The sequence below is a fragment of the Caldimonas hydrothermalis genome (assembly GCF_056746695.1).
In genome coordinates this window covers 165,946-217,855 of record NZ_JBWQXA010000006.1, presented here as the reverse complement: position 1 = coordinate 217,855, position 51,910 = coordinate 165,946, and the positions used below count along the sequence as shown (strand labels likewise).

Here is a 51,910-nt window from a genome sequence, read left to right as displayed (position 1 = left end):
AACGGCGAGCCGGTGCCGCCGGCGCCGTTCGATCGCGAGGAGTTGAGTTGGATCCGGGCCTACAAAGCCACGGGCCAGGTGCCGCCGATGAAAACGCGCGGACGCGAGCCCTTCTTGCTGGGCGCGGGCTATCTGCGCTTTCGGCGCATCTATGCCGGCGGCGATCGGCTCAGGCTCACCCAGACGCCACCGGCCTGGCAGTTGGCCGCTTGAACCTTTTGACCCCTCACCAATGGCGCACGCGCCCGGTGTCCACGTGCACGAAGTTCGAGCGGGCGTAGTAGCCCACGCCGCCGGCCTGCAAGGACAGCGCGGCGTCGCGCAGCCGCGGCAGGGCCACGTCGCCCAGGCGGATGTCGATGGCCTGGCCGCGCATGTGCAGGCTGGTGGTGGCCACCCCACTGTGGGCGCTGCGGCTGCGCAGCATCTCGTTCGTCCTGGGTGAACGGTAGGCGGAGATGACCTCGAAGGGCTGGCGGCTGCCGGTCGCTTCGCGCAGCCGGTGCAGCAAGTCGAGCAGGGCCGGATCCATCTCGGCCACGTCGTTGGTGCGGAAGTCCCGCAGCAGGTGGTTCACTGCTTGCAGCGCGTCGGGCACGTACTGGCCGGCGCTGAAGTACTCGACCGTCAGGCGCTCGCCGGTGTGCAGGTGCAGGAACGCCAGTGTGCGAAAGCCGGTGGACGGCTCACCTCGGCTGGCGCAGGCCAGCCGGGGTGCGGCCAGCGCCACCGGCGCCACCGCCAAGGCGCCCAGCAGGCGCCGGCGCAGGGTTGGCGCGGGCTCAAAAGGAGATGGGGCCCGCGGGAATGCGGGCCAAGAACGGCTGTCGTGCACGGTGCCTGCTCGCTCACAAGGAAACGCCGGGCCGCTCCAAGTGTCCTCGTCCCCCCTCAGGGGAGGGGCGGGCCGGGCCGGGCTGGGCCTGGCCCTGGGGCCCGCAGAAGGCGCCATGGTAACAGTCGCCTACCCGCCTGCTGCGGCCCGAGACGCTCAGGATCGTGACAGATCGTGAATTTGCCGCGCCGATTCGCTGCAGATGGGGCTCAAAGAAGGTTCAGTGCCGCACGAGCTCCATCCCGGTGGCCACCACCCGCATGCGCCCGTCGGCGCGCAGGTCGACGAGCTCCCCGCTGTCCAGATGAAGTTCGGCCACCCCCGTGGGCTCCCAGCGGTCCTGACCGTCAGCGAGCGAAGGGTCGCGCACGAGTTGCTCGAAAGCCTTGACCTTGTAGAGCCGCCCATCGGACCCTTGGGCCGTGAAGGTGTCCAGCAGATGCAGTTTGCGATCCATGCCAACCTCCTGCATGAAGAAGCCGGGGCGGCCGGATCGGCCCCCCGCCGGTCCATTGTCCCCATCGACGCGCCTGGGGCAAGCCCCCGACCCCGGCGACACACCGGGCTTTGACCCCCGACAAAACCCCAGGCCTCAGGGCTGCCTAGAGTCGGTCCGTCGTCTCAACCGGCTTTGTGGATGTCTGTGCCGACCAAACCCCAGCTCGTCTGCCCGGCGGGTTCACTGCGGGCCCTCATGCTGGCTGTCGATGCCGGCGCCGATGCCGTCTACCTCGGCCTGAAGGACGCGACCAACGCGCGCAACTTCGCCGGCCTGAACTTCGATGTGGCCCAGGCGCGCGAGGGCATTGCCTACGCCCACCGGCGCGGCGCCCAGGTGCTGATGGCCCTGAACACCTATGCCGACGCACGCGAGCCCGAGCGCTGGTGGCGCGCTGTCGATGTGGCGGCCGATCTCGGGGCCGATGCCTTGATCTGCGCCGACGTGGCCGTGCTGGCCTATGCGCGCGACCATCAGCCCTCGCTGCGCCTGCACCTGTCGGTGCAGGCCTCGGCCACCACCTACGAGGCCATCGAGTTCTACCGCGAGCGCTACGGCATCCAGCGGGCCGTGCTGCCGCGCGTACTCACCTTGTCGCAGGTGGGCCATGTGGCCCGCCACACCCGGGCCGAGGTCGAGGTCTTCGGCTTCGGCAGCCTGTGCGTGATGGTCGAGGGGCGCTGCGCGCTGTCGTCCTATGCCACCGGCCAGTCACCCAACACGGCGGGCGTGTGCTCGCCGCCGTCGGCCGTGCGCTGGGCCGAGGGGCCCCAGGGCGTGCAGGCGCGGCTGAACGACGTGCTCATCGACGTGTACGCGCCCGACGAGCCGCGCGGCTACCCCACGCTGTGCAAGGGTCGCTTCCAGGTGGACGGCGTGCGCGACTACGCGCTGGAAGAACCCACCAGCCTCAACACCCTGGCCGTGTTGCCGCAACTGATGGAGATCGGCGTGGCCGCGATCAAGATCGAGGGCCGCCAGCGCAGCCCCGCTTACGTCGAGCAGGTCACGCGCGTGTGGCGCCAGGCCATCGACCATTGTGCCGCGCAACCGGCGCGCTACACCGTCCAGCCCCAATGGGTGGCTGTCCTGGGCCGCTGGGCCGAAGGCCAGCAGCACACCCTCGGCGCGTACAACCGACCCTGGCAATAGATGACGATCACCCCCTACGGCCTGCGGCCGCCCCCTGCAAGGGGGCAACACCAGTGGACCGGCGCAGCCGGATCCACGGTGTTCGCTCGGCCAGCCCTTCCGATCGCGGTGCCCGGCGCTTCATGAGACTTCACATGCACGCACACAAGATGTTCTGGACGGTTGGCCCGGTGCTGTACTACTGGCCGCGCAAGACCCTGATCGAGTTCTATGCCGGGATCGCCGATTCGCCCGCCGACACCGTGGTGCTCGGGGAGGTGGTGTGCTCGCGGCGTCATGAGATGAAGCTCGACGACTGGCGCGACCTCGGGCGCGATCTGGCCGCCGCCGGCAAGGAGGTGGTGCTGGCCAGCCAGGCGCTGATCGAATCCGAGTCCGAGTTGCGCAGCCTGCGCCGCATCGCCGATCAAGGCGACTTCCTGGTCGAGGCGGGCGATGCCTCGGCCTTGCGTCTGCTGGCCGGCCGGCCCTTCGTGCTGGGCCCGCATGTCAACGTCTACAGCCGTCCGGCGCTGGCCGAACATGCCCGCCTGGGCGCCGTGCGCTGGGTGGCACCGCTGGAGCTGCCACTCGATGCCATTGCACGCATCAACCCGGCCGAGCAACCAGTGTGCACGTCACGCAACGTTCCGCTGGCCACCGAGGTGTTCGGCTTTGGGCGTATGCCACTGGCCTTCTCGGCGCGTTGCTTCACCGCCCGTCACTTCCACGTGCCCAAGGACGAATGCGGCTTCCGCTGTCTGGAGCATCCCGATGGTCTGCTGCTGTCCACCACCGAGGGCGAGCCCTTCCTGGCGCTCAATGGCATCCAGACGCAGTCGGCTGCGCAGCATTGCTTGATCGGTGAAGCGCAGGCCCTGCGCGCCGCAGGCGTGCGCCGCCTTCGCCTGTCGCCGTGCAGTCACCGCTTCACCGACGTGCTGCAGTGGTTCGACCGTGTCTATCACCAGGGCACACGGGTGGATGAGGCCCGCATCGCCCTGGATGCCCTGAGCCTGCCCGGTGGGCTCGTCAACGGCTTCGTCCACCGGCAGGCCGGTCTGCAACAGGTGTTCGCATGAGTTCCTCCGCTTCGGCCCGTTGGCCTGCGCCGCCTCAGGCCCTGCGTGCGCTGGTGCGGCGCCTGCCCATCCGCCCGCCGTCGCAGGCGCTGGCCCTGGCGCTCAACCGCCTGCTGCGGCCTCGCCTGGGCGAGGCAGAGCGCGCCTTGCTGTCGCACCGGGTGGTCGAGATCGCCGTGTCCGACCTGGGGCTGCGCTGCCGGCTGCGCCTGGACGAGCGTGGCTTTCACCCGGCGCCCGAAGGCAGCGATGTGACACTGCGCATCACCGCCGATGCGGCCAGCTACCTGCGCTTGATGCGCGGGCAGGAGGATGCCGATCGCCTCTTCTTCGAGCGCGCCCTGGTGATGGAAGGTGACACCGAATACGGTCTCATCCTGAAGAACACGCTCGACGCGCTGGGCCCGCTGTGGCCGCCGCGCTGATCACGGTCCGCCCAGCCGCACAGTCACCAGCAGCGAACAATCGGTGTGCGCATGCACGGCATGCGGCTCGCCACCGGGCAGCAGCATGAGCTGTTGTGCCTTGAGCACCCGGTTGCCCTCGGCGGTGGTCACCACCGCTTCCCCCTCCAGCCCCTGGAGGGTGATCTCGCCCGGCACCCGGTGTTCTGGCAGCGACTGGCCGGCGCGCAGCACCACCCGCATCAACTGCAGCCGCGCCGTCTTGATCAGGCTGGTGCTGGGGGTGCGCGCGATCGCCGGGCCCAGGGGCTGCAGGTCGATCACGTCGCGGGGCTGGGCATGGGGCAGGGCCATCGCAAACTCCTGGAGGTGAGGGACATCATGGACCGGCCGGCCCCGAGGTTCAAGTCTTTCGCCCCATCCACACGCCGGCGAGCATGGCCGACGCAAACCACACGATGGCCCATGCGTGCCCGGCACCGGCCCAGGCCAGCGCCGTCGCATGACCGGCCATCAAGGCGACGATGCGCAGCACGAGGCTGGCACTGAGGAGCACGATGGCCCAGCGGGCCCAGGACACATAGGCCGGCCGCAGTCGGGCCAAAGCCGACAGGATGATGGGCGCGTGGCCGAACACCATGGCGAAGACGAAGCCCAACCACAAGGCGTGGCCGGCGGCCTGGGAGGCCGTGGACACGCCCGCCAGACCGGCCAGGCCCAGCAACGCCGCGAGGCCCAGCCACACATAGCCCACGCTCAGGCTCTGCGCCGTGTGGCCGGGCCATTGCGCGGATCCCCATTGGCGCGGCGCGAAATCCCAGCGCAGCAGCCACAGGGCCAGCATCGCGCAGGCGGCCCACCACAGCCCGGAGGCGAGGGCAGCGCCCCCGGTGTTCGCCACGGCATCGACCAGCCCCAGCAGCACGGCCGCCAGGGCCCCACCCACCACCACGACGAAGCCCACCTGCACGGCTTGCGGCAGCCGGCGCATCTGCATCAGCTCGCGCCGCTCGCCGGCGATGGTGAACACCAGGAAGGCCATCCAGGCCCGCAGGGCCGCCTCGGGGGCATTCAAGGCCCAGGCCGCCACACCGAGCCCCCAGCAGGCAGCCCCCAGGGCCTCGACCCCCAGGTGTAGCGACCAGGCCCGCGTGTATCCGGCCCACAGGTAGAGCCCCACCAGGACGATGCTGGCCAGCGCCCACAGCCCCAGGGCCAGCGGCGCCGCGCCGGCTCCCCAGGCCGCCACGCCGCCCAACCCGGCCAGCAGCGGCACGATGTAGCCGCTTGCATGGCGCAAGGCCACGGCCCGTTCCAGCGAGATGAGCGTGCCGAAGAAGCCGCAGACCATGACCGCGCCATGCAGACCCACGGCGCCGACTCCCATGCTGCCCCAGCCCAGGCGTGCCAGCCCGCCGCCCAGCCCCTGAACCAGGTTGGCGGCGGCCAGCAGGGCACACAGCGCCACGGCCACACGCCGCAGTGCAATCCCGGAATTCGACGCGGAAGGATTCACCAGCCAAAGCGTGCCCTGAGGGCCGGGCTGAGACGCTCAGGGCTCCAGGGGGTGTCCCAGTCCATTTGCACGTCCACCGGGACATCCTCCGGGCAGGCCCGGCGCACGGCTTCGGTGGCGTCTTCGATCATCACGTCGGCCATGGGACAGGTGGCGCTGGTGGGGATGAGGGTCACCTGCACGCCCTCGGGGCTGCAGCGGATCGATTCCACGAGACCCAGGTCCACGATGCTCTCGCCGATTTCAGGGTCGTGCACCTTCTGCAGCACGGCACGCAGCGCGGCTTCGTCGGGCAAGGCAGGGGAGGGGGGCATGTCGGGCGTCGGTGTCACGCAACCATCATCGCTGCTGAACAGGCCAGATTCAAGCCCCCGCGCACCGGCAGGCCCCCGTGCCGCCGCATCCTGAGGGGGTGGGCGACGTGAGGGCGCTCATGGCCTGCACGCGCTCGCGCACGTCGGCATAGGCGGCCTCGGCCTGTGCCGTGTCGAAGTCGGCGTGGTAGGTCTTGCGCACCCCGTGTTCGCCCAGCTGCACGTGGGCCGTGGGCACGATGCCGTGGCGCGCCAGGCTGTGGCGGACACAGGCCAGCGCACACCCGTCGATGGCGAGGATGGGCCGGCCCGACTGCGCTGCCTCCTTGAGCTTGCGCACCAGCGGCGGCACGTCGCCGCCTATGCCGGCAATGCAGGACATCTCGGCATGGCCTTCGTGGTCCAGGCGCAGCGCGAGGTGGTTGGCCATCTGTGCCACGCTGGAGCAGCCGGAGCAGGAGTACACGAGGGTCAGTGCATCGATCGGTCGGGTCATGGCCATGTGTCCTTCATGCAAGCGGTCCGGGATGACAAGCTAACGGCCCGAAGGCAGCAGGGGATTGCCCTGCATCAAGCCCCGAAGGTTCCAGGGCCCGAAATAGGCACTTGTGATGCACATCAACCGATCGACGTGCGCGTCGGCGTACCGTGCGCTGCGCCGACCCTGACGCCGATGCGGCCGCCTCTCGACAGCCGCGCCCAAACCGAATTCAATCTCATCAAGGCCCGCACAGGAGACCCTTTCATGCAAGACACCCCGTCTCAAGCCCGTGCCGTCGCCGCCAACCTGCCTGCCCAGGCGATTAGCGAGGAGGTGCTGCTCGAAAAGTACGCCAAGGGCAACGAGCGCACGCTCGACGAGGTGCGCGCCCGAGTGGCGCGGGCCTTGGCCGAGGTCGAGGCGCCTGAGCAGCGCGCGCTGTGGCAGCAGCGCTTCCTCGACGCCCAGCGCCAGGGCTTCATCCCGGCCGGGCGCATCCTCTCGGCCGCCGGCACCGAGCTGTCGGCCACGCTGATCAACTGCTTTGTGCAGCCGGTGGGCGACTCCATCTCGCACTTGGACGAAGGCCACCCTGGCATTTACACCGCGCTGACCGAAGCGGCCGAGACCATGCGCCGCGGCGGCGGCGTGGGCTATGACTTCTCGCGCATCCGCCCGCGCGGCGCCTGGGTGGGAAGCACCCAGTCCAGCGCTTCCGGGCCGGTGAGCTACATGCGCGTGTTCGACCGCTCCTGCGAGACGGTCGAATCGGCCGGGGCCCGCCGCGGAGCCCAAATGGGCGTGCTGCGCTGCGACCACCCCGACGTGGAGGAGTTCATCCATGCCAAGGACAGCGGTGACCTGCGCAACTTCAACATTTCGGTGGCCGTGACCGACGCCTTCATGCAGGCCGTGGAAGCCGGCACCGAGGTGGAACTGGTGCACCGCGCCGAACCCGGCCCGGCCCAGAAAGCGGCCGGCGCCCACCAGCGTTCCGACGGCCTGTGGGTCTACCGCCGCGTTGCCGCGCGCGAACTGTGGGACCAGATCATGCGGTCCACCTACGACCATGCCGAACCCGGCGTGCTCTTCATCGACCGCATCAACGACGACAACAACCTCGGGTACTGCGAGACGATCGCGAGCACCAACCCGTGCGCCGAGCAACCCCTGCCCCCCTACGGCTGCTGCTGCCTGGGCTCCATCGACCTCACACGCTTCGTGCGCGAGCCCTTCGAGCCCGGGGCCCGCTTCGACGAGGCGTCCTTTGCCGAGTTGTGCCGCGTGGCCGTGCGCATGCTCGACAATGTGCTCGACGTGACCTACTGGCCGCTGCCCCAGCAGCGGGAGGAGGCCCGCCACAAGCGCCGCGTGGGCCTGGGCTTCACCGGTCTGGGCGACGCCCTGGTGATGCTGGGCCAGCGCTATGACACGGCGCAGGCGCGCGCCACCGCACGCCGCATCAGCGAGGTGATGCGCGATGCCGCCTACGAAGCCTCGGTGGCGCTGGCGCAGGAGCGAGGGCCCTTCCCATTGTTCAACGCCGATCTCTACCTCTCACGCGGCGCCTTCGCCTCGCGCCTGCCACAGCCGCTGAAGGACCGCATCCGCGCCCATGGCATCCGCAACTCGCACCTGCTGTCCATCGCGCCCACCGGCACCATCAGCCTGGCCTTTGCCGACAACGCCAGCAACGGCATCGAGCCCGCCTTCAGTTGGACCTATACCCGCAAGAAGCGCATGCCCGACGGCACCTTCAAGGAATACACCGTCGAAGACCATGCGTGGCGTCTGTACCGCCACCTGAAGGGCGAGGACGCGCCGCTCACCGAGGCCTTCGTCACCGCGCTGGAAATGAGCGCCAGCGCCCACCAGGAAATGGTGGCCGCCGTCGCGCCGTGCATCGACACCGCCATCTCCAAAACCGTGAACGTGCCGGCCGACTATCCCTATGCCGACTTTCAGGACCTGTACCTGCGTGCCTGGAAATCCGGCCTCAAGGGCCTGGCCACCTACCGGCCCAATGCCGTGCTGGGCTCGGTGTTGAGCGTGGCGTCCACCACGCCCCAGCCCCAGGCGCTGGTGGCTGACGACGCCAACCGCCGCATGACGCTCGACCGCCCGCCCGCCCCCGTGCTGGCCTCGCTGCGCTGGCCGGGCCGGCCGGACCTGCCGGCCGGCAACCCGGCCTGGACCTACATGATCCGCCACCCCTTCGGCGAATTCGCTCTCTTCGTGGGCGAGATCACCGACGAGCTGACGGCCGCCCAGCCCGCCGGCTTGCAGGCCGGCGGTCGCTCGTCAGGCACGGGCGAGTCCGCAGGGACTCACCCGGTCCGGACTCGCCCCTTCGAAGTGTGGGTGAACGGTGCCGAGCAGCCGCGCGGCCTGGGGGCCATGGCCAAGACCCTGTCGATGGATCTGCGCGCCAACGACAGCGCCTGGCTGCAACTCAAGCTCGACGCCTTGGCGACCGTGGCCGAGGAGCGTGCCTTCGACATGCCTTTCCCTCCGCACGGAGAGCCGCGCCGTTTCCCCGGTGTGGTAGCCGCCACGGCGGCCGTCATCCGCTGGCGCTGCGAACAGCTCGGCGTGTGGAAGGACAGCGCCCTGGAGCGCGCCACGCCGGTGCTCGACGCCATGTTCAGCCGCGACGAACCGCGCACCGGCACCTCGGGCACCCTGGCCTGGTCGGTGGACATCGACAACCCCGCCACCGGCGAGTCGTTCACGCTCACGCTCAAGGAAGTGACCCTGCCCGGCCCCGATGGCACACCCGTCACCCGGCCTTGCGCCATGGGCCTGTCGGGCAACTATCCGCGCGCGATGGACGGCCTGGCCCGCGTGCTTTCGCTCGACATGCGCGTGATCGACCCGGCCTGGATCGGCATGAAGCTGCGCAAGCTGCTCAACTACGCCGAACCTCTGGGCCACTTCATGGCCTTCGTGCCCGGCCTGCCCCACGGCGAACGCCGCCAGCAGACCTGGCCCTCCACCGTGGCCTACATGGCCCGTCTCATCATCCACCGCTACGCCCTGTTGGGCGTGCTGGATGAAGACGGCTTCCCCGTGCGCGAGATGGGCATCCTGCAGGCGCCGCATGCCGAAGGCTCGCCACCCAAGGCCACCGCCCCCATGGCCGGCAGCCGCTGCCCCGAGTGCGGGAACATGACGGTCATCCACAAGGACGGATGCGACTTCTGCACGGCGTGTGGGTACACGGGGACGTGTGGGTGAGGCGTCGTGCGCGCTTCATCGGCGGGTTGCACGTGAACCCATGAATTGCCAGCAGGCCCGCCAGGAGCGGAGGGTCGTGTAGTGTCGGATCCCGGATGACGTGGATGACGATCTGCTGAAAAGCAAATCTCCGTTGCGGCTCCCGGGCCATGCGACAGAGGGAAGGTCAGGTTCATCACCTCACGCGGCCTGAGCGGGATGCTGCGTGGGGACCCGGGTTCTTCCGGATGGGCCGGGCCCTTGCCTCATTTGTATGATGACCTGATGAAACGACAGGTCAGTCCCTCCGAACCCCTGCAAGCGCCGGAGCGCCTGTCGGACCAGTTGGCCGATCTGCTGCGCGAGCGCATCGAACGCGGTGAGTTGCGCCCCCAGGACCGTCTGCCCACCGAACAGGAACTGGCCGAGCGCCACGGTGTCTCGCGCACCGTCGTGCGCGAGGCGGTGAGCCGGCTCAAGTCCATGGGTCTGCTGGTGTCGCGCCAGGGCTCGGGGGTCTATGTGGCACCGGTGTCGCGTGCCAAGGCCCTGGCCTTCGATCCGGCCGTGTTGCATTCGCTGGAGGCGGTGGTGCAGATCGTCGAGGTGCGCCGCGCGCTGGAAGGCGAGGTGGCGGCCTTGGCGGCTCAGCGCGCCGACGAGGCGGCGGTCGATCGCATCCTGGCGGCCCTGGCGGCCATCGACACAGCCGTGGCCGCCGGGGGCGATGGGGTCGAGGAGGATTTGCACTTTCACCGCACGGTGGCCACAGCCACCGGCAACCCGCAGTTCACGCGGTTGTTGGGCTTTCTGGAGCAATACCAGCGTGATGCGATGAAGGTCACGCGGGCCAACGAGGCCATGCGGGAAGACTTCATGGAACAAGTGCGCGCCGAGCACCGCGAGATCGCACAGGCGATCGCCGCACGCGAGCCCGAGCGGGCCCGGCGCGCGGCCACCACCCACATGCTGCGGGCAGCCCGGCGCATCGAAGAAGCCGATGCGTCGGTGCGTGCTGCCCTCAGCGCGGCCTTGGTGCCGCGACGACACCCCAAGAAAGGATCCACCCTATGAGCGGCAAGACCCTGGGCGTGATCGGCCTGGGCTCCATGGGTTTGGGCGCGGCCTTGTCGGCCCTGCGCCAGGGTGTGCCCACCTGGGGCTGCGACCCGCGTGCCGAAGCCCGCGAGGCTTTTGCGAAAGCAGGCGGCCGCGTGGCGGCCACTGCGGCCGAGCTGGCCGCGCAATGCGATGTGGTGCTCATCTTGGTGGTCAATGCCGCGCAGACCGAGGACGTGCTCTTTGGCAGTGGCGCCGTGGCCGACCATCTCAAACCCGGCTCGGTGGTGGTGGCCTCGGCCACGGTCGACCCCTCGTTGCCGCCGCAATGGGAAGCACGCCTGCGCGAGCGCGGCCTGTGGCTGATCGATGGGCCGGTCTCGGGCGGAGCGGCCAAGGCCGCGCAGGGCCAGATGACCGTGATGGCCTCGGGCCGCCCGGAAGCCTTCGAGGCCGCCGGTGGCGTGCTGGAGGCGCTGGCCGGCAAGGTCTACCGCCTGGGTGATGCCGCGGGCATCGGTTCGACCGTGAAGATGGTCAACCAGCACCTGGCCGGCGTGCACATTGCGGCGGCCGCTGAGGCGATGGCGCTGGGGATGCGCGCCGGCGCCGACCCGGCCCAGCTCTATGAGGTGATCTGCCACTCGGCCGGCATGAGCTGGATGTTTCAGAACCGCGTGCCCCACATCCTGGCGGGCGACTACCGGCCGCTGTCGGCGGTGAACATCTTCGTGAAGGACCTGGGCATCGTGCTCGATGCGGCGCGCCAGTTCACGATGCCATTGCCGTTGGCAGCCGCGGCTCACCAGATGTACCTGCAGGCGGCCGCCGCCGGCCTTGGCGGCGAGGACGACAGCGCGGTGATCAAGATCTTCCCAGGCATCACGTTGCCGAAGGGAGCGCCGGCATGACGGTGTTGGGCGTCATCGCCGACGACTTCACCGGCGCCACCGACGTGGCCAGCATGCTGGTGCGTGCGGGCATGCGCACGGTGCAGGTGATCGGGGTGCCCGACGGTCCGCCACCGAAGGCCGATGCCGTGGTCGTGGCGCTGAAGTCGCGCACCATCCCCGCTGCGCAGGCGGTGGCCGACTCGCTTGCGGCGCTGCGCTGGCTCCAGGCCGCCGGCGCGAAGCAGTTCTATTTCAAGTACTGCTCCACCTTCGACTCCACGCCGGCAGGCAACATCGGCCCGGTGACCGAGGCCCTGCTGGAGGCGCTGGGCAGCGACTTCACCATCGCCTGCCCCGCCTTTCCCGAGAACGGCCGCACGGTGTTCCGCGGGCACCTCTTCGTGGGCGACCAGTTGCTCAGTGATTCGGGCATGCGCCACCACCCGCTCACGCCGATGACCGATGCCAACTTGGTCAAAGTGCTGCAGGCGCAGTCTCGCGGCCGGGTGGGTCTGCTGCGATACGACACGGTGGGGCAGGGCGTGCAGGCCGTGCGCGAGCGCTTGGCCCAGTTGCGCGCCGAAGGCGTGCGCCTGGCCGTGGCCGATGCCATCGACAACGACGACCTGCGCACCCTGGCTGCGGCTTGTGCCGGGCTGCCGCTCATCACCGCCGGCTCGGGCGTGGCCCTGGGCCTGCCGGCCGTCTATGAAGCGCAAGGCTGGATCCGGCCCGATGCCCAGGCGGCTGCGCTGAGCGCCGTGGGCGGTGCGGCAGCGGTGCTGTCGGGCTCGTGTTCGCTGGCCACCAACGCGCAAGTGCAGCACTGGATCGAGTCGGGCCGGCCGGCCCTGCGCATCGATGCACGCGAGCTGGCGCAAGGCCGGCCCGTGGCTGTCGAGGCCTTGGCCTGGGCGCGCGAGCGGTTGCCCGGCGCGCCGGTGCTGGTCTATGCCACGGCTGGGCCTGACGAGGTGCAGGCCCTCCAGGCCGAACTCGGCGCCGAGCGGGCGGGGGCCCTGGTGGAACAGTGCCTGGCCACCATTGCGCAGGGCCTGGTCGAGGCCGGCGTGCGCCGCCTGGTGGTGGCTGGCGGCGAAACCTCCGGGGCCGTGGTCCAGGCTCTGGGCGTGCAGCGCTTGCGCATCGGCGCGCCCATCGACCCCGGCGTGCCCTGGACGCAGGCCGAGGAACGGCCGCTGCTGCTGGCGTTGAAGTCCGGCAACTTCGGCAGCGCCGACTTCTTCAACAAAGCCCTGGCGCAGGTGGCGTGATGGCCCGGCAAGACCCCCAACGCCTGGAGATCTGCCGCATCGGCCGCTCGCTCTTCGAGCGGGGCTACGTGCATGCCACGGCGGGCAACATCAGTGTGCGCCTGGACCAGGCCGACGGCGGCGGCTTCCTGATCACGCCCACCGATGCCTGCCTGGGCTTCCTCGACCCCGAGCAACTGGCCTGGGTCGATGCACAAGGCGAGCAGCGCAGCGGCGAACGCGCCAGCAAGACTCTGGCCTTGCATCGTCGCATCTATGCCGCGGCACCCGAGGCGCGCTGCATCGTCCACACCCATTCCACCCACCTCGTGGCGCTGACGCTGCAAGGCGTGTGGCACCCGGACGACATCGTGCCGCCCCTCACGCCCTACTACGTGATGAAGGTGGGTCATGTGCCCTTGATTGCCTACCACCGCCCTGGTGATCCGGTCGTGGCCGAGGCGCTGGCGCAGGTGATTGCAGCCGCCGCGCAGCGGGGCACGCCGTTGCGCGCCGTGATGCTCGACCGACTGGGCCCTGTGGTGTGGGGCGAGAGCCCGGCGCAGGCGATGGCCACGCTGGAAGAACTGGAAGAGACCGCCCGGCTGTGGCTGATGTGCCACCCCCGGCCCGCCCCCCTGACCGACGCCCAGATCGATGATTTGCGCCGCCACTTCGGCGCGCGCTGGTGAGACGCCCACCATGCCCCGCTTCGCTGCCAACCTGTCGATGATGTACACGGAGCACGACTTCCTGGACCGTTTTGCCGCCGCGGCGGCTGACGGCTTCAGGGCGGTCGAGTTCCTCTTCCCCTACGCCTACGCACCGGCGGACCTTGCCCGATGCCTGCGCGAGCAGGGTCTCACGCAAGCCCTGTTCAACCTGCCGCCTGGCGACTGGGCCAGCGGTGAGCGGGGCCTGGCCGCGCTGCCGGGCCGCGAGGCCGAGTTCGCCGCCAGCGTGCAGCAGGCTTTGATGTACGCCCAGGCCACTGGCTGCCGCCGCCTGCACGTGATGGCCGGGATTGCGCCCGCCGGTGCCGACCGCGACGCGATGCGGCGCACCTACGTGGCCAACCTGCGCTACGCGGCCCAGCAGTTCGCGCCCCACGGCATCACCGCGTTGATCGAACCCATCAACACCCGCGACATGCCGGGCTACTTCCTGAACTACCAGCAGCAGTCCCATGAGATCGTGGCCGAAGTGGGCGCGCCCAACCTGAAGGTGCAGATGGACCTCTACCACTGCCAGATCATGGAAGGTGACCTCTTGATGCGGCTGAAGCGCCACCTGGCCGGCGTGGGCCACCTGCAGATCGCCGGCGTGCCGCAGCGCCACGAGCCGGACACCGGCGAGGTGAACTACCGCTGGCTCTTCGACGAGATCGATGCGCTGGGCTACGAGGGCTACATCGGCTGCGAATACCGTCCTCGCGGGGGCACCTCGGCAGGGCTGGGCTGGTTTGCGCCCTACAAGGAGTCCCAATCATGAAGGTGCTGATCACCGGCGGAGCCGGCTTCCTGGGCGCGCGTCTGGCGCGCGAGCTGCTGCAGCGCGGCAGCCTGCGTGGCCAGCGCATCGAGCGCCTGGTGCTGGCCGATCTGGCCGAGACCCGCGACGCCGCGCTGCGTGACGACGCCCGCGTGCGGATGCACGTGGGCGATCTGCTCGCCCAGATGCCTGCGTTGATGGCCGACCCGTTCGATGCCGTGTTCCATCTGGCCTCGGCCGTCTCGGCCGAATGCGAAGCCGACTTCGACCTGGGCCTGCGCTCCAACCTCGACACCACACGTGCGTTGCTGGATGCCTGCCGGGCGCAGTCGAGCCGAGGCGCATCGGCGCCGCTGTTCGTGTTCTCCAGCTCGGTGGCGGTGTATGGCAGCGACCCGGCTGTGCCGCTGCCGGCTGTGGTGGACGACCGCACCCTGCCGACGCCGCAGTCGAGCTACGGCATTCACAAGTTCATCTGCGAACAGCTCGTGGCCGACTACACCCGCAAGGGCTACATCGACGGCCGCACCGCCCGCCTGATGACGGTGTCGGTGCGGCCCGGGCGGCCCAATGGGGCCGCGTCGTCCTTTCTGTCGGGCATCGTGCGCGAGCCGCTGGCCGGGCAGGAGGCGGTCTGCCCGGTGTCGCCCGACATGGCGGTGGCCCTGGCCTCGCCGGCCAGCACCATCGCGGGCCTGCTGGCCGTGGCTGAGGCCACGCGCGAAGCTTTCGGGGGGCGCACCGCATTGAACCTGCCGGCGCTGACCGTCACCGTGCAGCAGATGCTCGACGCGCTGCGCGAGGTGGGCGGGGAAGAAGCCTTGCGGCTCGTGCGCTTCGAGCCGGACGCCACCATCGCGCGCATCGTCGGCAGCTGGCCCTCGCGTTTCGACAGCCCGCGTGCGCGCAGCCTCGGGCTTTTCCCGGATCGTGATTTCCACAGTGTCGTGCGGCAGTACGTGCGTGACCATCGTCAGGCCGTGCGCAATGCCCAGGCGCTGGCCTCGTGCTGAATTCCCGTTGAACACCACAAAAAAACCATCCTTCCCCCTCGCTCACACACTCACCACAGGAGACAAACCCATGAAGCTCAAGCAGATCCTCGCCCTCCTTGCCACCGGCCTGGGGCTGGCCGCCGCGACCCAGGCGCAGACCGTGCTCAAGATCGGCTACGCCACCTCGCCGCAGTCGCACTACGGCGTGGGATCCACCGTGTTCTGCGACGAGGTCGAGAAGGGCACGCAGGGCCGCTACAAGTGCCAACACTTCCCCAACTCGGCCCTGGGCGGCGAGCGCGAGCAGATCGAGGCGGTGCAACTGGGCACGCAGGACCTGGTGAACACCTCCACCGGCCCGCTGGGCAACTTCGTGCCCGAGGTGAAGATCGTGGACATTCCCTTCCTCTTCCGCGACTACGACCACGCCCGCAAGGTGATGGACGGCCCCATCGGCCAGGACCTGCTCAAGAAGATGGCCGCCAAGGGCCTGATCGGTCTGGCCTGGACGGAGAACGGCTTCCGTCACATGACCAACTCCAAGCGTCCCATCGTGCAAGCATCCGATGCTGCCGGCCTGAAGATGCGCACCATGGAGAACAAGGTGCACATGGACGGCTACAAGACCTTCGGCATCCTGCCCACACCCATGCCTTTCCCCGAGTTGTTCACCGCGTTGCAGCAGGGCACGGTCGATGGCCAGGAGAACCCGATCCCGGTGATCCTGTCGTCCAAGTTCTCGCAAGTCCAGAAGCACCTCTCGCTCACGGGCCATGTCTACTCGCCGGCCGTGCTGATCCTCTCGCCGGCGGTGTGGAACAAGCTGTCCGAGGCCGACAAGAAAGTCTTCGTCGAAGCCGCGAAGAAGGGCGCTGCCGCTCAGCGCAAGAAGGTCAACGACGACGAAAACAACGGCATCGCCCAGCTCAAGGCCGATGGCATGCAGGTCGTCGAGAAGGTCGATGGCGAGAGCTTCCGCAAAGCGGTGGCCCCGGCCTATGCGCAGTACGCCAAGGAGTTCGGGGCAGACAAGATCGCGGCGATCCAGGCGGTGCGGTAAGGCCCACCCCTGACGCGCTTGGGCGGCTTGCAGCCCGCGCCAGACCGAGGACGGTCTGGCCCTTGGCCAGGCACGCACAGTCCGCAGGGACTGTGCGTGCCCGGGCTCAGCCCCCCCAGGGGGGGCGCCGCTGGCGGGCGGCCAAGCCGGATCCACGGCGGTTGCTGGCGCCTTGCCTATGGCGGTGAGGCTGGTTGATCGCGATCTTCACTTTGGATGGTTGAGATGGGTCTCGTGAGAGCTGTGTTGCGGTCGGTGGACCGGGCGGTGGAGTCCGTGGCGCTGTACGTGGCCTGCGCCTTGCTCGCGGTGATCGTCTGTCTGGGGATGTGGCAGGTGGTGTCGCGCTTCGTGCTGTCGCAGCCGTCCACCTTCACGGAAGAGGCCATGCGCCGCCTGCTGATCTGGATGGTGATGCTCGGCGTGGTGGCGGCCTTCCGGCAGGGGGCGCTGGTGTCGGTGGACCTGATGCTGCGCCTGTCCACCGGGGCCTGGCGTCGTGTCGTGCGCGGCCTCATCACCGCCAGCAGCCTGGCCTTCCTGTCCGTGCTGGTGTGGTACGGCTTCGATCTGGCCTGGCGCGTGCGCTTCCAGACCTTTGCCAGCATGGACCTCTCCATGGGCTGGGCCTATGCGGCGCTGCCGGTGGGGGCGCTGCTGGCGATGGTGGCCGTCGTGGCCCATCACCTCGACCCCCGCCACCCGGAACTCGAGACCGCGCAATGACGCGCATCCCCCTGTGGCCACCTAGGACCTGCTGATGTCGTTCACCCTGCTCGTCACGATGCTGCTGGGCTTTGCCTTCAGCGTCTCGATCGCCGTGTCCATCGGCGGTGCGGCCATGCTCGGCATGGCGATCTTCGAAGCCGACAAGCTCATCCTCGCGCCCAAGGAGATGTTCACCGCCATCGACAAGTTCCCGCTGGCGGCCATCCCCTTCTTCATCCTGGCCGGCAACCTGATGGAGACCGGCGGCATCTCGCGCCGTCTGGTGGACTTCGCCAAGTCCCTCGTCGGGGGCGTGCAGGGCGGCCTGCCGATGACCTGTGTGCTCACCTGCATGATCTTTGCCGCGGTGTCGGGCTCGTCGGTGGCCACCACCTTCGCGATCGGCGCCATCCTGATCCCGGCGCTGATCCAGCACGGCTACCCGAAGAGCTACGCCGCTTCGCTGCAGGCCACCTCGGCCGAGCTGGGCGTGGTCATCCCGCCGTCCATCCCGATGATCCTCTTCGGCGTCTCGGCCGAGGTGTCGATCGGCGAGCTCTTCATCGCCGGCATCGGCCCGGGCCTGCTGATCGGTGGCACGCTGATGCTCTTCGTCTACCTCTACTGCCGCTGGAAAGGCTGGGGCAAGCTCGATGGCGACGGCCGCCAGCCGGTGCTTCAGGCCACCGGCCGAGCCGGTTGGGCGCTGCTGATGCCCGTCATCATCCTCGGTGGCATCTACGGCGGCGTCTTCACACCCACCGAGGCCTCGGTGGTGGCGGTCTTCTATGCCCTGATCGTGGGCTTCGTGATCCACCGCGAGCTCACGCTGCGAGACCTGATCCCCGTGCTGCGCAAGTCGGTCCTCTCCAGTGCGGTGATCATGTTCATCATCGCCAATGCCGGCCTGTTCGCCTACCTCATCACCCGCGCCGGCATTCCAGATGCGCTGGGCCAATGGCTCACCGAAGTGCTGCAATCGCCCGTCTGGTTCCTGCTGGGCGTCAACGCCGCGCTCTTCGTGATCGGCATGTTCATCGAGACTTCGGCGGCCATCATCGTGCTGGCCCCCATTCTCGTGCCGGTGGCCGCGCATTTCGGCATTGACCCGGTGCATTTCGGGATCATCATGGTGGTCAACCTGGCCATGGGCATGATCACGCCGCCCTTGGGGGTCAACCTCTTTGCCGCGTGCACCGTGGCGCGCATCTCGCTCGACCAGATCATCCGGCACCTGCTGCCCTTCGTGCTCGTGATCCTGGGCTGCCTGATGATCATCACCTATGTTCCAGGCATCAGCCTGGGCCTGCGCGATCTGGTGTTTGCCGCACCGATCGCCGGCCCGGCGATCGGCCCGCAGTGAGCGCCGACAAGGAGTCCGCCGTGAGCACCATTCCCCGCCATTTGCATTTCATCGCCAACCGCCGCGTGCCCTGCGCCCGTGGCGACACCCTGCCGGTGATCGATCCCTCCGACGGCCAGGTGTTTGCCGAGATCGCCCGGGGCGGTGAGGCCGAGATCGACCAGGCCGTGGCCGCCGCACGCGGCGCCGCAGAGGGAGCCTGGGGGCGCATGCCGGGCGTCGAGCGCGGGCGCATCCTCGCACGCACCTGTGCGTTGATTCAGCAGCACGCCGACGAGCTCGTGAAGCTCGAATCGCGCGACTGTGGCAAGCCGCTCACCCAGGCACGCAACGACGTGACGGCCGTGGCGCGCTACTTCGAGTTCTACGCCGGCGCGGCCGACAAGGTGGGCGGTCAGGTGCTGCCCTACCTCGCCGGCTACACCGTGCTGGCCGACCGGGAGCCGCATGGGGTGACCGGCCACATCATCCCCTGGAACTACCCGCTGCAGATCTTCGGCCGTTCGGTGGGGGCGGCGCTGGCGGCCGGCAATGCCTGTGTGGTCAAGCCCGCCGAGGATGCCTGCCTGTCGCTGCTGCGCCTGGCCGAGCTGCTGGCCGAAGCGGGCCTGCCGGCCGGGGCCCTCAACATCGTCACCGGGCTGGGCAGTGAGGCCGGCGCGGCGCTGGCCTCGCACCCGGGGCTGGACCACATCTCCTTCACCGGCTCGCCGCCCACCGGCACCCGTGTGGCCCAGGCCGCCGCGGCGAACCATGTGCCGGTGACGCTGGAGCTGGGCGGCAAGTCGCCCCAAGTGGTTTTCGACGATGCCGACCTCGATGCCGCCGTGCCGGTGATCGTCAATGCCATCGTGCAAAACGCCGGACAGACCTGCTCGGCTGGCAGCCGGTTGCTGGTGCAACGGGGGGCCTATGAGCCCCTGCTGGCCAAGCTCTCGGCCGCCTTCTCGGCCCTGCGCGTCGGGCCGGCTTCGGCCGACCTTGCCTGCGGCCCGCTGATCCGTGCCTCGCAACTGGCCCACGTGCGCCACATGGTGCACGAGGCCCGCGACGACGGCTTGATCGTGGCCGCCCACGGCCAGATCGTCACCGATGCGCCGCACGGTGGCTACTACTTCGCCCCCACGCTGTTTCGCGACGTGCCCCACGAACATCGCCTGGCCCAGGAAGAGGTCTTCGGCCCGGTGCTCGCGGCGATGGCCTTCGAGGACGAGGACGACGCCGTGCGCCTGGCCAACGGCACGCGCTTCGGCCTCGTGGCTGGCGTGTGGACGCGCGAGGGCTCGCGTGCGCTGCGGGTGGCCAAGCGCCTGCGCTGCGGCCAGGTCTTCATCAACAACTACGGTGCGGCCGGCGGGGTGGAGCTGCCCTTCGGCGGCGTCAAGGCCAGCGGCCACGGACGCGAGAAGGGCCTGGAAGGCCTGATCAGCTTCACCCGCGTGAAAACCATTGCCATCAAGCACGACTGAGGAGTTCCCGATGAGACTGAAGGACAAGATCGCCATCGTCACCGGTGCCGGTTCCGGCTTCGGCGAAGGCATCGCCAAGCGTTTTGCGCAGGAGGGCTGCAAGGTCGTCGTGAACGATCTCGTCGCCGAGGGCGGGCAGCGCGTGGCGGCCGAGATCCGTGCCGCCGGTGGCCAGGCGCATTTCATCCAGGCCGATGTGTCCAAGGATGGCGATGTCAAACGCCTGATCGAAGGCGGCATCGCCCATTTCGGCGGCTTGCACATCGTCGTCAACAATGCCGGCACCACCCACCGCAACCGGCCCATGCTGGAAGTGAGCGAGGCGGAGTTCGACCGCATCTATGCCGTCAACGTGAAGAGCCTGTTCCTCACGGCCCGGCATGCCGTGCCGCACTTTCGTGCTCAGAAGAACGGCTGCTTCATCACCATCGCGTCCACCGCCGGCGTGCGCCCGCGCCCGGGGCTCACCTGGTACAACGGCAGCAAGGGCGCGGCCATCACCACCAGCCGTTCGATGGCGGCCGAACTCGGCCCGGACAACATCCGCGTCAACGTCATCAACCCGGTGGCCGGCGAGACGGCCCTGCTGGCGCAGTTCATGGGCGAGGACACGCCCGAGCGCCGCGCGCAGTTCATCGCCACCGTGCCGCTGGGCCGGCTGAGCCGCCCGCTGGACATCGCCAACGCCGCGCTCTATCTGGCCAGCGACGAGGCCGAGTTCATCACCGGCGCCTGCTTGGAAGTCGATGGCGGACGCTGCGTGTAACGTCTTGTTTCAGATGTCGCCCCCCTAGATCGGCAGTTGACACGATCGGCGAGAACGAATTAACGGCCGGCTCCCTTTCCCGGGCTGGCTGCATTGACTTGTCGCCTGCGCACCGCAAGATCTCGGGTATCTTCCGCCCCGGCGGCGCTCGGCTGCGAGCGCCGTCCCATGACGAAGCAAGACACTCCGGGGGTAGCGACATGACCATCTCGATGACTGCGCGCGCCGCCGCGGCTGCGCTGGGAGCCGCCGCGGCGCTGGCGGCCGGGCCGCTGGCGGCCCAGACCAAGGTGCTGATCAATCCGGGCGATCAGGGCGAGCAATCCCGCTTTGCCGTCTACAGCGCCTGGAAGACCGCCGTCGAGGCGGCCCTGCGCAAGGACAAGCTCACGCCGGTGGTGGCCCTGTCCACCGATGCCACCGCTGACCTGGCCACCACGCGCTCGCGCCTGCACGACATCTTCGTCGCGCCGGCCCATGTCATCGGCAGCGCGCTGCGCTACGGCTACACCCCCGTCGTGGGCCTCGATGCCCCGGTGCGAGCCGTGCTGGTCGTTCCCAAGGACAGCCCGGTGAAGTCGCTGCAGGACGCCGCCGGCAAGCGCCTGGGCCTGCCCCTGCAGGACAGCCTCGTGACCTACCTGGTGCGCGGCGAGGTCAATGCCGCCAACACCACCATCAAACAGCATTTCGGCGGTGTCTTCGAGACGCGCTACCAGGAGGCGCTGCTGCCGTGCCTGCAGGTGCGCCGCTGTGACATCGTGGCCGTCGAGCGCAGCGTCTACGACCGCTGGGTGGCCGCCGGCGAGCCGGTGCGCATCGTCATGGAAAGCAAGTCCTCGCCCGCGCTGAGCGTGGCGGTCAAGGACGGCAGCGGCGTCAACGCCGACACCGTGCGTGCCGCGATCGCCGACAGCAGCGCCATCACCCAGGGCGTGAAGCTGGCCTCGCTGTCCAAGCGCGACTTCGAATACGTCTCCACCCTGGGCTACTTCACCCCGCGGGTTCTGCCCGGGGCCACGGTCGTCGATGCGAAGACCGTCCAGCAGCTCATGCAGTCCGGCGCACAGTACATCGACACCCGCACCGAGGCGGAATTCCGCGCCGGCCGCGTGCCCGGTGCCAAGCTCGTGCCCTATGTCGAGAAGAGCCCCAAAGAGGCCGACTACGACCCCTCGCTCGACAAGTTCGACCTGAGCCAGTTGCCGGCCGACAAGAGCGCCTCGCTGATCTTCGCCTGCAACGGGGCCGAATGCTGGAAGAGCTTCAAGGCCAGCCATGCCGCCGTGAAGGCCGGCTACACCAAGGTGCATTGGTTCCGCGGCGGGTTCCCGGAGTGGCGCAGCGCCGGGCTGCAGGTGCACAAGGACGACTGAGCGCCGGTCTTCAGCCGTGCAGCCGGCTGCTGCGCGGCACGCTGGCCAGCAAAAACTCCATCTGGTCGGCCAGGATGCGCCGGCCGCGCAGGATCATGTCTTCGTGCAGGCTGGGCACGTAGGGCAGGTAGAGCAGGCTCATGCGCGCTTCCTCGGGCGTGCGGTTGCCCTTGCGCCCATTGCAGGCCCGGCAGGCCGTGATGCAGTTCATCCAACTGTCCAGCCCGCCGCGCGAAGTGGGCACGATGTGCTCGCGCGTCAGCTCGTCGGGAGGGAACTGCCCGCCACAGTAGGCGCAGATGTGACGGTCGCGCGCGAACAGCTTGGTGTTCGACAGCGCCGGCACCTGTCGCCAGGCCCGGCTGGGGATGGCGCCGCGCACCGCGATGATCGGATGCAGTTCGATGCGCGAAGGCAGGCCGCTGGCGCGCTGGATCCCCCCGCGCAGCACGATGAAGGGATCGCCCAGCGTCCAGGCAACGCCATCGGTGGCGTAGAGCGTGGCCGCGTCCCGGGTGGAGATCCAGGCTTGCGGGCGGCCGGACACGTCGAGCTGCAGCACGTCCATGGCGAAACCTTGTGTCCCTGCAGAGGGTGGGCGCAGAGCTTCCGAAACGGGGGCCAAGGCCGTTTCGCGAAGCAACATCGCCCAGCATATGGCAAGACGCCCCGGACGCTCAAGCGCCCGCCGCAAAGCCCCATGCGCCATGCCTCAGCCGGCCAAGCGGGCCTGCTGGCCGGCCTGGCCGTCACCGCGGCGTTCCCGTGTCAGCGCACCGGCCGCCTCTGGAGCGAGCCCCATCACACGGTGCCGCCGCCGTCGTGGCGCCAGGCACCTGCGCGTCGAGCCGCGGGACGTCCTTCAGGAAGCGCGCGGAAGGAAAGCCGCCCTCGGCCGCGCCGCACGCGAGAGCGACGAAGACCCTTCGGGCGTGGATGAGGTCGAGACCGAAGAGGGCCCGTCGATGCCGACGCCTGCCGCGACGGGCTTGTGTCCGCGCAGGCCTTGGTCCACACTGGACCGGCGGGCCCGGCGTGGCCCGGCCAGTCAAGATCAGGGTAAACCCTCAATCGATGACCATGGCTGTGGCTTTCTAGGGATAAAGCCCTAGGAAATGCCGGCAGCGACTTGCCCCGGTGCGGTGGAATTCTGCAAAATAGAACGACCGTTCGTTTTATTTCGGGGTCTCCGTGAGCGCACTGCCTTCCACCACGACCAAACCCCCCCGCGGGGGCGGGCGCAGCCTGCACAAGGGGCAGCAGACCAAGGCGGCCATCCTCGACGCGGCCCTCGCGCTGGCCTCGCAGGTGGGCCTCGAAGGCCTGTCCATCGGGGCGCTGGCCGAGGTCATGCGCATGAGCAAATCGGGCGTCTTCGCCCACTTCGGCTCGCGCGAGGAACTGCAGATCTCGGTGATCCGCGAATACCACAACCGCTTCGAGGAGGAGGTGTTCTTCCCCTCGCTGGCCGAGCCGCGCGGCCTGCCGCGCTTGCGGGCGCTGTTCGAGCGCTGGGTGCGCCGCGTCTCGGTGGAAATCGACTCGGGCTGCATCTACATCAGCGGCGCGGTGGAGTTCGACGACCGCCCCGGGCCCGTGCGCGATGCCCTGGCCGACATGGTGCTGACCTGGCACAAGGCCCTGGGTCGCGCCATCGCGATCTCTGTGCAGGAAGGGCATCTGCGCGAGGACACCGACCCGCTGCAGATGCTTTTCGAGATCCACGGCCTGATTCTCGCCCTGCATCACGACGCGCGCTTCCTGCGCTCTGCTGGCGCCCTGGACCGCGCGCGTCGTGGCTTTGACTTCATCGTGAGCCACTATGCGACGGACAAGGCGCCCAAGGCCATGCCCTTGAAGTCGCCCCGCAAGACCGTTTCCAAGACCTCCCGCCAACCGTCTGTCTGAACCCAGGAGCCCTTCATGCCCCAGTACACCCCGCCGCTGCGCGACATGCAATTCGTGATGCACGAAGTGCTGAACGTGGTCGACGAGCTCAAGACCCTGCCGGCCCATGCCGACATCGATGCCGAGACGATCAATGCGGTGCTCGAAGAGGGCGGCAAGTTTGCTGCGCAAGTCATCTTCCCGCTGAACATCAGCGGTGACGAGGAAGGCTGCACGCTGGACAAAACCACCCACGAGGTCAAGGCGCCCAAGGGCTTCAAAGAGGCCTACCGGCAGTACGTCGAAGGCGGCTGGCCCGCGCTGAGCTGCGACCCCGAGTACGGCGGACAGGGCCTGCCGCATGTGGTCAACCAGTCCTTCTACGAGATGCTCAACTCGGCCAACCAGGCCTGGACCATGTACCCGGGCCTGTCGCACGGCGCCTACGAGGCCCTGCATGCGCACGGCACGCCCGAGCAGAAGAAGTTGTATCTGCCCAAGCTGGTCAGTGGCGAGTGGACAGGCACCATGTGCCTGACCGAACCCCATTGCGGCACCGACCTGGGCCTGCTGCGCACCAAGGCCGAGCCCCAGGGTGACGGCACTTACAAGCTCACCGGCCAGAAGATCTTCATCTCCGCCGGCGAGCACGACCTGGCCGAAAACATCGTCCACCTCGTGCTGGCCCGTCTGCCTGACGCCCCGCCGGGCTCCAAGGGCATCTCGCTGTTCGTCGTGCCCAAGTTCAAGGTCAACGCCGACGGGTCGCTCGGCGAGCGCAACCCCATCTACTGCGGCGGCCTGGAGCACAAGATGGGCATCCACGGCAACGCCACCTGCCAGATGATCCTCGACGGCGCGGTGGGCACGATGGTCGGCGAGCCCCACAAGGGCCTGGCGGCGATGTTCGTGATGATGAACGCCGCCCGCCTGGGCGTGGGCATGCAGTCGCTGGGCTTGACCGAAGTGGCCTATCAGAACGCCGTGGCCTATGCGAAGGACCGCCTTCAGATGCGTGCCCTGTCCGGCCCGAAGGCCCCGGACAAGCCGGCCGACCCGATCATCGTGCACCCCGACGTGCGCAAGATGCTGCTCACTGCCCGGGCCTATGCCGAAGGCGCACGCGCTGTGGCGATGTGGACCACGCTGCAGCTCGACAAGGAGCTGGCCACCGATGACGAAGACGAACGCAAGGAATGCGCCGACCTGGTGGCCCTGCTCACGCCGATCATCAAGGCCTTCTTCACCGACAACGGCTGGATCGCCACCTCGCACTGCCTGCAAGTCTTCGGCGGACACGGCTACATCAAGGAATGGGGCATGGAGCAGTACGTGCGCGATGCCCGCATCAACATGATCTACGAGGGCACCAACACGGTCCAGGCGCTGGACCTGCTGGGCCGCAAGGTACTGGCCGACAACGGTGCCAAGCTCAAGAAGTTCGGCAAGCTGGTGCAGGACTTCATCGAAGAAGAGGGCGTCAACGAGGCGATGCAGGAGTTCGTCAACCCGCTGGCCGACCTGGGCGAGAAGGTGACCAAGCTCACGATGGAAATCGGCATGAAGGCCATGGGCAATGCCGACGAGGTGGGTGCCGCGGCGGTGGACTACCTGCGCGTGTGCGGTCACCTGGTGTTCGCCTACTTCTGGGCCCGCATGGCCAAGGTGGCCCTGGCCAAGCAGGACAGCGGCGACCCCTTCTACACCGCCAAGCTGGCCACCGCGCGCTTTTACTTCGCCAAGCTGCTGCCCGAGACCGCCAGCCTGATCCGTACGGCCCGTGCCGGTCTCAAGCCGTTGATGGAGATGGACGAGGCGCTGTTCTGATGGTCTGACCTCATGCGGGCCGCGTTGGCCCGCACTCATACGCACTGGAGACAAGCGATGAACAACAAGGCCCTGATCGCCGCTGCCGCGTGGCTGCTCAGCGGATTCGTACAGGCCAGCCCCGTGGGGCTGTGGAAAACCATCGACGACGCCACGAAGAAAGAAAAGTCGTTGGTGCGGATCACCGAGCAAGGCGGCGTGCTCAGCGGTCGCATCGAAAAACTGCTCGATCCGCAATCCAAACCCGATGCGGTGTGCGACAAATGCAGCGATGAGCGCAAGGGGCAAGCCATCGTGGGCCTGAACATCATCCGCAATGTGCGCCAAAACGCCGACGATGCCTCGATCTGGGAGGGCGGAGACATCCTCGACCCGAACAATGGCAAGGTCTACCGGGTGCGATTGAAGCCGGTGGACGGCGGCAAGAAGCTCGAAGTGCGCGGCTACATCGGGGCGCCCCTGCTCGGGCGCACCCAGGTCTGGCAACGCGTCGAATGATCCCCGTGCCGCAGGCGCGTGGTTCCGCGCCTGCGGCCTTCACATCAAGGAGAACCCCGTGAGTCGATTCCAAGTCCGCAAGGTGGCCGTGCTCGGCGCCGGCGTGATGGGCGCACAGATCGCCGCCCATCTGGTCAACGTGAAGGTGCCGGTCGTGCTGTTCGACCTGCCGGCCAAGGACGGCCCGAAAAACGGCATCGTCAGCAAGGCCGTCGAGAACCTGAAGAAGCTCAAGCCCGCCCCGCTGGGCATCCCCGAGGACGCGGCCCGCATCGAGCAGGCCAATTACGAGGAGCACATCGACAAGCTGCGCGAGTGCGATCTCGTCATCGAGGCCATCGCCGAACGCATGGACTGGAAGCTCGATCTGTACAAGAAGATCGCGCCCCACGTGGCTCCGCACGCCATCGTTGCGTCCAACACCTCGGGCCTGTCGATCACCAAGCTCAGCGAAGCCCTGCCCGAAGAGATCAAGCCACGCTTTTGCGGCATCCATTTCTTCAACCCGCCGCGCTACATGTACCTGGTGGAGCTGATCCCCACCCCCACGACGAAGCCCGAGATCCTCGACCAGCTCGAAACCTTCGTCACCACGAGCCTGGGCAAGGGCGTGGTGCGTGCCAAGGACACCCCCAACTTCATCGCCAACCGCGTGGGCATCGCCGGCATGCTGGCCACCATCAAGGAAGCCGAGAACTTCGGCCTGACCTACGACGTGGTGGACGACCTCACCGGCAAGAAGATGGGCCGTGCCAGTTCGGGCACCTTCCGCACCGCCGATGTGGTGGGCCTGGACACCATGGCCCATGTCATCAAGACCCTGCAGGACAACCTCAAGGACGACCCCTTCTACGCCAGCTATGCCACCCCGCCGGTGCTGGCCAAGCTGATCGAACAGGGCGCCCTGGGCCAGAAGAGCGGGGCGGGCTTCTACAAGAAGGTGGGCAAGGACATCCTGCGCCTGGACCCGGCCAAGGGCGAATACGTGCCCGCCGGCGCCAAGGGCGACGAGCTCGTCGCGCGCATCCTGAAGAAAGCCCCGGCCGAGCGCCTGAAGCTGCTGCGCGAGTCCAGCAACCCGCAGGCCCAGTTCCTGTGGGCCATCCTGCGCGACAGCTTCCACTACGTGGCCGTGCACCTGGAAGCGATCGCCGACTGCGCCCGCGACGTGGACTTCGCGATGCGTTGGGGCTTCGGCATGAGCCAGGGCCCCTTTGAGCTGTGGCAAGCCGCCGGCTGGAAGCAGGTGGCCGAGTGGGTGAAGGCCGATATCGACGCTGGCAAGGCGCTGTGTTCGGCGCCGCTGCCCGACTGGGTCTTCGACGGCCGCGAGGGCGTGCACACGCCCGAAGGCTCGTGGAGCCCGGCGCGCAAGACCTACATCCCGCGCAGCAGCCTGGCCGTCTACCAGCGCCAGCACTTCCCCGAGGCCGTGCTGGGTTCGGGCGCGGTCGAGCCGCTCAAGGCCGGCACCGAGGTGTTCAAGAACGACGAGGTCCGCGTGTGGACGCTCGACGGCGAGGTGCTGATCGCCAGCATCACCGCCAAGCTGCACCTGATCAGCCCCACCGTGACCGAAGGCCTGCTCAAGGCCGTCGACCTGGCGGAGCAGGGCTACAAAGGGCTGGTGATCTGGTCGCCCGATGACGTCTTCTCAGCCGGCGCCAACCTGGAGGCGCTGATGCCGGTGTTCATGGCCAAGGGCTCCAAGGGCATCGCCCCGGAGGAGAAGAAGCTGCAGGACGCGATGCTGCGCATCCGCTATGCCCAGGTGCCGGTGGTCTCGGCCCTGCGTGGCATCGCGCTGGGCGGTGGTTGCGAACTCGCCATCCACAGCGCCTGCCGTGTGGCCGCCATGGAAAGCTACGTGGGCCTGGTGGAAGTGGGCGTGGGCCTGATCCCCGGCGCGGGCGGCCTGACCTACATCGCCCGCCGCGCGGCCGAGATGGCCGCCGCCGGCAATGCCAATGCCGACATCCTGAGGTTCCTGACCGACGGCTTCACCAGCGCCGCGATGGCCAAGGTGGGCACCAGCGCGATCGAATCGCGCAAGCTGGGCTACCTGCTCGACAGCGACGTGATCGTGCCCAACAAGGACGAGCTGCTCTATGTGGCCCTGTCGCAGGCCAAGGCGATGTTCGAGGCCGGCTACCGTCCGCCGCACAAGGCCGTCTTCCCGGTGGCCGGCCGCTCGGCCAAGGCCACGATCATGGCCCAGTTGGCCAACATGCGCGACGGCGGTTTCATCAGCCAGCACGACTTCCACATCTCCAGCCTGATCGCCGACGTGGTCTGCGGCGGCGAGGTCGAGGCCGGCTCGCTGGTGAACGAGGAGTACCTGATGGCCCTGGAGCGTCAGCACTTCTGCAGCCTGCTCGACCATCCCAAGACGCAGGAACGCATCATGGGCATGCTGCAAACCGGCAAGCCGGTTCGCAACTGATCGGAGATCTCACATGAAACAAGTTCAAGACGCCTACATCGTCGCCGCCACGCGCACTCCGATCGGCAAGTCGGGCCGCGGCTATTTCAAGAACACCCGTCCGGACGATCTGCTGGTGGCGGCCATCCGCGGCGCGCTCAAGCAGGTGCCTCACCTCGATCCCAAGGCCATCGAGGACGCCATCGTCGGCTGCGCGATGCCCGAGGCCGAGCAAGGCATGAACGTGGCCCGTGTGGCCGCGCTGCTGGCCGGCCTGCCCCACACCGTGGGCGGCGTCACCGTCAACCGCTTCTGCGCGGCCGGCCTGACGGCTGTGCAGATGGCGGCCGACCGAATCCGCGTGGGCGAGGCCGACGTGATGATCGCCGGCGGCGTCGAGTCGATGAGCATGGTGCCCATGGGTGGCAACAAGCCGTCGTTCAACCCCGAGGTGTTCGCGCGTGACGAGAACCTCGGCATCGCCTACGGCATGGGCCTGACGGCCGAGAAGGTCGCGCAGCAGTGGAAGGTCTCGCGCGAGGCGCAGGATGAGTTCGCGCTGCACTCCCATCTCAAGGCCCTCAAGGCGATCGAGGCCGGCGAGTTCAAGGACGAAATCACCCCGGTGGAAATCGTCGAGCGCTTCCCCAACCTGGCCGACGGCAGCATCACCGTCAAGACCCGCACCGTGGACGTGGACGAAGGCCCACGCGCCGACACCTCGCCCGAAGGCCTGGCCCGCCTGAAGCCGGTGTTCGCGGCCAAGGGTAGCGTCACCGCCGGCAACAGCTCGCAGACCTCCGACGGCGCCGGCTGTCTGATCCTGGCCAGCGAGGCCGCGATCAAGCGCTACGACCTGCAACCCCTGGCCCGCTTCGTCAGCTTCGCGATCAAGGGCGTGCCGCCCGAGATCATGGGCATCGGCCCGATCGAGGCCATCCCTGCGGCGCTGAAGTACGCCGGGCTGACGAAGGACCAGCTCGACTGGATCGAGCTGAATGAGGCTTTTGCCGCCCAGTCGCTGGCCGTGCTCAACTCGCTGGACCTCGACCGCAGCAAGGTCAACCCCATGGGCGGTGCGATCGCCCTGGGCCACCCGCTGGGCGCCACCGGCGCGATCCGCTCGGCCACGGTGGTGCACGCGCTGCGGCGCCACAACCTGAAGTACGGCATGGTCACGATGTGCGTGGGCACCGGCCAAGGGGCCGCGGGCATCTTCGAGCGCGTCTGAGCGCAGCCGCAGGCCGCCTTGCGCGGCCTGCGTTCCTTCCATCGTCGACAAGGAGACCGGGATGGAGCGGCAAACCCTCGTCACACCCGAAGGCGTGCGCCTGGGGGTGCGCCACTACCGGCCCGATTCGCAGGTCTGTGCCCCGAAGGCCGTGGTGCTGATCGCACCGGCCATGGGCGTGCAGCAGGGCTACTACGAAGCCTTCGCGCGCTGGCTGGCCGAGCAGGGTTTCCTCGCCGTCAGTTTCGACTACCGCGGCATGGGCGAGTCCCGCCCGCCGGGCCTGCGCTCGCTGCGCGGTTTCGAGGCCGACCTCTTCGACTGGGCGCGTGACTTCGATGCGGTGATCGATGCCGTCGTCGATGGCGCACCCGACCTGCCGCTCTACGTGGTGGGCCACAGCCTGGGGGCGCAACTGCCCGGCCTGCTGCGCAACCGCGACCGCATCGCGGGCCTGGTGTCGGTGGCCGCCGGCAGCGGCTACTGGCGCGACAACGCACTGCCGCTGCGACGCATGGTCCTTTACTTCTGGTATGTGCTGGTGCCTGTGGCCACGCGTGTCTTCGGCTACTTCCCTGGCAAGCGGCTGCGCAAGGTGGGCGACCTGCCGCGCGGCGTGATCCTGCAATGGCGGCGCTGGTGTCTGCACCCGCGCTACCATGTGGGGGCCGAAGGGGCGAGCGTGCGCGAGGCTTTCGAGCAGGCGCGCTTTCCCGTCGTGGCCCTGTCGATCACCGACGACGAGCTGATGACCGAGCGCGGCACGCGGGTGCTATTGGACTGCTATGCCAATGCCCCGCGGCGCATCGAGCGCATCACGCCCCAGGACGTGCAGGCCCGTCGCATCGGCCATTTCGGCTTCTTCCGCGACCAGTTCGAGACCACCCTGTGGCGCCGCGTGAAGGAGCTCTTCGAGAGCTTCACCCCCTACAGCAAGGAGACTGCATGAGCATCAAGACCGCCGTCCTCAACGGCGTGGCCAGCATCGAGATCGCCCGGCCCGAGAAGAAAAACGCGCTGACGGCCGCGATGTACCAGGCCATGGCCGACGCCCTGGCCGCAGCCCGGAACGACAAGAGCGTCAGGGCCGTGCTCATCCAAGGCCAGCCGGACATCTTCACCTCCGGCAACGATCTCGAAGACTTCATGCAGCGGCCGCCCCAGGGCATGGATTCGCCGGTGTTCCAGTTCATGCGTGCCCTGCTGGAATGCGACAAGCCCGTGGTGGCGGCCGTCACCGGTGCGGCCATCGGCATCGGCACCACGATGCTGCTGCATTGCGACCTGGTCTATGCGGCCGACACCGCCCGTTTCGCGATGCCCTTCGCCAGCCTGGGCCTGGTGCCCGAGTTCGCCTCCAGCCTGCTTGTGCCGCTGTACGCCGGTCATGTGAAGGCGGCCGAGAAGCTGCTGCTGGGTGATCCTTTTGGTGCTGAGGAAGCCCAGGAGATGCGCCTGATCAACGCCATTGTGCCGGCCGGCGAGGTGGTGAACCATGCGCGGCGCGTGGCCGAGCGTTTCAACCACCTGGCGCCGGCGGCCGTGCGCGAGAGCAAGAAGCTGCTGCGCCGGGCGAATGCCAAGCTGGTGCAGGAGACCATCGCGGTCGAAGGCGAACTCTTCGGTCAACGCCTGCGCAGCCCCGAGGCCCGTGAGGCCTTCCAGGCTTTCTTCGACAAGCGCAAGCCCGACTTCACGAAGTTCGACTGAGCCTGCCCGCTCCGTGCCGCAACGCCCGCCTCGCGCGGGCGTTGTGCTTAACGGGGGATCTCGCGCGAGCGGCCCTGCTCGTCAATGGCCACGTAGGTGAGGTTGGCCTCGGTGACCTTCACCACGCAGGGATTGGCCGGGTTGCGCTCGGCGAACACCTCGACGTGCACCGTCACCGAGGTGCGCCCCACGCGCTCGACGCGCGAGTAGAACGACAGAAGGTCGCCCACCGACACCGGCTGCTTGAAGATGAACTGGTTGACGGCCACGGTGGCGACGCGCCCGCGCGCCAGGCGCGCGGACTGCACCGAGCCGGCAAGGTCGACCTGGGCCATGATCCAGCCGCCGAAGATGTCGCCGTTGGCATTGGCGTCGGCGGGCATGGGCATCACCCGCAGGACGAGTTCCATGTCGTCGGGCACACTGAAGGCCGGGGTCGAGGCAGGGCTGGAAGCGTCAGGCATCGGCACCACATGAGAGAAATCAAACAAAGATCGGATTGTCCACGATGCGCCGCGCCGTCATGAGCCTGCCCGAGGAAGCCGCCTCGGCCGATGCCCCGGGCTCTCCCCGTTCGGACTGGGCCACCTTGGCCCGTTTGTTGCCCTACCTGTGGCGCTACCGGTGGCGCGTGCTGTTCGCGCTGGCCTTCCTGGTGGGGGCCAAGGTGGCCAACGTGGGCGTGCCGCTGCTGCTCAAGGAGCTGGTGGACAGCCTGTCGATTTCGCCCACCGACCCGCGCGCTGTGCTGGTGGTGCCGGCGGGCCTGCTGCTGGCCTACGGCGGCCTGCGGCTGTGCACGTCGCTGTTCACCGAGCTGCGGGAGCTCATCTTCGCCAAGGCCACCGAAGGGGCGGCGCGCAGCATCTCGCTGCAGGTGTTTCGCCATCTGCATGCCCTGAGCCTGCGCTTCCACCTCGAACGCCAGACCGGCGGCATGACGCGCGACATCGAGCGAGGCACGCGAGCGGTGCATTCGCTCATCTCCTATTCGCTCTACAGCATCGTTCCCACCCTCATCGAAGTGGGCATGGTGCTCACGCTGCTGGCGGTGAAGTTCGACGCGGTCTTTGCCTGGATCACGCTGGCCGCACTGGTGGTCTACGTGGCCTATACCGTGGTGGTGACGGAGTGGCGCACCAAGTTTCGCCGCCTCATGAACGAGATGGACTCGAAGGCCCATTCCCGGGCCATCGACTCGCTGCTGAACTACGAGACGGTCAAGTACTTCAACAACGAGGACTACGAGGCTCGACGCTATGACGAGAGCCTGGAGCGGCTGCGTCGCGCGGCGCTGAAGTCGCAGTCCACGCTGTCGCTGCTCAACACCGGACAACAGCTCGTGATCTCGGTGGCGCTGATTGCCATGCTGTGGCGGGCCACCGAGGGCGTGGTGGCCGGCACGATGACGCTGGGCGACCTGGTGATGGTCAATGCCTTCATGATCCAGCTCTACATCCCGCTGGGCTTCCTGGGCGTGCTCTACCGCGAGATCAAGCAGTCCCTCACCGACCTGGACAAGATGTTCCGGCTGATGGACCGGCCGCAGGAGGTGCCTGATGCTCCTGGGGCGACGGAGCTGCAGGTGCGCGAAGGCACGGTGCGCTTCGAGAGCGTCGATTTCGGCTACGAGGCCGCGCGGCCCATCCTGCGCGGCGTGAGCTTCGAGATTCCGGCGGGCAAGAAGGTGGCGGTGGTGGGGCCCTCAGGGGCGGGCAAGTCCACGCTGGCGCGGCTGCTGTTCCGCTTCTATGATGTCGATGCCGGTCGTATCACCATCGACGGCCAGGACATCCGGCAGGTCACGCAGGCCAGCCTGCGCCGCGCCATTGGCATCGTGCCGCAGGACACGGTGCTGTTCAACGACACGATCGAATACAACATCGCCTATGGCCGGCCCGGAGCCTCGCACGAGGAGGTGGTGGCCGCCGCCCAGGCGGCCCACATCCATGACTTCATCCGCGCCACGCCCAAGGGCTACGACACCCTGGTGGGCGAGCGAGGGCTCAAGCTCTCGGGCGGCGAGAAGCAGCGCGTGGCGATCGCGCGCACGCTGCTGAAGAACCCGCCCATCCTGATCTTCGACGAGGCCACCTCGGCGCTGGACTCGGCCAACGAGCGCGCCATCCAGGCCGAACTGCAATCGGCCGCGCGCAACAAGACGGCGCTGGTGATTGCACACCGGCTGTCCACGGTGGTCGATGCGCACGAGATCCTCGTGATGGAGGCCGGGCGCATCGTCGAGCGCGGCACGCACGCGCAACTGCTGGCCCAGGGCGGGGCCTATGCCCGCATGTGGGCCTTACAGCAAAGCGGGCAGGAATAGAAAGGCGCTCAGTCCTGGGCCGGTGCAGGGGCTGGACCCTGTGGCGGCAGGGAAGCGTCGGTGTCCGAGGCCGGGCCGTCTTCCGGCCGGTGCTCGGCCTTGCGCTTGAGCTTTTCTTCCTTCTTGCGCTTCTTGGCCAGCTCACGCTGGCGCTTCTCGTAGGCGTAGTTTGGGGTGGGCAAGGAGATCCTTTCGTCGGCAGGGAGGGTCGTTCCCATCCTAACCCGGCATGGGCGCCAGGGCGAGTCCGGCCGTCGATATGCCAGACTCGCGGGCATGGCTCTCAAATCCACCATCTTCAAAATCGACCTGCAAATCGCCGACATGGACCGCGGCTACTACGCCGACCATGCCCTGACGATCGCCCGCCATCCGTCAGAAACCGACGAGCGCATGATGGCCCGTGTGCTGGCCTTTGCGCTCTACGCCGCCGAGGACCTCAGCTTCGGCAAGGGCCTGAGCACCAACGACGAGCCCGATTTGTGGCGGCGCGACCTCACCGGCGAGGTGCTGTTGTGGGTGGACGTGGGCCAGCCCGACGAAAAGCTCATCCGCAAAGCCTGCCACCGCGCGCAGCAGGTGGTGGTGCTCACCTTTGGGCGCGTGGCGAACGTGTGGTGGGCCCAGAATCGTCACCTGCTCGAGAGCCAGCCCAAGCTGCGCGTGCTGCACCTCCAGTCCGAGCACGTCGACGCCCTGGCCGCCCTGGTGGAGCGCACGCTGCGCCTGCAGTGCACCATCCAGGACGGGCACATCTGGCTGGGGCATGCGCAGCAGATGGTGGAGTTGGCCGTGCAGGAATGGAAGCCTTGGGGATGAGCCTCACTGCGCCACGTAGCGCCCGGGCTTGTGGTTCACGGCCAGGATGAGGTTGAGTGCCACGGCGCCCAGCAGCGACCACACCACCTGCATCGGCGCGACGATGAAGAAGGCCGCGGCCACGATGCAGCAGTCGATGACCATCTGCACCTGGCCGGCGCGCCAGCCGCGCGATTCCTGCAGGTACAGCGCGAGGATGCCCACGCCGCCCAGGCTGGCGCGGTGGCGAAAGAGCATCAGGAAGCCCGCCCCCATCAGCAGCCCGCCCATCACCGCGGCATAGGCCGGGTGCAGGCCGGCAAAGCCCAGCGCCATCGGGTGGAACTCGGCGAAGAGCGAGAGCAGGGCCACCGCGATGAAGGTCTTGAGCGTGAAGTCCCGCCCGAGCTTGCGCAGCGCGATCCCGTAGAAGGGCAGGTTGAGGAGGAAGAAGATCTTGCCGAAGCTGATGCCACTGGCGTAGTGCAGCAGGAAGGCCAGGCCGGCCGTGCCGCCGGTGAGCAGCCCCGTGTGGTTGAACATCACCACGCCCAGCGAGATGAACAGCGTGCCCGTCACCAGGGCCTGGGCGTCGTCGAAGAGGGAATGGCGTTCGATGGGGGCGGTGGCAGACACAGGTAACTTGGCACAGAACAAGGCCGCCAGTGTAGGCAAACCGGGCGTCACCCCCCTGGCGTTGGATCAAGCCGGCTGCGCGGCTGCAGCGCGGCGGCGCCAGGCACGCCACACCCGCGCGCCCAGCAAGATGGCGATGATCAGCGCATACACGCCCACTTCAGCATAGTCGTTCTTGCCCGAGCGCATCCAGAAGAAGTGCAGCAGCGCCAGGCCGGCCACCGCGTACACGAGGCGGTGCAAGGCCTGCCAGCGCACCGCGCCCAGGGCCCGGATGGCCCGGTTGAAGGAGGTGGCCGCCAGGGGCAGCATCAACAAAAAGGCCGCAAAGCCCACCAGAATGAAGGGCCGCTTGGCGATGTCGCGGGCGATGTCATCCACGTAGAAGCCCATGTCGAACCAGGCGTAGCACAGCAGGTGCAGCACACCGTAGAAGAAGGTGATCAGGCCCAGCATGCGCCGAAAGCGCGCCAGGCCGTGCCAGCCGGTGGCGTGCCGCGCCGGCGTGACGGCCAGCGTGAGGCTGAGCAGGCGCAGCGTCCAGTCGCCCGTGCCGCGGGTCAGGGCCTCGGCCGGGTTGGCGCCCAGGGTGTCGGCCACCGCACCCCACAGCAGGTGGGCCAAGGGCAGCAGGCACAGCACGAACACCAGCGGCTTGGCCGCCGGGTGCAGCAGGGTGCGCGAGGCGTTCACACCGTCAGTAGAACTTCTTGAGGTCCATGCCGGCATAGAGCTGACCCACCTGGGCCTCGTAGCCGTTGAACATCAGCGTGGGGCGCTTGCGGGTGAACAGGCCGTCCTCGCCGATGCGCCGCTCGGTGGCCTGGCTCCAGCGCGGATGGTCCACCGTGGGATTCACGTTGGAATAAAAGCCGTACTCGTGCGGGGCCGCCACGTTCCAGGCGGTGTCGGGCTGCTTGCCGGTGAAGCGGATTTTCACGAGGGACTTGCCGCTTTTGAAGCCGTATTTCCAGGGCACCACCAGGCGCAGCGGCGCGCCGTTCTGGTTGGGCAGCACCTCGCCGTACAGGCCGAAGGCCAGCAGCGTGAGCGGGTGCATCGCCTCATCCAGGCGCAGGCCTTCCACATAGGGCCACAACAGCACGCGCGAGTTGAGCCCGGGCATCTGGGCCTTGTCGGCCAGGGTGTGGAACTCGACGTATTTCGCGTTGCCCGTGGGCTCGACGCGGCGGATCAGCTCGTTGAGCGAATAGCCCACCCAGGGGATCACCATCGACCAGCCCTCGACGCAGCGCAGGCGGTAGATGCGCTCTTCCATCGGTGCGAGCTTCAGCAAGGTCTCGATGTCGTAGGTGCCGGGCTTGCGCACCTCGCCTTCGACCACCACGGTCCAGGGGCGCGTCTTGAGGCTGCCGGCGCGGCGGGCTGGGTCGGCCTTGTCGGTGCCGAACTCGTAGAAGTTGTTGTAGGTGGTGACGTCCTCGTAGGCGGTGAGCTTTTCCATCGTCATCGCACCGGCCAGCTTGCTGGGGGTGCCAGACAGTGCGGCCAGGCGGCCCGGGCCGCGGGTCTGGGCCAGGGCCTGCCGGCCAGCCCAGGCGGCCAGCGCGGCGCCGGCGGCCCCGGTGGCCATCCAGCGCAGCCAGTCGCGCCGGGCGGCATAGACCTCACGCGGGGTGATTTCGGAGGCGACCGGGTGGTTGTAGGTGCGGGCGTGTTTCAGGTAGCGCATGGCGGGCCTTCCAGGGACTTCACCGTTGGAAAGAGTGGCATCCGCCGAGGTTCCCTGCCGGCGTGGGGGCTTGTGCTCAGCGCCCCAGATCGTCGTGAAAGCCGGTGTCGATCACGTCCAGCCCCGAGGTGGTGGGGTTGTCGCCTTGCTGCGGATCCCGGTGGGTGACCCCTTCCAGCGCTGCCGGGTCGAAGAGCGTCAGGGCGTTGCGGGCCTGGTTGTCGCGGAAGCGCTTGCGCGAGAAGAGCTTGCGCTGGGCGTCGACAGGCAGGTCGGTGACGCGAATGATGTTGCGTGCGATCAACAGATCGATCACGTCCTCGAGCACCCGCACGAAGTCGGCATCCAGGGCCTGGAAGGCCTCCTGGCGCTGGGTGCTGCCGGCACTGAGGCCGAGGAAACCCTGGACCTCGGCATGGTCATCGGGCAGGAACTCCTGGGTCTCGGGCGTGGGCTCTCGGTGCAGGCTCACGACCACACCGTGGACATTGCGTGCGACGAAGGGCATGGTCGGCGGCCGCGCAGGTGGACAGGCTGCCGACTATACGCCCCCGCCGCCGGCGGCGTTCAAAGTTCGCCGTAGGAGTGCAGGCCCGACAGGAACATGTTCACACCCAGGAAGGCGAAGGTTGTGACGGCCAGCCCCACCAGCGCCCACCAGGCCGACAGCGTGCCGCGCAGGCCCTTCATCAGGCGCATGTGCAGCCAGGCCGCGTAGTTCAGCCACACGATCAGGGCCCAGGTCTCCTTCGGGTCCCAGCTCCAGTAGCCGCCCCAGGCCTCGGCGGCCCACAGCGCACCCAGGATGGTGGCGATCGTGAAGAAGGCGAAGCCCACCGCGATGGCCTTGTACATCACGTCGTCGAGCACCTCGTCGCTGGGCAGCCTGGCGGCGATGCGCCGGCGCAGCGAGAGGATGCCTCCCACGATCAGGGCCGAGACGCCGAAGTACACCGCCCAGTAGCTGCTGATGCCGCCGTCGGGCGTCTGGCGGAACACCAGCGGCTCGAAGCACAGCACCACCCCCAGCAGCCACAGCGGGGCCAGCTTGTACCAGCGCGTCTCGCCGGCCTGCTGCTTGATGAGATACGCGAAGGCCACCATCGCGGCGAGCGCGAAGGTGCCGTAGCCGATGAAGTTGGCCGGCACGTGCAGCTTCATCCACCAGCTCTGCAAGGCGGGCACCAGCGGTTGGATCTCGTGCGCGCCGCGCTCGACCGTGTACCACAGCAGAAAGCCCACCGCGGCGCTGACGATGAGCATCGCAAAGGCCCCCAGGCTGCGCACGTTCTCGCGCTGGCGGTACTGGTCCTCGTAATACAGCCAATACAGCGTGGTGAGCCAGCAGAACAGCACGAAGACCTCGTAGAGGTTGCTCACCGGGATGTGGCCGATGTCCGGGGCGATCTGGTGGCTCTCAAACCAGCGCACCATCGAGCCGATCAGGCCCATGGCCACGGCCGCCCAGGCCAGGCGCGAGCCCAGGCGCTCGGCCGTGGCGGTGTCGGTCCGGGTGAAGAAGCCGATCCAGTAGAACACCGTGCTCATGAAAAAGAGCAGGCTCATCCACAGGATGGCGCTCTGGCTGGACAGGAAGTACTTGAGCAGGAAGACCTTGTCGGCCTGGGACAGGTCGGCCCCGAAGCCGTCAGACACCCGCGCATAAAGAGCGATGGCCAGCAGTGAGGCGGCGCCCACCACCAGCGCCAGCACGCGCAGCGGGCGCCAGAACCAGCCCAGCCACACGGCGGCCGGCGCGGCGCCCACGAGGATGGCCTTCTCGTAGACGTCCATCGAGGCGGCATAGCGCTGGAAGGCGTAGCCCGTGCCGGCGACGATCAGCACGGCAAAGAGCCAGTCGAACCAGGTGCGCCGCGCGAAATAGCCTGGCGCGTCGAGCGAAAGCGTGGTGGTGTTCATCGGGCCTCCGGGGCGGCACCTTGCAGCAGGGCCTGCTTGAGGTGGTCGAATTCTCGGTCGGTGTCCAGGGTGTGGCGGGTGGACGACAGGGCCGTGGTCACACGGGTGTGGCCGCTTTGGCCCGGTGCGTCTTCGAGCCAGATCCACAGGCGGCGTTCCCTGACATAGAGCATCGCGAACACGCCGACGATGAGCAGCACGCAGCCCAGGTAGACCAGGGATTTGCCCGGGGTGCGGGCGACCTGGAAGACGCTGGCCTGCACCTGCTCGAAATCTTTCAGCTCCAGCAGCAGCGGGGCCGGGTAGTAAGCTTCGTCCGACAGCGACAGCACCGCCTGGGTCATGAAGGCGCGGGTGGATTCGTCCTGCGGCAGCGGTGCCAGGCCGGCCTGGGCGCGGCTGTCTTGCAGCAGCTCGAACAGCACGCCGTTGAGGATGCGGATCAGCACCTCGGAGGTGCGCGCCCGGTCGGTTTCGGGGACGTTGGCCTCCATGAACTCCGAAATCGCCTGCAGACCCCCCACCGGGGCCTCGCCGGGACGCACCGGCTCGGCGCCGGCGAACAGCGCCAGGCTGCGCAGGGCCGACACACGAAGCCGCTCGGCCAGGTCGGAGCGGGCCGGATCGACCGCTGCGCGCACGTAGCGCTGCACGGCGCGCTCGCGCATCGCCGGGTCGTGCAGGGCATCGCGCAATCGCATCCAGCCGTCCAAGCTGTCGGCCTCGTCGGCCGGAATGCGCAAGTAGCGGAAGCTCTCGGCCGGCGTGTCGCGCACGCCGGCCAGGAAGACGCGCCGGCCGTCGAGCTCCACCGGCAGCATGTAGTTGTGGAACTCGCGGGCCTGGCCCGAGGCGTCGCGCAGCTTGTAGGTCACCGAGGGCCCGACGTTGCGCAGACCCTTGTCGCTGCCCGGTGCGCCCGAGCCCAGGTGCTGCTGCAGGCTGGCCACCAGATCGACCTTGCGCACGTCGGTGGCGCCGGTATTGGCCTGGCCGAGGTTCTCGACATTGATCACCCGCAGCCCGGTGAATTCCAGCGTCAAGGGCTGGCCGTCGGGGGTGCGCAGCTCGGTGCTGCTGCCCACGGTGCCGGCCACCTCGAATCGGCGGCCCGGCCCGCCCATCGGATAGGCCCGCAGCGTCAGGCGCGAGCCCCCATCGTCAAAGCTGGATTGATAGATCGCCATGCCGGCGTGATAAAGCGGTTTGTTGACCTCAATGCGTGCCTGGCGGGTCTGGCCGGTTTGGCGGTCGTGCACCACCACCTCGCTGGCAAACAGCTTGGGCATGCCGGTCTCGTAGTACTCCACGATGAAGCGCTTGAGCTCCAGGTCGAAGGGCAGGGGCTGCAGCAGCACGCCGTCGGGCTGGTTGAGCAGGACCACACCCGAGCGCGAGCCCTCAGGCACCATCAGGTTGCCGCGGAAGGCGGCGGTGTCGGTGCTCAGCCAATGCTGGGGTGGCACCTCGCTGATGAGGCCGCCGCCGGCGTAGGGGCTTTTGCCGTTGAGCCACATCTGTGCACGCACCATCAGATCGCCGTCGAGCAGGCCGCCGATGCACACCAGCACGATGGCCGAATGCGCCGCCAGGTAGCCGAGCTTGTTGGCCGAGCCCTTCTTGGCGGCCACCATCACGCCGCGCACCGTCTGCCCGTCGCGGCGCACCTGCGCACGGGCTTTCCAGCCGTTGCGCTGCAGCAGGGCCGTCACCCGCTCGAAGACCGCCTCGCGCGGCTCGGCCACCACGCCCCGGGCCTTGTGATGAAAGGCCTGCAGCGCCTGCTCGCGCACCTGTTCCTTGTAGGCCTTGAGCTCATGGGCGATCTTGGGGGCGTTGCGCGCGATGCACAGCGAGGTCGACACCACCAGGAAGGCCAGGATGAGCAGGAACCACCAGGCGCTGTAGACCGCATACAACCCCAGCTGGCCGAACAGCTCGGCCCAGAAGGGACCGAACTGGTTGACGTAGTTCGTGAACGGCTGGTGCTGCTGCACCACGGTGCCGATCACCGAGGCGATGCAGATGACGGTCAGCAGCGCGATGGCAAACCGCATCGACGAGAGCATCTCGATGGCCTCGCGCCAGGCGCGTGATCCACGGGCGAGCTGCAGGCCGGAGGTGGCGGTCATGGGGCGTTCGGGTTGGAGCGTGCAAGCAAAAAAGGCGGGCATCCCTCCCAGGGGGCCCGCCTTCTTGCTGTGTGGGTCTCGGCTTGCGGGTCGCGGTGTCAGCGCAGACCGGCAATATAGTCTGACACGGCCTTGATTTCCACGTCGCTCATGCGGGCGGCGATGGCCGTCATCTGGGCGCTGTTGGCGCGCGCGCCGCTGCGGAAGGCGGTCATCTGGGCCACGGTGTAGTCGGCATGCTGGCCGCTCAGACGCGGGTACTGCGAAGGGATGCCCGAGCCGGCCGGGCCGTGGCAGGCCGCGCAGGCGGGCACGGCCTTCTCGGCGATGCCGCCGCGGTAGATGCGCTCACCCAGGCGGATGGTGTCTTTCTGGGTGGCCACGCCGGGGCGGGCTTGCTTGCTGGCGTAGAACGCAGCCACGTTGCGCATGTCCTCGTCGCTCAGCGTGGCGGCAAAGCCGGCCATCACCGCATTCTGGCGCTTGCCGGACTTGAACTCCTGCAGTTGCTTGACCAGGTACTCCGGGTGCTGGCCGGCGATGATCGGGTTGGCCGGTGTGCCCCGGCTGCCGTCTGCCGTGTGGCAGGCCACGCACACCTGGTTCGCGATCGCCTGGCCCTTGGCCAGGTCGGGCTTGGCGGGAGCTTGGCCAAGCGCCGCCATCGGGGCGGCCCACACAGTTGCGGCAAACAGCAGGGTGACGGTCGATTTCATGTCGTGGGAGGCAGTTGTAGGCCGAAGGCAAAACCCGCGGATTTTACAATGCCCATTCCATGCCCAGCCAATCCACCCCCTCCGGCGCCCGTGCGCCTTCCGCCCAGACCGACCCGGCCGCCCGTGCCGCGCTGGCCTGGCTGCACACCGCCCGATTCCTGACCACAGCCAGCGAACTGCACCAACTGCCGGTCAGCGAACGGCCGGAAATCGCCTTCGTGGGCCGCTCCAACGCCGGCAAGTCCACCGCGATCAACACCCTGGCGCAGCAACGCCAGCTCGCGTTCGCCTCCAAGACCCCGGGGCGCACCCAGCACATCAACCTCTTCGAGCTGGGCCCGCGCGACGCCGCCGATGCCCTGCTGGCCGATCTGCCCGGCTACGGCTACGCGGCCGTGGAGCGCAGCGCCAAGCTGCGCTGGCAGGCGGTGATGGCCGATTACCTCGCGCTGCGCCGCAACCTGGCCGGTGTGGTGCTGCTGGTGGATCCGCGCCAGGGCCTGACCGAACTCGACCACCAGCTCCTGCAGTTCGTGGCCCCGCGTGTGGGCAATGGCAGCGTGAAGCTGTTGGTGGTGTTGACCAAGGCCGACAAACTCACCCGCCAGCAAGCCGCGCAGGCCCAACGGGCCGCGCAAGAGGCCCTGGCCACCTACGTCACCGACGAGGCCGACGTCGGCCTGGCGCTGTTCTCGGGCCTGCGCCGTACCGGCCTGGACGACGTGGCCACCACGCTGCACGGCTGGGTGCACGGCGGCACCCCCGCGTAAACCCCGAGCGGCGCGGGTCGCCAACGCGACGCCGCCACCGCCGCGCCCGGCCGATACTCCAGGGCATCCTGCCCTGGGAGTGTTGCGCATGAGCCTGGAGACTTTCGACGTCGATCTGCCGCACGGCATCCGCCTGGCCTGCCGGGCCCAGGGGCCGCGCGAGGCGCCGGTGCTGGTGTTCCTGCATGGCTTTCCAGAGGCGGCCTTCATCTGGGACGAGGTCGGCGCGATGCTGGCCGGGCGCTTTCGCTGCGTGGCACCAAACCTGCGCGGCTACCCGGGCTCGTCCTCACCGGCCGAGGTCGAGGCCTACCGGGCCAAGCACCTGGTGCGCGACATCGCCGCCTTGATCGAGCACCTGGGCGCCCCCGTTGCCGCCTTGGTGGCCCATGACTGGGGCGGGGCGGTGGCCTGGAACCTGGCGGCACAGCAACCCGCGCTGATCGAGCGTCTGGTGATCGTGAACTCGCCGCATCCGGGCACTTTCTTGCGCGAACTGCAGCACAACCCGGCGCAGCAACGGGCCAGCGCCTACATGAACTTCCTGTGCCGCCCCGATGCGCAGGACCTGCTGGCCGAGAACGACTTCGCCCGCCTGTGGCCCTTCTTCACGAGCATGGGCGCCGGCGCCGACGGCCACGGCTGGCTCACCGAGGCGGTGAAGGACCAGTACCGCGCCGCCTGGCGCCACGGACTGACCGGGCCGCTGAACTACTACCGCGCCTCGCCCCTGCGCCCCGCCCAGGGGCAGGCCGACGCGATCCACGGCCTGCGCTTCGACGACGCCCAGGTGCGCGTGGAGCGCCCCACGCTGGTGATCTGGGGCGAGGGCGACATGGCCCTGCCGCCCTCGCTGCTGGACGGGCTGGAACACTGGGTGCCGCGCCTGGAATTGCTGCGCGTGCCCGGTGCCACGCACTGGATCGTGCACGAGCAGCCCGGTCTCGTGGCCGAGGCCATCGCCGGCTTCGTGCCGGACTGAACGTCAGCGGATCGGATCGTCCAGGTCCTGGATCAGGCTGTCCACCGCCCGCTGCATCAGCGAGCGCTCCTCGAGCAGGGTGATCAGCCCCTCGGACAGCAGCCGCTCCACGGCCCGGCGCGTCAGCGAATGCGACTGGCCCGCATGCTGGCTGGCGAACATGAAGAACTGGCCGTTGTCACTGCTCCACATCAACTGGGCCGTGACCCACTGGCCCTGCACGAACATGTGATACCACGAGCCCGGTGTGAGCTGGGCCAGCCAGGCTTGCCGGGCCAGCCGGCCGGCCTCGGTCTCGGTCTGGTCCATCAGGCCCACCGGCACGGTGGGCAGCACGCTGCGGTCCACCGGCGCGTCGGGCCCGGGCGGCAACGGGTCGGGCTCGTCGCGCAACTGCTGCACGATCTGCTCGGGCGTGAGCGCTTCGGCAGGCGACGGTGCCGGCGGTGCCTCGCCGCGCAGCACCGCGCCATGGTGGGCCGCCAGCTCGGCCAGGATCGCGTCGCGCTGGGCCGCGGGCCAGGCGATCAGGTCCAGGCCGCGGTTCAGGCTGGCCAGCAGCTCGGGCCGAAGGGCGCGCAGCCGGGCCCGGTCGGCCGGGGCCGTCAGCGGCTGCATGCTCCACAGCAGCTCGTCGACCGTGTGCATCAGCTCCTGGGCCTGGGCGGAATGTTCGCCGTGGCGGGCCATGGCCTCGACCATCGCGTCCACCCAGGGACCGAAGAGGAAGTCGCGCAGCGACTGGCTGAGCGAAGCCCCCTGCATCTGGCGCACCTGCTGGCGCAGCACGCCGCGCAACTGGTCGGCCCGCTCGATGCGCTGCAGCTTCTCCAGTGCCGCGCGCGAGCGCTCCAGCGCCTCGCGGCTGCGCTCGTCGATGAAGTGATTGATGTCGTCCTGGCCCTTCAGGAAGTGCTGCGCCTGGGGCGCGGGCAGCGCGACGATGCGGTCGATCACGCTGCGGGCGAACGCCATGAAATCGCGCAGGCGTTCGTCCTGCGGGTCGTCATAACCCGCGCAGTGGGCCGACAGGCGGTTCAGGAGCTGCCAGACCGGATGGTCGGACTGGCGCACCAGGGCCGGGTCGCGTTGTGCCAGCCCGAGCACCGCCGGCTTGAGCCGCCCCAGCAGGCTGCGCACGGCATCGATGAGCTTCGGGTCGGCCAGGATCTGGTCGAACAGGCGGTTGACCAGCGTCTGCGCCTCGGCGGCGGCCCCGTCCAGTGGCGTCGGGTGGCTGCGGCTCACCCGTTCGAGCAGCCGGCCCAGCGTGCCCGAATCGGTGAGCTCGAAGCCTGTGCCCCCCGCCGGCACCGCCGGCGCGGCCGAGGGCACGGCCCGGAAGGCCAGGGGCTGCACACCCAGGGCTTCCAGCCGGCGGCAGATCTGCTCGTATTCGACCTTGAGCGCCTCGGCCAACCGGGCCCCGGCCATGCGCAACAGCAGCATGCGCGACTCGGCCGACACCCGCAGCTCGTGGGTCGAGCGGCTGAGCGCACGGGCAAACACTTCCGGGCGCAGCGGGTTGGCCTCGCGGCGGATCTCCTGCCAGCCGCGCACCGCGGCCATGAAGGCCTGCACCTCCCGCAGCTCCCACTCGGCCTGCTGGTCGATCTGGGCGATCACCCGGGAGATCTCGATGTCCTCGGCCGCCTGGCCCTCGTCCACCAGGCTCAGGTCGTCCAGACTCAGGGCCAGCGGCTTGCGCGGGGCCGCCCGCGCGGCGCCGGAATCGGTCATCGCCTCGCGCACCCCCTGGGCGATGAGCTCCTGCAGCGAGCGTATCCAGTCCGCCTTGCGGGCCTGCAGCACCTCCATCAGCGCGAAGAACTGCCGGCGGTCCTGAGCCAGCGCCATCTGGGCATTGGGATTGCGCAACTCTTCCAGCGTGCGCTCGACCACATCGCGGGCCAGCAGCGGCACGCCCTGGACGATGGAATCAAGGGAAGTCGACAGGGCGGGTGGGTGGCTCATGAAAGAAGGGGCGTGGTGTCCCGTATTGTTGAGCCCGGCGCGGGGCGGCGCAATCCCGATGAGCCTGCCACAGGGGCATGGCTTGACCACAGAATGTAAAAAAGGGCCGCATGCGCGGCCCTTTTTTGAGGCGAGCTGCCTGGGGGACTTACATGTCCATGCCCATGCCGCCCATGCCCCCCATGCCGGCACCGGCAGCCGGGGTCTCGTCCTTCGGCGCTTCGGCCACCATGGCTTCGGTGGTGAGCATCAGGCCGGCGACCGAGGCGGCGTTCTGCAGGGCCGTGCGGGTCACCTTGGTCGGATCCAGGATGCCCATCTCGATCATGTCGCCATAGGTGCCGTTGGCGGCGTTGTAACCGAAGTTGCCCTTGCCTTCGAGCACCTTGGCGATCACCACGCTGGGCTCGTCGCCGGCGTTGGCCACGATCTGGCGCAGGGGCTCCTCGACAGCGCGCAGCACGATCTTGATGCCCGCTTCCTGGTCGGGGTTGTCACCCTTGATCTGGCCGGCCGCCTGCTTGGCACGCAGCAGGGCCACACCACCGCCAGCGACGATGCCCTCTTCCACGGCCGCACGGGTGGCGTGCAGGGCGTCTTCGACGCGGGCCTTCTTCTCCTTCATCTCGACCTCGGTGGCCGCACCCACCTTGATCACGGCCACGCCACCGGCCAGCTTGGCCACGCGCTCTTGCAGCTTCTCGCGGTCGTAGTCGGAGGTGGCTTCCTCGATTTGCACGCGGATCTGCTTCACGCGGGCTTCGATGTCGGCCGCGGCACCGGCGCCATCGATGATGGTGGTGTTCTCCTTGGCCACTTCCACGCGCTTGGCCTGGCCCAGGTCGGCCAGTTGCACCTTCTCGAGCGTCAGGCCCACTTCCTCGGAGATCACCTTGCCGCCGGTCAGGATGGCGATGTCCTCCAGCATGGCCTTGCGGCGGTCGCCGAAGCCCGGGGCCTTGACGGCGCACACCTTCAGGATGCCGCGGATGGTGTTCACCACCAGCGTGGCCAGGGCTTCACCTTCCACTTCCTCGGCGATGATCAGCAGCGGACGGCCGGCCTTGGCCACCTGCTCCAGCGTGGGCAGCAGGTCGCGGATGTTGCTGATCTTCTTGTCGTGCAGCAGCACGTACGGGTTCTCGAGGATCGCGGCCTGCTTCTCGGGGTTGTTGATGAAGTAGGGCGACAGGTAGCCGCGGTCGAACTGCATGCCTTCCACGACATCGAGTTCGTTGTCCAGGCTCTTGCCGTCTTCGACGGTGATCACGCCTTCCTTGCCCACCTTGTCCATCGCGTCGGCGATGATCTTGCCGATGGATTCATCGGAGTTGGCGGAGATGGCGCCCACCTGAGCGATCTCCTTGCTGGTGGTGGTGGCCTTCGAAGCCTTCTTGAGCTGCTCGACCAGGGCGGCGACGGCCTTGTCGATGCCGCGCTTCAGATCCATCGGGTTCATGCCGGCGGCCACGTACTTCATGCCCTCGCGCACGATGGCCTGGGCCAGCACGGTGGCGGTGGTGGTGCCGTCACCGGCGTTGTCGCTGGTCTTGGACGCCACTTCCTTGACCATCTGGGCGCCCATGTTCTGGAGCTTGTCCTTCAGCTCGATCTCCTTGGCCACGGACACACCGTCCTTGGTCACGGTGGGGGCGCCGAAGGAGCGCTCGAGCACCACGTTGCGGCCCTTCGGGCCCAGGGTCACCTTGACCGCATTGGCCAGGATGTTCACGCCTTCGACCATGCGGGCGCGGGCTTCACCGCCGAAAACGACGTCTTTAGCTGCCATAAGAAATTCTCCGGATTCGTTGCTGAGATCTGTTCAGACGGGGGTGGCAGGATTACTTTTCCACCACGGCGAAGAGGTCTTCCTCGCGCATGACCAGCAGTTCTTCGCCGTCGACCTTGACGGTCTGGCCGCTGTACTTGCCGAACAGCACACGGTCACCGACCTTGACGTTGGGCGCCACGAAGTCGCCCTTGTCATTGCGCTTGCCCGGACCCACGGCCAGGACCTCACCCTGATCGGGCTTCTCGGCGGCGTTGTCAGGGATGACGATGCCCGAAGCGGTCTTGGTTTCGTTTTCCAGGCGCTTGACGATCACGCGATCGTGCAGAGGACGAAGTTTCATGACATCTCCTAAGAGTGAGAACCAACTTCTGGTTGATGGCTGATGCGATAAAGCACCAACTTGATAGGCATGATCGGCGGGGAATCCGACCCAACAGGCCTGCCCCGGGATCATTAGCACTCATGTTGGATGAGTGCTAACAGCGACGAATTATAGGGGTGGGTGCAGCTTCTTCAAGAGGGCGTCTCGGCCCCCCGGTGTTCAGCCCGCAGCACCCATGCAGCGCCAGCCGGGAGGCTGTTGGAAGGCATGCGTGCATCTATCGATACATGCGTATCGATAGTCAATCGCAATGCGGCAGTGGGTCGGCACGAGGCCTACGGCGCCTTGCACCGCCACGCCCAGGGCTCGCGGCCGGTCGTCCACGCCGCCGGACCTGGGGCCGTGCCGCCTGTGGCGCACGCGCGCGCAATCGTTCGAGAGCGGGCTGGTGGTGCGGGAGGACGCGGTGTGGCGCTGAAGCCGGGGGTCACCGTCCGTGGCTCGCGTTGCGCATCGCCTGCGCCAGCCCCGCGTGGCCCTGCGCCTCCAGCCCCTGGATGGCGCCGGCGCGGTTGCGGGCCTCGTGGTTCTGGCTCAGCTTGCGCTTGCCCTCCAGACGCGTGATGCGCACCTCCAGCCCCACGATCTTGCCCAGCATGTCGGCCAGATAGTCGGGCGGCGCATCGCCCATCTTCCACGGCACCGGCTGCGTGGCCTCATGCACCCGCGTGAGCCGCGCCACCAGCCCGCGCAGGAACTTTTCGTCGTCGTGCACATGCACCGTACCGTGCGCATGCACCACCTCGTAGTTCCAGGTGGGCACGGCGCGGTGCGTCTCGTGCTTGCTGGGGTACCAGTTGGGAGAGATGTAGCCCTCCACGCCACGGAACACCACCAGCACTGCATCGCCGCTCACCACCTCCTGCCACACCGTGTTGGCCCGCGCCACATGCGCCAGCAGCACCCCGTGCGGGCCCTGCGCCGGGTCCAGCAGGAAAGGAATGTGCTGCGCCTCCAACCCCGCGGCGGTGTGCGTGACCATCATGCCCAGCGGGTGGGTGTTGATGATGCGGTGCAGCTGCTCGGGGCGGGTTTCGGCGAAGTGAGGGGGAAGGTACATGGTGGGGGCTCCGGCGCTGGCGCGTGCGGGATGGGGAAGGGACGGCCCGGTACTGTGCCTGCAAAGAGGCAAGGGCCTCAAGGCCCAACGGCGGGCCCGGGCAACTCAGTTCCCCCCCAAAAGGGGGAATTGGCTGGGTGGCGGCCTCAGGCAAAGTGCGCCTTGCGAAACCTGCGCCAGTTTGCATGAAATTCAGTGCTGTACAAATATCCAGACAATGCCTCGAGGCGCAGGCTGGGCGAGGCTTGCAGCCCGATCGGGCCGTCGGCGTTAGGAAGGCAGTCGACGGTGTTATGCAGCAGTTTTGCTTCCTATAACACGTTAGCGCTATGAAACCTAGAACCATCGCACTTCAAATCATTTGTTGCGTAATTGGGGCCTTCCTCATCTCCGTCGAGTTCATTGCAACGAAGAGTATTTCCGAGAGTGGTTTATTCTTTGGTTGGTTATTTTTCTTTGCCGCAAGCATCCTCGGCGCCGATCACGCGGCCAATGCAAGCACAACGTCCAGGCGCTTTTTCAAATTACTCGTGGTGATCTCCGCGCTTCCATTCATTGCTCTATGTGCATATCTACTAATCAGCGCACCTGATGCAAGCCCGCTCGCCATGTTCGGGCAGGTAGCGAAGATCCTTCTGTTCAGTGTGTGCGTGGCTGCCATCGCCATGGAAAGCCATCCGTTTGTTCAGCGAGCTTTGAAAGCCTGCGGGTTTTCGGTGCCTAAGAATGAGTGCTCGCGCTAACAATTCCGTCGAGAGGGACCGCCCACAAGCTGCGCTTGTGGGTTCCCTTCGCGGCTTTGCCGCTACGGCGGCCCCTCACGTCAAACGTTAGGCATCACAATCCTCGACGCTCCTAGCGCCCAGGTTCAGAAAGGCGAGAGTTCATATGAAGCGCTGCTATCTAGCAATCTTTGGTCTCCCCAAACCGCAGCCTGAGCACGCGAAAATCGTGGAAGTCATCCGAGCAGCGTCCGGTGGCGAATTCAAGCAGTTCATCGTCCCTGGCGGCATCGGGTTCATGTACGAATCCGAGGAGCTGCCGTGGAATCTCTCGTTCTCGCGAATTCTTCACAACGGCGATACGAAGCTGATCGTTGAAATTGGCGAGAAGGTTCTTCTTGAAGGCTATGGTGCCGCACAGGGGTGGCTCAATACTCGCCGGCCGCGGCAATGATGCCTAACCCTTCCATCGAGGGGACGTCTTACAGCCGGCTTCGCCGTCTGCAAGCCGCCCCTCATGTCAAACGTTAGGTGTCGTGTCCCGGATGATTGATCACAACGTGGGCGTTTCGCTCGTCGGCATGTACGAAATCAAACGGATCGACAACGATTACTTCGATGGCGAATGACGCCCAACCAGCCCATGCAGCCGATCCGCTACCGTGGGCTGGCCTCCGGTGTGTCCACGTCAATGTGTGTATTGCTGGGATAGCTCCGCGGCAGCACAAGTCCGTGGTCGGGGTGTCTTGAGCACCAACAACCGGGGAAGGCGATGAAACGTGACCATGGGCACCAGCCCGAACACCCCACGACGACCGACAAGGACGCGCAGTTCTGGGACAAGGCGGCGCGGAAGTACGCCGCCTCTGCGATTGCGGACGAGGCCGGGTTCGAACGGACCTTGGCGCGCACGCGGGCGCTCATGCCTGCCGGTGCGCGGGTGCTGGAGCTGGGCTGTGGCACCGGGACGGCGGCGCTTCGCCTGGCCGACGCGGCGGAGAGTTATCTAGCCACCGACCTGTCCACCGGCATGATCACCATCGCCGAGGAGAAGCTCGCAATGCCTGACCACCAAGGGCTCAGGGGCCGGCTTCGTTTCCGGCAGGCCACGGCAGACGCCTTGGCGCGAGAAGGCGAGCGCCATGACGTGGTGATTGGCTTCAATGTCCTGCATCTGGTGGGCGACCTGCCCGCGGTGCTCGGCCAGGTCCGGGCCTTGCTGGCGCCGGGCGGGCTCTTCATCTCCAAGACGCCCTGCATCGCTGAGATGAACCCGCTGATCCGGCTGGCCGTGCCCGTGATGCAGTGGGTGGGGCTGGCGCCGAGCGTGACGACGTTTTCTGCAGCGGGCCTGGAACAGGCGATCCGTACGGCCGGATTCGACATCCTGGCCACGGAGCGGCACGGCTCGAAGAAGCGGGACTGGCGCCCGTTCATCGTTGCCCGAGCGTTTTGAACGGCGGCAGGGCGGCGGTCTTGGGTCAGCGAGCCTGCGACACGCCAGCGACGCCCCCCTCCCTGCCAGGGGTCATCGTGCAGGCCGAAGACGCCGGGGTGGGGGTGGGGCCAAGCTCGCGCCAGGTGGCGCCGGGGGCTTGGCTGACGAGTTGGCGCTCGACGGCGGCCAGTGCGTTGGCCAGGCGGTCGATCTGGCCGGACTGCCATTGCGGCGCGCTGTAGGCTTCGGCCAGTTGGGCGCGGAGCCGCGCATACTCTTCCTGCAGGACGGGGTTGTTCATGGAGCGGGTCCTCACGCGGGGGTGGGGTCAATATGAACAAGGCCGGATGCGCGAGCCACCCCCTGGTTGGAGGCGGCCCCGGCATTCGCGGGGGGGGGGCGCCGAAGGGGCATCGACGTGTATCGATGGTGCCGCACGGCAGCGCGGCAGGCGGTCGGTGCGGTGGCATGGCGGGCTGTCAGCGGGTTCCGACCGCCGTGGCCTCTGGTGGGGTGGTGCTCAGCGCGGCTTCGATCAACGGCTTGGCCCACTGCGGTGTGGCGCGCAGCGCCTGCGCATCGTCGGCCCGCGGGTGGATGAGCCGCCCGCGGCGCAGTTCCAGCAGCAGGCGCGGGTCGGGGATGGGCTCGCCCGGCGCGGCTTCGGCGCTGTTGTCGTACACCTGCAGGTGGGCGAGGTGGGGCATCAGGGCGATGAGGTTGGCCAGGGCGCGCGGGTAGCGCTGGCGGATGCGGTCTTCGGGAATGTCGTGGCCGCCGGCGCGCACACGGGCCCGCACGCGGGCCAGGTGGTGCTCGGGGGTGTCGAGGCCGCAGAACCACATCAGCACGTCGTGGGTGCGGGTGGCGTCCCGCAGGCGCTGGGCGATGGTGGTGCCGCCCAGGGTGGTTTCGAAGGCGTGGTGGCGGCCCTGGGCCAATGCCTCGTCGAGCCGGCGCAGGCCTTCGGTCCAGGCCAGGCCGCTGGCCTCCTCGGGCGTGGCGAGGCCGGCCGCGACGAGTTCACGTGCGTAGGTGTCGGGGTTGAACCAGGTCAGGCCCTGGCGGGTGAGCAGGTGGCCG

At 68.1% G+C, this 51,910-nt stretch carries 53 protein-coding genes (1 of these 53 cut by a window edge); 31 read left to right on the top strand and 22 right to left on the bottom strand.

Going from position 1 to position 51,910, the window contains the following annotated elements:
* A partial coding sequence (locus tag AC1ECW_RS10115; RefSeq protein ID WP_481201745.1) for a hypothetical protein occupies positions 1–213 on the top strand: 213 nt, incomplete at its 5' end.
* Positions 214–226: 13 nt separating this feature from the next.
* Here AC1ECW_RS10115 and mepK read toward each other — a convergent pair.
* Both mepK and AC1ECW_RS10105 read right to left on the bottom strand, forming a co-directional pair.
* Complete coding sequence (gene mepK / locus AC1ECW_RS10110; protein WP_409706753.1) at positions 227–835, bottom strand: peptidoglycan L,D-endopeptidase MepK; 609 nt, start codon at positions 833–835, stop codon at positions 227–229.
* Between the two features lie 220 nt (positions 836–1,055).
* Positions 1,056–1,292, bottom strand: coding sequence for a hypothetical protein (locus AC1ECW_RS10105; protein WP_409706756.1), 237 nt, complete (start codon positions 1,290–1,292; stop codon positions 1,056–1,058).
* A 180-nt stretch (positions 1,293–1,472) separates the two neighbouring features.
* On the opposite strand from AC1ECW_RS10105, the gene ubiU reads away from it, so the two are divergent.
* The 3 genes from ubiU (at position 1,473) to ubiT (ending at position 3,972) form a co-directional block, all read left to right on the top strand.
* Positions 1,473–2,486 carry a ubiquinone anaerobic biosynthesis protein UbiU gene (ubiU, locus tag AC1ECW_RS10100; RefSeq protein ID WP_409706759.1) on the top strand — a complete coding sequence of 338 codons (1,014 nt, stop codon included), beginning with the start codon at positions 1,473–1,475 and terminating at the stop codon, positions 2,484–2,486.
* Positions 2,487–2,620: 134 nt separating this feature from the next.
* Complete coding sequence (locus tag AC1ECW_RS10095) at positions 2,621–3,547, top strand: U32 family peptidase (protein ID WP_409706762.1); 927 nt, start codon at positions 2,621–2,623, stop codon at positions 3,545–3,547.
* Positions 3,544–3,972: a ubiquinone anaerobic biosynthesis accessory factor UbiT gene (gene ubiT, locus AC1ECW_RS10090; protein ID WP_409706765.1), complete on the top strand. Its 429-nt coding sequence runs from the start codon at positions 3,544–3,546 to the stop codon at positions 3,970–3,972. The genes AC1ECW_RS10095 and ubiT overlap by 4 nt, the downstream gene beginning before the upstream one ends.
* Here the strand turns inward: ubiT and AC1ECW_RS10085 are convergent, their stop codons facing one another.
* The 4 genes from AC1ECW_RS10085 to AC1ECW_RS10070 are packed head-to-tail and all read right to left on the bottom strand — an operon-like array spanning position 3,973 to position 6,277.
* Positions 3,973–4,305 carry a cupin domain-containing protein gene (locus tag AC1ECW_RS10085; RefSeq protein WP_409706768.1) on the bottom strand — a complete coding sequence of 111 codons (333 nt, stop codon included), beginning with the start codon at positions 4,303–4,305 and terminating at the stop codon, positions 3,973–3,975.
* A 49-nt stretch (positions 4,306–4,354) separates the two neighbouring features.
* The gene (locus AC1ECW_RS10080) at positions 4,355–5,467 is read right to left on the bottom strand and encodes a hypothetical protein (RefSeq protein ID WP_409706771.1); all 1,113 of its coding nucleotides are present in this window, start codon (positions 5,465–5,467) and stop codon (positions 4,355–4,357) included.
* Complete coding sequence (locus AC1ECW_RS10075) at positions 5,464–5,781, bottom strand: metal-sulfur cluster assembly factor (protein ID WP_409706774.1); 318 nt, start codon at positions 5,779–5,781, stop codon at positions 5,464–5,466. The genes AC1ECW_RS10080 and AC1ECW_RS10075 overlap by 4 nt, the downstream gene beginning before the upstream one ends.
* A gap of 49 nt (positions 5,782–5,830) precedes the next feature.
* Positions 5,831–6,277 carry a putative zinc-binding protein gene (locus AC1ECW_RS10070; RefSeq protein ID WP_409706777.1) on the bottom strand — a complete coding sequence of 149 codons (447 nt, stop codon included), beginning with the start codon at positions 6,275–6,277 and terminating at the stop codon, positions 5,831–5,833.
* Between the two features lie 249 nt (positions 6,278–6,526).
* On the opposite strand from AC1ECW_RS10070, the gene AC1ECW_RS10065 reads away from it, so the two are divergent.
* From AC1ECW_RS10065 to AC1ECW_RS10005, 13 genes are all read left to right on the top strand, one after another.
* Positions 6,527–9,499 carry an adenosylcobalamin-dependent ribonucleoside-diphosphate reductase gene (locus tag AC1ECW_RS10065; protein ID WP_409706780.1) on the top strand — a complete coding sequence of 991 codons (2,973 nt, stop codon included), beginning with the start codon at positions 6,527–6,529 and terminating at the stop codon, positions 9,497–9,499.
* 264 nt (positions 9,500–9,763) lie between these two features.
* Entirely contained in the window at positions 9,764–10,552 is a 789-nt protein-coding gene (locus AC1ECW_RS10060; RefSeq protein WP_409706783.1) for a FadR/GntR family transcriptional regulator, read from the top strand.
* Positions 10,549–11,448, top strand: a complete 900-nt coding sequence (gene ltnD, locus AC1ECW_RS10055; protein WP_409706786.1) for an L-threonate dehydrogenase — start codon at positions 10,549–10,551, stop codon at positions 11,446–11,448. Before AC1ECW_RS10060 ends, ltnD begins: the two co-directional genes overlap by 4 nt.
* The gene (gene otnK / locus AC1ECW_RS10050) at positions 11,445–12,704 is read left to right on the top strand and encodes a 3-oxo-tetronate kinase (protein ID WP_481201744.1); all 1,260 of its coding nucleotides are present in this window, start codon (positions 11,445–11,447) and stop codon (positions 12,702–12,704) included. Before ltnD ends, otnK begins: the two co-directional genes overlap by 4 nt.
* Positions 12,704–13,375 carry a class II aldolase/adducin family protein gene (locus AC1ECW_RS10045; RefSeq protein ID WP_409702217.1) on the top strand — a complete coding sequence of 224 codons (672 nt, stop codon included), beginning with the start codon at positions 12,704–12,706 and terminating at the stop codon, positions 13,373–13,375. The genes otnK and AC1ECW_RS10045 overlap by 1 nt, the downstream gene beginning before the upstream one ends.
* A gap of 10 nt (positions 13,376–13,385) precedes the next feature.
* Positions 13,386–14,174 carry a 2-oxo-tetronate isomerase gene (otnI, locus tag AC1ECW_RS10040; RefSeq protein ID WP_409702219.1) on the top strand — a complete coding sequence of 263 codons (789 nt, stop codon included), beginning with the start codon at positions 13,386–13,388 and terminating at the stop codon, positions 14,172–14,174.
* Positions 14,171–15,187 (top strand): D-erythronate dehydrogenase, encoded by a 1,017-nt coding sequence (gene denD, locus AC1ECW_RS10035; RefSeq protein ID WP_481201743.1) that lies wholly within the window; start codon positions 14,171–14,173, stop codon positions 15,185–15,187. The genes otnI and denD overlap by 4 nt, the downstream gene beginning before the upstream one ends.
* A 70-nt stretch (positions 15,188–15,257) precedes the next feature.
* Positions 15,258–16,229 (top strand): TRAP transporter substrate-binding protein, encoded by a 972-nt coding sequence (locus tag AC1ECW_RS10030; protein WP_409702224.1) that lies wholly within the window; start codon positions 15,258–15,260, stop codon positions 16,227–16,229.
* A gap of 225 nt (positions 16,230–16,454) precedes the next feature.
* Complete coding sequence (locus tag AC1ECW_RS10025; protein WP_409702226.1) at positions 16,455–16,955, top strand: TRAP transporter small permease; 501 nt, start codon at positions 16,455–16,457, stop codon at positions 16,953–16,955.
* A 34-nt stretch (positions 16,956–16,989) separates the two neighbouring features.
* On the top strand, positions 16,990–18,300 hold the full coding sequence (locus AC1ECW_RS10020; protein WP_409702228.1) for a TRAP transporter large permease: 1,311 nt from the start codon (positions 16,990–16,992) through the stop codon (positions 18,298–18,300).
* A gap of 20 nt (positions 18,301–18,320) precedes the next feature.
* A complete protein-coding gene (locus AC1ECW_RS10015) occupies positions 18,321–19,769 on the top strand; it encodes an aldehyde dehydrogenase family protein (protein WP_409702230.1) in 1,449 nt (482 codons plus the stop codon).
* 10 nt (positions 19,770–19,779) lie between these two features.
* Entirely contained in the window at positions 19,780–20,535 is a 756-nt protein-coding gene (locus tag AC1ECW_RS10010) for an SDR family oxidoreductase (RefSeq protein ID WP_409702232.1), read from the top strand.
* 212 nt (positions 20,536–20,747) lie between these two features.
* Positions 20,748–21,911, top strand: a complete 1,164-nt coding sequence (locus AC1ECW_RS10005; RefSeq protein WP_481201742.1) for a rhodanese-like domain-containing protein — start codon at positions 20,748–20,750, stop codon at positions 21,909–21,911.
* A gap of 10 nt (positions 21,912–21,921) precedes the next feature.
* Here the strand turns inward: AC1ECW_RS10005 and AC1ECW_RS10000 are convergent, their stop codons facing one another.
* The gene (locus tag AC1ECW_RS10000; protein ID WP_409702236.1) at positions 21,922–22,479 is read right to left on the bottom strand and encodes an HNH endonuclease; all 558 of its coding nucleotides are present in this window, start codon (positions 22,477–22,479) and stop codon (positions 21,922–21,924) included.
* 623 nt (positions 22,480–23,102) lie between these two features.
* Between AC1ECW_RS10000 and AC1ECW_RS09995 the strand changes: the two genes are divergently transcribed.
* From AC1ECW_RS09995 to AC1ECW_RS09965, 7 genes are all read left to right on the top strand, one after another.
* Positions 23,103–23,819 (top strand): TetR/AcrR family transcriptional regulator, encoded by a 717-nt coding sequence (locus tag AC1ECW_RS09995; RefSeq protein ID WP_481201741.1) that lies wholly within the window; start codon positions 23,103–23,105, stop codon positions 23,817–23,819.
* A 15-nt stretch (positions 23,820–23,834) separates the two neighbouring features.
* A complete protein-coding gene (locus AC1ECW_RS09990; protein WP_409702240.1) occupies positions 23,835–25,625 on the top strand; it encodes an acyl-CoA dehydrogenase C-terminal domain-containing protein in 1,791 nt (596 codons plus the stop codon).
* A gap of 57 nt (positions 25,626–25,682) precedes the next feature.
* Positions 25,683–26,123, top strand: a complete 441-nt coding sequence (locus tag AC1ECW_RS09985) for a DUF2147 domain-containing protein (RefSeq protein WP_409702242.1) — start codon at positions 25,683–25,685, stop codon at positions 26,121–26,123.
* Between the two features lie 58 nt (positions 26,124–26,181).
* On the top strand, positions 26,182–28,566 hold the full coding sequence (locus AC1ECW_RS09980) for a 3-hydroxyacyl-CoA dehydrogenase/enoyl-CoA hydratase family protein (RefSeq protein WP_481201740.1): 2,385 nt from the start codon (positions 26,182–26,184) through the stop codon (positions 28,564–28,566).
* A gap of 13 nt (positions 28,567–28,579) precedes the next feature.
* Positions 28,580–29,776, top strand: coding sequence for an acetyl-CoA C-acyltransferase (locus AC1ECW_RS09975; RefSeq protein ID WP_481201739.1), 1,197 nt, complete (start codon positions 28,580–28,582; stop codon positions 29,774–29,776).
* A gap of 61 nt (positions 29,777–29,837) precedes the next feature.
* A complete protein-coding gene (locus AC1ECW_RS09970; RefSeq protein WP_481201738.1) occupies positions 29,838–30,725 on the top strand; it encodes an alpha/beta hydrolase family protein in 888 nt (295 codons plus the stop codon).
* The gene (locus tag AC1ECW_RS09965; RefSeq protein WP_481201737.1) at positions 30,722–31,486 is read left to right on the top strand and encodes an enoyl-CoA hydratase; all 765 of its coding nucleotides are present in this window, start codon (positions 30,722–30,724) and stop codon (positions 31,484–31,486) included. Before AC1ECW_RS09970 ends, AC1ECW_RS09965 begins: the two co-directional genes overlap by 4 nt.
* A gap of 47 nt (positions 31,487–31,533) precedes the next feature.
* Here AC1ECW_RS09965 and AC1ECW_RS09960 read toward each other — a convergent pair whose 3' ends face one another.
* Positions 31,534–31,950: an acyl-CoA thioesterase gene (locus AC1ECW_RS09960; protein WP_481201736.1), complete on the bottom strand. Its 417-nt coding sequence runs from the start codon at positions 31,948–31,950 to the stop codon at positions 31,534–31,536.
* Between the two features lie 44 nt (positions 31,951–31,994).
* Here AC1ECW_RS09960 and AC1ECW_RS09955 point away from each other — a divergent pair, with 44 nt between their 5' ends.
* The gene (locus AC1ECW_RS09955; protein WP_481201735.1) at positions 31,995–33,812 is read left to right on the top strand and encodes an ABCB family ABC transporter ATP-binding protein/permease; all 1,818 of its coding nucleotides are present in this window, start codon (positions 31,995–31,997) and stop codon (positions 33,810–33,812) included.
* A gap of 8 nt (positions 33,813–33,820) precedes the next feature.
* On the opposite strand, the gene AC1ECW_RS09950 is transcribed toward AC1ECW_RS09955, so the two are convergent.
* Entirely contained in the window at positions 33,821–33,994 is a 174-nt protein-coding gene (locus tag AC1ECW_RS09950) for a hypothetical protein (RefSeq protein WP_409702256.1), read from the bottom strand.
* A 94-nt stretch (positions 33,995–34,088) separates the two neighbouring features.
* On the opposite strand from AC1ECW_RS09950, the gene AC1ECW_RS09945 reads away from it, so the two are divergent.
* Positions 34,089–34,631 (top strand): YaeQ family protein, encoded by a 543-nt coding sequence (locus AC1ECW_RS09945; RefSeq protein ID WP_409702258.1) that lies wholly within the window; start codon positions 34,089–34,091, stop codon positions 34,629–34,631.
* Positions 34,632–34,634: 3 nt separating this feature from the next.
* Here AC1ECW_RS09945 and AC1ECW_RS09940 read toward each other — a convergent pair whose 3' ends face one another.
* The 7 genes from AC1ECW_RS09940 to AC1ECW_RS09910 form a co-directional block, all read right to left on the bottom strand.
* Entirely contained in the window at positions 34,635–35,246 is a 612-nt protein-coding gene (locus tag AC1ECW_RS09940) for a YitT family protein (protein WP_409702260.1), read from the bottom strand.
* A 66-nt stretch (positions 35,247–35,312) separates the two neighbouring features.
* On the bottom strand, positions 35,313–35,975 hold the full coding sequence (locus tag AC1ECW_RS09935) for a protein-methionine-sulfoxide reductase heme-binding subunit MsrQ (RefSeq protein WP_481201734.1): 663 nt from the start codon (positions 35,973–35,975) through the stop codon (positions 35,313–35,315).
* On the bottom strand, positions 35,944–36,939 hold the full coding sequence (msrP, locus tag AC1ECW_RS09930; RefSeq protein WP_481201733.1) for a protein-methionine-sulfoxide reductase catalytic subunit MsrP: 996 nt from the start codon (positions 36,937–36,939) through the stop codon (positions 35,944–35,946). The genes AC1ECW_RS09935 and msrP overlap by 32 nt, the downstream gene beginning before the upstream one ends.
* Positions 36,940–37,015: 76 nt before the next feature.
* Positions 37,016–37,447, bottom strand: a complete 432-nt coding sequence (locus tag AC1ECW_RS09925) for a hypothetical protein (protein WP_409702266.1) — start codon at positions 37,445–37,447, stop codon at positions 37,016–37,018.
* Positions 37,448–37,506: 59 nt separating this feature from the next.
* Positions 37,507–38,859, bottom strand: a complete 1,353-nt coding sequence (gene ccsB, locus AC1ECW_RS09920; protein WP_409702268.1) for a c-type cytochrome biogenesis protein CcsB — start codon at positions 38,857–38,859, stop codon at positions 37,507–37,509.
* Positions 38,856–40,991 (bottom strand): cytochrome c biogenesis protein ResB, encoded by a 2,136-nt coding sequence (locus tag AC1ECW_RS09915; RefSeq protein ID WP_409702270.1) that lies wholly within the window; start codon positions 40,989–40,991, stop codon positions 38,856–38,858. Before AC1ECW_RS09915 ends, ccsB begins: the two co-directional genes overlap by 4 nt.
* Before the next feature lie 98 nt (positions 40,992–41,089).
* Positions 41,090–41,707: a c-type cytochrome gene (locus AC1ECW_RS09910; RefSeq protein ID WP_409702272.1), complete on the bottom strand. Its 618-nt coding sequence runs from the start codon at positions 41,705–41,707 to the stop codon at positions 41,090–41,092.
* 59 nt (positions 41,708–41,766) lie between these two features.
* On the opposite strand from AC1ECW_RS09910, the gene yihA reads away from it, so the two are divergent.
* Together yihA and AC1ECW_RS09900 are read left to right on the top strand one after the other, a co-directional pair.
* Complete coding sequence (gene yihA, locus AC1ECW_RS09905; protein ID WP_409702274.1) at positions 41,767–42,477, top strand: ribosome biogenesis GTP-binding protein YihA/YsxC; 711 nt, start codon at positions 41,767–41,769, stop codon at positions 42,475–42,477.
* An 88-nt stretch (positions 42,478–42,565) separates the two neighbouring features.
* The gene (locus tag AC1ECW_RS09900) at positions 42,566–43,459 is read left to right on the top strand and encodes an alpha/beta fold hydrolase (RefSeq protein WP_409702276.1); all 894 of its coding nucleotides are present in this window, start codon (positions 42,566–42,568) and stop codon (positions 43,457–43,459) included.
* A gap of 3 nt (positions 43,460–43,462) precedes the next feature.
* On the opposite strand, the gene AC1ECW_RS09895 is transcribed toward AC1ECW_RS09900, so the two are convergent.
* The 4 genes from AC1ECW_RS09895 to AC1ECW_RS09880 form a co-directional block, all read right to left on the bottom strand.
* Positions 43,463–45,433: a DUF1631 family protein gene (locus AC1ECW_RS09895; protein WP_481201732.1), complete on the bottom strand. Its 1,971-nt coding sequence runs from the start codon at positions 45,431–45,433 to the stop codon at positions 43,463–43,465.
* Between the two features lie 148 nt (positions 45,434–45,581).
* Positions 45,582–47,222: a chaperonin GroEL gene (groL, locus tag AC1ECW_RS09890; protein WP_409702280.1), complete on the bottom strand. Its 1,641-nt coding sequence runs from the start codon at positions 47,220–47,222 to the stop codon at positions 45,582–45,584.
* A 52-nt stretch (positions 47,223–47,274) separates the two neighbouring features.
* Positions 47,275–47,565: a co-chaperone GroES gene (gene groES / locus AC1ECW_RS09885; RefSeq protein ID WP_409663140.1), complete on the bottom strand. Its 291-nt coding sequence runs from the start codon at positions 47,563–47,565 to the stop codon at positions 47,275–47,277.
* A 469-nt stretch (positions 47,566–48,034) separates the two neighbouring features.
* Entirely contained in the window at positions 48,035–48,667 is a 633-nt protein-coding gene (locus AC1ECW_RS09880) for an FMN-binding negative transcriptional regulator (protein WP_481201731.1), read from the bottom strand.
* A 329-nt stretch (positions 48,668–48,996) separates the two neighbouring features.
* Here AC1ECW_RS09880 and AC1ECW_RS09875 point away from each other — a divergent pair, with 329 nt between their 5' ends.
* From AC1ECW_RS09875 to AC1ECW_RS09865, 3 genes are all read left to right on the top strand, one after another.
* The gene (locus tag AC1ECW_RS09875) at positions 48,997–49,410 is read left to right on the top strand and encodes a hypothetical protein (protein ID WP_409702284.1); all 414 of its coding nucleotides are present in this window, start codon (positions 48,997–48,999) and stop codon (positions 49,408–49,410) included.
* A 145-nt stretch (positions 49,411–49,555) separates the two neighbouring features.
* Entirely contained in the window at positions 49,556–49,843 is a 288-nt protein-coding gene (locus AC1ECW_RS09870) for a hypothetical protein (RefSeq protein WP_409702286.1), read from the top strand.
* A gap of 318 nt (positions 49,844–50,161) precedes the next feature.
* Positions 50,162–50,845 carry a class I SAM-dependent methyltransferase gene (locus AC1ECW_RS09865; RefSeq protein WP_409702288.1) on the top strand — a complete coding sequence of 228 codons (684 nt, stop codon included), beginning with the start codon at positions 50,162–50,164 and terminating at the stop codon, positions 50,843–50,845.
* 25 nt (positions 50,846–50,870) lie between these two features.
* Here AC1ECW_RS09865 and AC1ECW_RS09860 read toward each other — a convergent pair whose 3' ends face one another.
* Both AC1ECW_RS09860 and AC1ECW_RS09855 read right to left on the bottom strand, forming a co-directional pair.
* Positions 50,871–51,128: a hypothetical protein gene (locus AC1ECW_RS09860; RefSeq protein ID WP_409702290.1), complete on the bottom strand. Its 258-nt coding sequence runs from the start codon at positions 51,126–51,128 to the stop codon at positions 50,871–50,873.
* A 178-nt stretch (positions 51,129–51,306) separates the two neighbouring features.
* Positions 51,307–51,910, bottom strand: the 3' portion of a protein-coding gene (locus AC1ECW_RS09855; protein WP_409702292.1) for an ATPase. 80 nt of this gene lie beyond the right edge of the window; the window shows 604 of its 684 coding nt (coding positions 81–684); its start codon lies off the right edge, out of view; the stop codon is at positions 51,307–51,309.

Excerpts from the sequence above, each read along its gene's own strand:
- AC1ECW_RS10105 (WP_409706756.1), bottom strand. The coding sequence starts at position 1,292 with ATGGATCGCAAACTGCATCTGCTGGACACCTTCACGGCCCAAGGGTCC.
- ubiU (WP_409706759.1), top strand. The coding sequence starts at position 1,473 with ATGTCTGTGCCGACCAAACCCCAGCTCGTCTGCCCGGCGGGTTCACTG.
- AC1ECW_RS10095 (WP_409706762.1), top strand. The coding sequence starts at position 2,621 with ATGCACGCACACAAGATGTTCTGGACGGTTGGCCCGGTGCTGTACTAC.
- ubiT (WP_409706765.1), top strand. The coding sequence starts at position 3,544 with ATGAGTTCCTCCGCTTCGGCCCGTTGGCCTGCGCCGCCTCAGGCCCTG.
- AC1ECW_RS10085 (WP_409706768.1), bottom strand. The coding sequence starts at position 4,305 with ATGGCCCTGCCCCATGCCCAGCCCCGCGACGTGATCGACCTGCAGCCC.
- AC1ECW_RS10075 (WP_409706774.1), bottom strand. The coding sequence starts at position 5,781 with ATGCCCCCCTCCCCTGCCTTGCCCGACGAAGCCGCGCTGCGTGCCGTG.
- AC1ECW_RS10070 (WP_409706777.1), bottom strand. The coding sequence starts at position 6,277 with ATGACCCGACCGATCGATGCACTGACCCTCGTGTACTCCTGCTCCGGC.
- AC1ECW_RS10065 (WP_409706780.1), top strand. The coding sequence starts at position 6,527 with ATGCAAGACACCCCGTCTCAAGCCCGTGCCGTCGCCGCCAACCTGCCT.
- AC1ECW_RS10060 (WP_409706783.1), top strand. The coding sequence starts at position 9,764 with ATGAAACGACAGGTCAGTCCCTCCGAACCCCTGCAAGCGCCGGAGCGC.
- ltnD (WP_409706786.1), top strand. The coding sequence starts at position 10,549 with ATGAGCGGCAAGACCCTGGGCGTGATCGGCCTGGGCTCCATGGGTTTG.
- otnK (WP_481201744.1), top strand. The coding sequence starts at position 11,445 with ATGACGGTGTTGGGCGTCATCGCCGACGACTTCACCGGCGCCACCGAC.
- AC1ECW_RS10045 (WP_409702217.1), top strand. The coding sequence starts at position 12,704 with ATGGCCCGGCAAGACCCCCAACGCCTGGAGATCTGCCGCATCGGCCGC.
- otnI (WP_409702219.1), top strand. The coding sequence starts at position 13,386 with ATGCCCCGCTTCGCTGCCAACCTGTCGATGATGTACACGGAGCACGAC.
- denD (WP_481201743.1), top strand. The coding sequence starts at position 14,171 with ATGAAGGTGCTGATCACCGGCGGAGCCGGCTTCCTGGGCGCGCGTCTG.
- AC1ECW_RS10030 (WP_409702224.1), top strand. The coding sequence starts at position 15,258 with ATGAAGCTCAAGCAGATCCTCGCCCTCCTTGCCACCGGCCTGGGGCTG.
- AC1ECW_RS10025 (WP_409702226.1), top strand. The coding sequence starts at position 16,455 with ATGGGTCTCGTGAGAGCTGTGTTGCGGTCGGTGGACCGGGCGGTGGAG.
- AC1ECW_RS10020 (WP_409702228.1), top strand. The coding sequence starts at position 16,990 with ATGTCGTTCACCCTGCTCGTCACGATGCTGCTGGGCTTTGCCTTCAGC.
- AC1ECW_RS10010 (WP_409702232.1), top strand. The coding sequence starts at position 19,780 with ATGAGACTGAAGGACAAGATCGCCATCGTCACCGGTGCCGGTTCCGGC.
- AC1ECW_RS10005 (WP_481201742.1), top strand. The coding sequence starts at position 20,748 with ATGACTGCGCGCGCCGCCGCGGCTGCGCTGGGAGCCGCCGCGGCGCTG.
- AC1ECW_RS10000 (WP_409702236.1), bottom strand. The coding sequence starts at position 22,479 with ATGGACGTGCTGCAGCTCGACGTGTCCGGCCGCCCGCAAGCCTGGATC.
- AC1ECW_RS09990 (WP_409702240.1), top strand. The coding sequence starts at position 23,835 with ATGCCCCAGTACACCCCGCCGCTGCGCGACATGCAATTCGTGATGCAC.
- AC1ECW_RS09985 (WP_409702242.1), top strand. The coding sequence starts at position 25,683 with ATGAACAACAAGGCCCTGATCGCCGCTGCCGCGTGGCTGCTCAGCGGA.
- AC1ECW_RS09975 (WP_481201739.1), top strand. The coding sequence starts at position 28,580 with ATGAAACAAGTTCAAGACGCCTACATCGTCGCCGCCACGCGCACTCCG.
- AC1ECW_RS09970 (WP_481201738.1), top strand. The coding sequence starts at position 29,838 with ATGGAGCGGCAAACCCTCGTCACACCCGAAGGCGTGCGCCTGGGGGTG.
- AC1ECW_RS09965 (WP_481201737.1), top strand. The coding sequence starts at position 30,722 with ATGAGCATCAAGACCGCCGTCCTCAACGGCGTGGCCAGCATCGAGATC.
- AC1ECW_RS09960 (WP_481201736.1), bottom strand. The coding sequence starts at position 31,950 with ATGCCTGACGCTTCCAGCCCTGCCTCGACCCCGGCCTTCAGTGTGCCC.
- AC1ECW_RS09955 (WP_481201735.1), top strand. The coding sequence starts at position 31,995 with ATGCGCCGCGCCGTCATGAGCCTGCCCGAGGAAGCCGCCTCGGCCGAT.
- AC1ECW_RS09945 (WP_409702258.1), top strand. The coding sequence starts at position 34,089 with ATGGCTCTCAAATCCACCATCTTCAAAATCGACCTGCAAATCGCCGAC.
- AC1ECW_RS09935 (WP_481201734.1), bottom strand. The coding sequence starts at position 35,975 with ATGCCGGCATGGACCTCAAGAAGTTCTACTGACGGTGTGAACGCCTCG.
- msrP (WP_481201733.1), bottom strand. The coding sequence starts at position 36,939 with ATGCGCTACCTGAAACACGCCCGCACCTACAACCACCCGGTCGCCTCC.
- AC1ECW_RS09925 (WP_409702266.1), bottom strand. The coding sequence starts at position 37,447 with ATGCCCTTCGTCGCACGCAATGTCCACGGTGTGGTCGTGAGCCTGCAC.
- ccsB (WP_409702268.1), bottom strand. The coding sequence starts at position 38,859 with ATGAACACCACCACGCTTTCGCTCGACGCGCCAGGCTATTTCGCGCGG.
- AC1ECW_RS09915 (WP_409702270.1), bottom strand. The coding sequence starts at position 40,991 with ATGACCGCCACCTCCGGCCTGCAGCTCGCCCGTGGATCACGCGCCTGG.
- AC1ECW_RS09910 (WP_409702272.1), bottom strand. The coding sequence starts at position 41,707 with ATGAAATCGACCGTCACCCTGCTGTTTGCCGCAACTGTGTGGGCCGCC.
- yihA (WP_409702274.1), top strand. The coding sequence starts at position 41,767 with ATGCCCAGCCAATCCACCCCCTCCGGCGCCCGTGCGCCTTCCGCCCAG.
- AC1ECW_RS09900 (WP_409702276.1), top strand. The coding sequence starts at position 42,566 with ATGAGCCTGGAGACTTTCGACGTCGATCTGCCGCACGGCATCCGCCTG.
- AC1ECW_RS09895 (WP_481201732.1), bottom strand. The coding sequence starts at position 45,433 with ATGAGCCACCCACCCGCCCTGTCGACTTCCCTTGATTCCATCGTCCAG.
- groL (WP_409702280.1), bottom strand. The coding sequence starts at position 47,222 with ATGGCAGCTAAAGACGTCGTTTTCGGCGGTGAAGCCCGCGCCCGCATG.
- groES (WP_409663140.1), bottom strand. The coding sequence starts at position 47,565 with ATGAAACTTCGTCCTCTGCACGATCGCGTGATCGTCAAGCGCCTGGAA.
- AC1ECW_RS09880 (WP_481201731.1), bottom strand. The coding sequence starts at position 48,667 with ATGTACCTTCCCCCTCACTTCGCCGAAACCCGCCCCGAGCAGCTGCAC.
- AC1ECW_RS09875 (WP_409702284.1), top strand. The coding sequence starts at position 48,997 with ATGAAACCTAGAACCATCGCACTTCAAATCATTTGTTGCGTAATTGGG.
- AC1ECW_RS09870 (WP_409702286.1), top strand. The coding sequence starts at position 49,556 with ATGAAGCGCTGCTATCTAGCAATCTTTGGTCTCCCCAAACCGCAGCCT.
- AC1ECW_RS09865 (WP_409702288.1), top strand. The coding sequence starts at position 50,162 with ATGAAACGTGACCATGGGCACCAGCCCGAACACCCCACGACGACCGAC.
- AC1ECW_RS09860 (WP_409702290.1), bottom strand. The coding sequence starts at position 51,128 with ATGAACAACCCCGTCCTGCAGGAAGAGTATGCGCGGCTCCGCGCCCAA.